The following is a 57671-nucleotide window of genomic DNA, read 5'->3' as shown; positions in this document are numbered from 1 at the left end:
CGTGGGCTATGATTCAAGAGCATATCGGGGATGAAGGCACCGTACAATATCGGAAATTTATGAAAAACTATAGATATGTGGATACCATTGGTTTTATATGTCCTTTTTTAGTTGCTTATGGCACTCGATATCAAAAAAAGGAATGTGTTGAGCTTGCTGTGAAGCAAATTAAAGCGTATGAGGAATACGGGATGTTAGAGCAGCATTTTATCCCAAGCCATGCGTATCAGGTAGAAAATAAAGCACCTCTTGGGTTATACGGATGGGGAAGAGGGTTAGGTTGGTTCGCAATAGGCCTTATCGATGCTTGGAATGAACTGCCTAAAGACCATGAATATAAACCCGTTTTGGAGGAAAGTGTGAAGAAGTTTGCCAAAGCAGCGATTGCCTTTCAGCAGGATAGTGGGAATTGGAACTGGACGGTTGCTAGAGGTGAGTGCAGGCCGGATTCTTCAACGACAGCCACATTGGGGTGGTTCTTATTAAATGCAGCCAAGATAGAGGATATCTCGACACCGTGTTTAGATAGCGCAGATAGAGCTATTCAATACTTGATGAGAGTAACCAGACGAAATGGAGAAGTAGATTTCTCGCAAGGAGACACGAAAGATATAGGCATATACTCCTTGTTGTTTAATATACTGCCCTTTACCCAAGGCTTTTGTATCCGATTGATGAACTCAAAAAACAATCCTAAGGTTGTGTAAATAATGGTAATAAAAAGCATGTTTAGTTTTTTTAGGGCTAGACTTAGAAAGTATGTTCTAGAAGAAGTATGGATAGAAGATTATATAAAGATGGGTATGAGAATAGGAGATAATTGTTCCATTCAACCGGGTGTAACCTTTGACTACTCTCATTGTTGGTTAATAAAGATAGGAAATAACGTGACTATAGCACCTCAAGCATATTTACTGACTCATGATGCTAGCACTAAAAGAGAAAAAAAATACACAAAGGTTGGTAGTATTACTATAGAAGACAACGTATTTATTGGTGCAAGGGCGTTGATTATGCCTGGTGTTACTATCGGACAAAACTCTATAGTTGCAGTTGGGAGTGTTGTAACAAAATGTATTCCGCAAGGAAGTATAGTAGCTGGAAATCCAGCTAAAGTCATATCTTCAATAGAGAAATACATGGAAAAAACCGAAATGTTGATGGATAGTGCTAAAGTATATGACGCTAGTTACACAATAAGTGGAAACATATCTTCTCAAGATAAAGCCAAAATGTATGAAGAATTAATAAATAAAATTGGATTTGTTGTCTAATATCTTCAGTTGTGGGGAAAACAATGAGAACAAAAAATTCTATTATCAATATTTCTGCTGGCTTAGGCTATCAGCTAATTATTACACTGCTAAGCTTTTTTTCAAGAACAGTGTTCATTAACAGCCTGGGTATTGAGTATTTAGGGATAAATGGACTATTTACGAATATATTGGCCATGCTTTCTCTAGCTGAGGTAGGTATAGGTTCAAGTATTGTGTATAGCCTTTATAAACCTGTGGCAGAAAATGATAAAGTAAAAATTCATGCATTAATGAAGCTGTATAAAAAGGCGTATTTGGTCATAGCAGCAGTCATTTTAGTGCTAGGACTATCGTTGATGCCATTTCTAAATTACTTTGTCAAAGATACCAGTGTTGATCATCTTTATACCATTTATTTCATTTTCTTGATAAATACAGTTGCCCCCTATTTCTTTCAGCATAAAAACTCATTCCTCAATGTTTGCCAGAAAAGCTACATCATAACCGGGATTTATTCGGTCTCATCCATTTTGTCTACATGTCTAAAAATATGGATTTTGCATACGACTCAGAATTATATCTTATATTTAAGTATCGATAGCTTTATTACAATAACTAACAGCATTATTTTATCTGTAATAGTTGATAAAATGTACCCATTCTTAAAGGAGAAGCTGTCAGGCAAATTAGATGCTGGTGTCAAAAGAGATATTATCAAAAATGTTAAGGCCATTATGCTGCAAAATATAGGCTCATATCTAATATTTGGTACGGACAATATTATCATATCTTCGTTTGTGAGCGTTGCGGCAGTAGGTTTGTATTCGAACTACAATATGTTTATCGATATATGCAGGACCTTCATCAATCAAGTATTTAACAATTTATACCATAGTATAGGTAATTTAGTAGCGAATGAAAGTAAGGAAAAAATATATAGTTTGTTTAAGGTGTATTGGCTTCTCAATTTTTGGCTGTATTCCTTTTTTTCTATATTTCTTTATATCATCATCGAGCCCCTGATTGCATTATGGATAGGCTCCTCTTTTATTATGGGGAAAACGATTCTAGTCGTGCTGATGATAACCTTTTACGAGCGAGGCATGAGAAATGCGATTACAACAGTTAAAACGACAGCAGGAATCTTTCATGAAGACAGGTACGTACCTTTATATCAGGCGGGTATTAATCTCGGTTTTTCAATTTGGTTAGTCCATTATTTAGGGCTTGCAGGAGTTTTCATCGGAACACTTATCAGTGCTATAGCCTTTCCTTTCTGGACTACACCTTATTTGGTTTATAAGAAAGTGTTTCATATTCCTTTGGTTCATTATTTTGGGAAATATTTTTATTTTGCAGCAATAGGGGCAGGCACTTGTTTCCTAACAAGCTATATTAGCAGTTTGATTACAGCTGATAGCTTACTGACTTTAATTCTAAAAGGTGTAATTTGTTTGATTATACCTAATCTTATTTATTTGGCCTGTTTTTATAAAACAGATGAACTAAAATACTTACTTGGGATCCTTAGGAAGATCTTGGCTATGTTCCTTAAGCGATTTAAGCTTCATAAACGAAATCTTATTTCTGAAAATAAGTAATAGGAGGATTGCGTAGTGAGTCGGATAAGTATTGTCGTTCCCATTTATAATGCAGGAAAAAGATTGGAAAAGTGCATCAAATCGATTCTAAACCAAACATTTTCGGATTTTGAGCTAATATTGGTTAATGATGGATCTACAGATCATAGTCTTGCAATATGCCAAAGATTCCAGCAGCAGGATAAACGAATAATCATTATAGACAAGAAGAATGAAGGAAGCATTGCAACGAGAAGAAGAGGAGTAGAAGCTGCAAGTTCAGAATATATTATGTTTGTCGATGCGGATGATTGGATTGATAAACATACTATTGAAATTTTAAACAATGAATCGCTTGAACGGTCTATAGATATTGTTGTTTGTAATACGTATAGAGTTCTGGGCTTCATTAAGCAAAAAAATAATAGTGAATATTTCAGTGCGGATAAAATTTACAATAAGGAACAAATCAGAAAATACTTAGTTATTGCCTACTTTCAAGGAGATCCATTTCCTTCATCATTATTTGCGAAGCTGTACAAAAGAGAGCTTTTTATGAATAGTGGTAAATATTTGGATAAAATATACTTCTTTGGTGATGACCTATTTTTAAATATGGAAATATTTTTGAAGGCAAACCAAGTGAAAGTAATTGATAAATCTTTATATTTTTACACACTTAGCGGAAATACAAGCAGATATATGCCCCATTTTTTTAATGATGTATTCAGCGGTTATCAAATACAAAAGGAAGTCATAGCAGAACATTATCAAGACATTCAGCAGCATCAATATAATGGGATCAGTGTAATGCTGTTAAATTTATTTAGAGGTGCCTTGTACAATTTATTTACCAGTAAACTTAGTGAAGATGATATCAAAAATTTGATAAAGATTTATGTTTCAGATGATTGTGTAAAGGAAGCTGTATCCAACGAAGGAGCTATCAAGTTTTTTGAAAAGGACTACTTAGATGCTATGAGAGAAAAGGATATTCAGTATTTATACGCGATGGGTAAAAGCATGCATAAAAAGAAAAAACCAAAGAAAATGTTAATGAATATTATGTCGAGACTGTCTATTAGCTAAATTCTGAAGAGCGTATAAAAGGAGGAGGGTTCTAATTGAGTAGGGTAAGTGTAGTAGTACCCATCTATAATGCAGGTAACGGAAAGAGACTGGATACATGTATACAATCTATTCTCGGCCAGACCTTTACAGACATTGAATTGGTTCTGGTAAATGACGGGTCGACTGATAATAGCTTGGAAATATGCATGAAGCATCAAAAAGGAGACAAAAGAATTATCATTATCAATAAAAAAAATGAGGGCTGTATCGCAGCTAGAAGAACAGGAGTAGAGGCTTCAAGCTCGGATTATGTTATGTTTGTCGATGCGGATGATTGGATCGATAGAAGGGCTGTAGAGATATTGTATAACGGTTGTATTAATAATGATGCAGATATAACTGTATGTAATATGTATAAGGTTTTAGGAAAAGGTAAGTTAATAAAGCGGGAAAATGATAGAGATTATTTCAATCATAATAAAATTTATAATAAAGAAGAGATTATGCGGGATTTAGTAACTGCTTATTTCTATGGGCATTCATTTCCATCCTCCTTATGCGCGAAGCTTTACCAAAAGGAGTTATTACTAAATAGTGGGAAATACTTAAACCGAATACACTTTTTAGGGGAAGATCTCTTTTACAATTTGGAGATATTAGTAAAAACAAACAGAGTCAAAGTTATCGATACACCCTTGTATTTTTATAGAGTGGGTGGTTTTACGAGTAAATACATGTCTTACTTATTCGATGATATGGTCAATGGTTATCAAATACAAAAGGAAGTTATAAATGAGTATTACTTGGATACACTGCAAAAGCAAAATGATGGAATTAGTATTATGCTGCTAAATACGTTCAAGACATGCTTATGCAATATTTTTAATAGCAAGCTTAGTGAAGCTAAGATTAAAGATACAATAACCGAATATACCTCAAATGATAGCGTAAAAGAATGTTTGAACAATGAAGGCTCCATTCGATATTTTCCTGAAGAGTATTTGAATGCCATAAGAAATAAAGATATCGAATATTTATATAAGCTGGGAAAAGGAATGTATAAAAAGAGAAGAACCAAAACGATAATTATGGATATTTTTTCCAAGCTTTCTGTGGTCTAGATGATCCTCATGATTATACATACATTTTAACGAAATAATGGAAACTCCTCGTTCTCAAACTACTAAAACTAAGGTATAATTCTTAATAAAGAACGCTATGTTATTTCTGTATGGAAGGAGGTCTTGGACAATGTTCAGACTTAAAAGGGTTTTATGTCTGACACTAATTATAAGTGCATTAATGTTTCCAACTTCAGCTTTTGCATCGAACGGAAATAATTCATCAGATTCTAAGAGAAGCAATTTTGAACAGTTTATTTCATCTTTGTTTGGAAATAAAGGCAAAAACGATGATTTATATAACTATTGGGGAAATAATAAAGACAAGAATGATTGGCACTGGAAATGGGATTTTAAAGATTGGAATGATAAAAACTTAGACTCGTATGATATATGGGAAAGATGGTATTGTTACTAGTCAGCATTTGTTACTGATCCGTCGGCCTGCCGACGGTTTTTTTAGGTTCAGTTATGATCTTTTTCGCTTAGATTTGGAATAGTCTTAACCCCGCCATGAATCCTATTGAAGTGACTCCTTCTACCATAGCCTCTCCAAATTCTTGTACTTGACCTTGAACAAAAGTATAGCATAAGAATTGCTGATGCTTTCTCCGTCATTGCCTATGAACTCATTAAGTGTTATAGCCTATTTTCCTTTTCTATCCAAACAATAGCATGAAAATAATCATATCTTATATTGTAAAAAAATGGGTTTGATAGCTAACCTGGACGCCAATCCAATCCATATATATGGCTCTATTCCCATTTTCCGTGATGCAGACAGCAGGAGGGATTTGAATGACGACATACAACCAAAAGAAGTTGCTGCAGGACGTGGAAGGACAAATTATTCCTCAATATTGGGACGATACTCTTGGGGATTATGCACCGCTTACTGGAAGAGCAGGCGCATTGTTGGTCACAGGAATAAGCAATGGAAGTAGCTCCTTATCTGGCAATCTTTTCACAATAAAAGACGCTTGGACAGTAAGTGGCACCCATAACCTTCTTACGAGCTGTGATACGCTGTTGATTGATAACACGAACGGAGCTGCCGACTTGTCTTTCACCGTCAATGACATTACCCTCACAGTGATGCAAGGCGAACAATTTTTCGGTAATTTCGATGGCTTTACCAGTGTAAGCATCACTAGCACAGGCGCCTTTTTCGTAAAAGCAGGAGTGGCGAAAGCATTGCCGACAGCTGTTATCAAAGCTGCGTTTATAAGCAATGAGAACGCTGCGAAAACCGCTTCTGCCACAGCTATGGGAGTCGGTATTGTCAATGATAGCACCGAGGAAATTAAACTTACGGTAGGGGGGGTAACAATAAGCGTTGCATCAGGAAACGCTAATGAAAATTTCTTCGACAATTTCACAGAGTTTACCCTATCCGCAACTGGCGACTATCGGTGCTATATACTAGGTGCGCTAGGTGTAGCCATTACTTTGACTGATACCGAGGCACAGCCGGACATTACGCCGCCAATAGTGAACGCTGAGCCCAGTGCTGGAACTTTTTCCGCAGCGCAAGAGGTAACACTGATGGCAAACGAAACGGCGACTATCTTTTATACGACAGATGGCAGCGACCCTACCACTGCAAGCGCTGTTTACTCTGAACCGATTCATGTTACTGCTACTACGACGTTGATGTACTTCGGAAAGGATACAGCGGGTAATTCATCAGCTGTCCAATCGTCAACTTATACCCTCAACTTGCCGGCACTTTCGATGAATGGAGCTACCGATTGGCTGCTTATCCCAACGATCCCAATTATAGTTACCGATTTGGAAATGCGAATTAATGTTGAGAACAATGGGGGCTATTATTACGACACACGAGAAAATGCAACCAGTTCGTATATGTTTCGTGATGCGGCAAGTGGGAAAGACCAGCGCGGCCCGAACGAGGATGTATATGTTGATGGGGTGATGAAAGCAAATTCTATCCACGCAGTCAACAACGGTGTGGAAAGAACGCTTAAGGTTCACTTCTGGACAGGTTTAACGTCACCTGGTAACATGCATATTTTCTGCCGGAGTACAGTTGATGCTAGGACCTTCATGAAAGGCAAAATTTACGACATCAAGCTGTACAATGGAGCGAATGTAGTAGCGCATTACGATATGTCAACAGGCACAGTAAAGGATCAATCGGGTAACGATAACCATGCAACGTTAAACGGTGGAACATTCGGATAAAGGAGGTACAACAGATGGGATACATCAAAAAGCAAACCGGAGGTGGCGTATATGACAGCTTGGATTACATCATCGATCTTTCGCGCTGGGGCATCAAAAACAATCTGACGGAATCGCAAGCAACAACGGACGGAATTAACAATGCGCTAGTATGGGCACAGGCAAGTGGATTTAACCACGTCTTTTTACCTGGAGGCAGGTATTTAATCAACCTGAAACCAGGTATTCAGATGGTAAGCAATATGTACTTGGAATTGGCGTCAGATGCAAGTTTGGAAATGGAAACGAACTCGGCGCCAGGATATAGCGTTGTTTCATTCAATGCCGTGCAAAATTCCAAGATCACAGGAGGGAAAATCCTCGGTGACAGGCAAACTCACCTGTTCTCTATCAATACAGGATGGGTTCGTGGTGGTGTAAATCCTGATGGTTCGCTAAACGGTAACCGCAACTTTATTCGCACTCCTATGCTTGATCGTCGAACAAGCGTTAATGCTTGTCTCGAGTCCTTTCGTCTGTGGAAACCAACTGGAGGTTCGGTGGGGATTACGGCAAACGGATACAATTTTTATCAATATAAGGATGTGGTTTCGCGAGGAACCTTCGTCAACTTCAGAAATAACGGGCTTTTTGCGCCGACAGCTCCTACTGGACGCGGCTGGTTCGATACTATAGATAAATGCAACGTGATGATTATGACCATCGATATATCCGCAACTCCGATGAGTGACGCTGATATTGCTGCACTCACAGCAAAAATCGACGGTGCAGGGTATACCCATGAATGGGGATATGGCGTGTCTATCGAGGCTGGGGAAAACATAGAAGTGGCTTACATGGATATATCAGAATGCACAGGTGAATCCATTTACACTGGGATTATTCATTCTGATGACCCGTCCCAGTATACGCTTCTCGGAAACATAGGCACTGGGGTAAGAATACATCACAATAATATCCACCATAACCGCAGACAGGGTATCTCACTTGCAGGGCCGAATGACGTGGAGATTTATAACAACGAAATACACCATATTGGCTACCAAGCAAACGAAACGATACCAACGGGGGACTACAAATGGTTTGTGGCTCCAGGTTATGGAATTGACATCGAATCTATGGTTGGTGAGAGCAATGTGCCCTATAAAGACCTGCGTTCCGGAAAGGATGGACTTGAAGTAAACTATCGGATTCGGATTGAAAATAATTACATCCACGATAATATACGCGGCCATCTCGTCAATCCAGATGGCACCTATGTAACCGTTGAAGGGAACATTTTCCAAGGGAACAATATAGGCGGCATTTTCGGTTGGGATAACCCGTTTACGAAGTACGTCAATAACATTTTTGATGGCTGTATATTTGCAGTCAATTACGATAATGTTTGTGAGGGAGCAATATTAGTTAATTATGCAAGCCTGAATATCGGCTCAGCCCACGGGGTCCGAATCAGCGATGTGTATGCGATTAATTCGTCGATGCAAGCAAGTGGGACAGAAGGGTATTTTGGCCCTCCTTCAGCGGTTGATGTGTCAACGGGAACGTTCACTGTCCCCGGGCATGGTATGGGAGCGGGCGCCAAAGTTATTTTCGAACAGTGGCAGGGGAAAGTCCCAACGGGAATTACGCCAGGTAAAACTTACTACACGACGAATATCACCGCAGATACGTTTCAAGTGTCCAACACGTCAGCTGGAACAGCGTTACCGATTACTGATTCAGGTGCTGCTGGGTTTATTGTGGCACGTTGGAATTATGGGAAGTGTTACATTGAAAATGTGCTTTTTGAACGAGATGACTTCGATACCAGCACGACTCCGAATAATGTGAATATATTAGGTGCTGCTGGAATGGTTATCAAAAACATGACAGTCCGCAAAGTTCAATTTGAGATTTCTAGTCCTGATAACTGGCAAGGCCGTCCTGCGGTAATTGAAGGACTTACCGTGATTGACACGGGTGGAAAAATCAACGGTGTACGTGTTAGCAACGGTAAATTTATATCCGGTGTCGGAAATGTGGGAATGGAGCTAGGCAACTACCATAGTCAAACCCAAAGGTTGATTATGGACAACTGCATCTTCCAAAACATAAACGTGGATATCGGAGCTGTTACCATGTTGGATTGCAATATGGCAAACTGCAACATTTCGAAGACCAACGCGCAGGATGCCTACTCTTTGTTCCTGAAATGCTTTCTGGATAACGTGATAATCAACTTGCATTGGATTGCCGCACCGGAGAAGGTCAAGTTCGCCCAGTGTATAGTCAACAAGGTCACAAAGGACGTAAGTACAGGGACAACCTTCGTATCAACGTTGGATTTGGCTACCGGAATCACGAGTTAAAAGGGGACTCAAAATTAAGAATTAAATTTGACCTCTATTACTTAAAAAACCGGCTATTGCCGGTTACATAACTAGCTGGATGATTTTTACACAAAGGCTGCAGCAAGGCGGTTTCCGTATTCTTAATTGTATAGGCTCTTCTTAGGAAACACCGGAAGTTGGGAATCAGGATGTTAAAGAAGTGAGTAAAGTTTGTATTGACACGTTCTTTATAAAGAACTACAATGAGGATACAACAGCATTACACTAATTAACTATTTATTTAAATAAATAACAGCAAGGTTCGGCTTAATATCTTAAGACATGATGTGTAATTCAATAAAAGAAGGCAAATTTTTTTTGCCCCAACGTTCTCTATAACGAATTATATTTTAGGCTTATATTATTCAGGATTCGGTGATGTCTCCTTGCCGTTATCAATGGAGGTACTCGACCATGCTGTGGGTTGGAATATACCTTAGACGCGAGTCGTCAAAGGTGTGGTGTGAGGTGGGGTTAGATGCCCTTTTTTAAAGTTCTTAACTATTTGGTTTTTCAAGAAAAGACCTTTTAGTTAAGAACTTTAATTATTCCAGTTCATTTTGAATGTATATCTTCCAAATCTAATATTATCGAAAGGGTGATTGTATGGCGTACCGGCAGAGGTTACCTTTTTTAATCTTAATGGATTCGTTTATTGTATTAACCGCTATCTACTTCAGTCAATTTCTGGTAAATGCTACTTTTCATGTTATTACGATTCCTTTAGTAGTTAGTTCATTGACGCTTTTGCTTAGTCATCATGTTTTTTCTATCATTTATAAGTTATATAAAAAGGCTTGGGAGTATGCGAGTATATCTGAATTAATAATGATTTTTAAAGCGGTCACTTTCTCGATTCTGACCGTAGCTGTTGTCCAGGAGCTTATGGTTCAAGCTATATACTTACGTCTTCTTGTCGTAACGTGGCTGCTGCATATTTTACTCATTGGAGGCTCACGTTTTTGTTGGCGAGTGTTTCGGGATATTTACATGAAAAAGGTAAATAACAAGAAACGAACATTGATAGTCGGAGCTGGCGCTGCAGGAACAATGGTGGCAAGGCAATTAATTACGAACAATGATACCGAATTATTACCTACTGCTTTTATTGATGATAACTTTAAAAAACATAACTTGGATATATTAGGAATTCCGGTAGTGGGGGGAATTAATCGAATCGAGAGTGCAGTACAAGAGCTGAACATAGATAACATTGTGATAGCTATTCCTTCACTTAATAAAAAAGAATTAAATAGAATTTTTCAGGAATGTGCAAAAACAAATGCTAAAGCGCAAATTCTTCCCATGCTTGAGGATCTGGTAACTGGTAAAGTTTCGGTCAATCAATTCCGGGATGTTCAGGTTGAGGATTTACTGGGTAGAGAACCCATTGAGTTACATATCGATAGTATTTCAGGTTATATCTCTAATAAGGTTATTTTGGTAACGGGTGCCGGAGGATCTATTGGATCGGAAATATGCAGACAAGTTTGTAAGTTTAACCCAGAGCAGTTGATTTTACTGGGCCATGGAGAGAATAGTATTTATTCCATTGAAATGGAGCTAAAGGATACTTTCCAAGAAACTCAAATTAAATTTATTACAGAAGTAGCGGACATACAGGATGCTAATAAAATGATGTCCATTATGAATACCTACCGACCGCAAGTTGTATACCACGCTGCTGCTCATAAGCATGTGCCATTGATGGAGCGCAATCCTGAGGAAGCTGTGAAAAATAATATGATTGGAACGATGAATCTTGCCAAAGCAGCCAATCGGCATGGTGTAGAAACATTTGTGATGATCTCGACGGACAAGGCTGTTAATCCGACTAGTGTAATGGGATCCACCAAAAGGCTTGCTGAAATGATTATCCAACACCTGGATAAAACCAGTTTTACGAAGTTTGTTGCTGTTCGATTTGGTAATGTTTTAGGCAGTCGTGGGAGTGTAATTCCGTTATTTAAAAGGCAAATTGAAAAGGGAGGACCGGTTACGGTTACCCATCCTGATATGATTCGCTACTTTATGACGATACCGGAAGCATCGAGGCTTGTCATACAAGCGGGCTCATTGGCAAAAGGTGGAGAAATTTTCGTGCTAGACATGGGTGAGCCTGTAAAAATTGTGGATCTTGCGAAGAACCTGATCAAACTCTCAGGCAACTCGATTGAGGAAATCGGGATCGAATTTACAGGAATGAGGCCAGGGGAAAAGCTCTTTGAAGAATTGCTGCAAAAAGGTGAAGTTCATGAACAGCAGGTTCATCCCAAGATTTATATAGGCAAAACCGCGGATCTGTATATTGAGGAAATTACCGAAATAATCTCAACCTACTCAACCTTGGAAAAACATAAGCTAAGGGAGAAATTACTGAATTTAGCCAACAATAAGGGCAGTGTGTCACCAAAACTAGTGTCAATCAGTTAAGTTTTTATATACAAAGGAGTGTACTTAGCCATGAAGGTAAGAAAAGCGATCATACCAGCAGCAGGACTTGGCACCAGATTTCTTCCAGCAACAAAGGCAATGCCCAAAGAGATGCTGCCGATTGTAGATAAGCCCACGATTCAATACATTGTAGAGGAAGCAGTGGCATCAGGGATTGAAGATATCCTTATCGTAACAGGGAAAGGAAAGAGAGCTATTGAGGATCACTTCGATAACTCGTTTGAGCTAGAGCAGAATTTATTCGAGAAGGGTAAGTTTGATTTACTTAATGAGGTACAAAAATCATCTAACATGGTTGACATTCATTATATTCGCCAGAAGGAAGCCAAAGGCTTGGGGCATGCCATTTGGTGCGCACGTAAATTTATTGGCAATGAACCCTTTGCTGTTTTATTAGGCGATGATATTGTCAAGGCGGAAAAGCCTTGTCTCAAGCAGATGATTGAGCAATATGAGCGATATCATTCATCAGTGATTGGTGTTAAGCATGTACCCGATGATGAGGTATCGCGGTACGGAATTGTAGACGGAAGCAAGATAGAGGATCGCTTTTATGGAGTCAACAACCTGGTTGAAAAGCCTAGGAAGGAAGACGCTCCATCCAATCTTGCGATTATGGGCCGTTATATCCTCAGCCCAAGGATTTTCGACATTCTGGGGAACCAAGCGCCAGGAGCAGGCGGGGAAATACAACTAACCGATGCTATCGCGGAACTGAATCTCTATGAGGCGGTTTATGCTTATGAGTTTGAAGGTATCCGCTATGATGTGGGTGAAAAGATGGGCTTTATACAGACTACCATCGAATTCGCCCTGCAGCGTGAAGATATAAGGTACGGTTTACTGGATTATCTAACTAAGATTTTGGATAAAGAGTTAATTAAGTGAGCTTATGTCTAACGGGTTAATTAATTGGAATGGGTGATAGATGTGCCAAAAAAAGTTCTGTTTTGTGCAACTGTTGATATTCATTTCAAAGCATTCCATCTGCCCTATCTTAAGTGGTTTAAAGAGCAGGGCTGGGAGGTTCATGTTGCGTCTAGCGGGGATTTAGAGCTCCCCTACACCGATAAGAAGTATAACCTGCCGATCCAAAGGTCTCCTTTGAAAATGGAAAATATTAGAGCCTATAGTGAGCTAAAAGCAATAATAAATAAGAACGAGTATGAGATCATTCATTGTCATACGCCAATGGGTGGAGTTCTTGCCCGGTTAGCTGCGCGACAAGCTAGAAAACAGGGTACCAAGGTGATCTATACAGCTCATGGGTTTCATTTTTGCAAAGGAGTTCCTTTTATAAACTGGGCTTTATATTATCCGGTCGAGAAATTATTGGCACATTATACCGATTGTCTGATAACGATAAATGAAGAAGATTACAATTTGGCGTTACGTCATGGGTTTAAAGCTAAGCGTGTTGAGCAAGTCCATGGCGTGGGAATTGATAATAAGCGATTTGGTCCAGTAACTGCCGAATACAAAATGGAATTAAAGCAGAAGAAAAACTATAGAACTGAAGATTTTCTCATGTTCTATGCAGCGGAATTTAATAAAAATAAAAACCAACAGTTTCTTATAAGGGCTCTTGCCCATATAAAGGAAGAGGTTCCTTATGCCCGCCTATTGCTGGCTGGAAAGGGACCTCTTTTTGATGAATGTTATGAGCTTGCCAATAAGCTGGGTGTTGCAGATAAGGTTGATTTCCTAGGATATAGGACGGACATTGATGAGATATTACCGATGTGTGATATAGCTGTTGCATCAAGTCTCCGCGAAGGCTTGCCGGTTAATATTATGGAAGCCATGTCCTGTGGGTTGCCGGTTATTGCCACTGACAATAGAGGACACAGAGAACTGATTCATAACGATGAGAATGGCTGGATTATTAGTCCAAATGATTTTGCAGGAATGTCGGATAGGATTAAGACTCTTGCAAGTAATGAGGATTTGAGGATTAAGCTTGGAAGCACGGGACGCCATAGTATTGAAAGCAGATATGCTATTAACCAAGTTTTAATGGAGAAGATTAGCATATATGCCAGCTTTACGGACGAATTGGAGGTGGTGAAGTGGGCGGTCCAATAAGGATCTTGCATGTAGTAGTGAATATGAACCGTGGCGGTGCAGAAACCCTCTTAATGAATTTATATCGAAATATGGATCGCTCAAAGGTTCAATTCGATTTTCTAACCTGTAAGGAAGGCGTTTTTGATGCAGAAATATTGGAGATGGGTGGGGTAGTCCACCGAATTCCCTATATTATGGATATTGGTCATTTTGGTTACATAAATGCTCTAGATCAATTCTTTATAATGAATCCCAAGTACAAGGTTGTGCACTCCCATATGGATAAAATGAGTGGATGGGTGCTCCGTTCAGCTAAGAAAGCAGGCATACCCATACGGATAGCTCATAGTCATAATACTAGCAGCGAGGGTAATGCAGCAGCCAAAGCCTATAAGTGGTTTGCGGGGAAATTAATATTACCAAGCGCAACCCATCTATTGGCCTGTTCGAATAGCGCTGCCAAATGGTTGTTTGCCGATAAAGCAGATGCTGTGAGAGTGCTGAAAAATGGAATTGAATGTGATAGATTTACATTTTCCTCTAACATAAGAAAACAGATACGCAAGGAATTGCATCTTCCCCGCAATAGTCTTGTTTTAGGACATGTCGGGAGATTTGCACCTCAAAAAAATCATACTTTTCTAATTGATGTTTTTGCCAAGCTGAATAAAGATAAACCCGATTCGGTTCTTGTATTAGTTGGGGATGGTCCACTTCGTATAAGTATGGAGAAAAAAGTAGCCGAGTTAAATTTATCAGACAAAGTCAAATTTCTTGGAATCCGCAGTGACATAAGCAGGCTGCTGCAAGCATTCGATGTGTTTGTATTTCCCTCTGTGCATGAGGGCTTGCCTGTTACACTTATTGAGGCTCAAGGAGCTGGCTTGCCTTGTGTAATATCGGATGTCATATCTCAGGAAGTTGATATGGGGATAGGCTTGGTTGAATACTATCCTTTAATAGATACCGTGATCTGGGTTGAGAAAATAAAAAGCATAGCCCATAGAAAATTACCGCGAAGCATATCAGCTCAAGCATTATCCCGCAACGGGTATGATATTAAAAACACAGCAGAGTTGACGAAGGATTTTTATTTAGCCATATCGAGGTGAAAAGATTGAAGCGGCTGACTGTTTTTACCCCAACCTTTAATAGAGCCTATTGCCTTACTAATTGTTATGAGAGTCTGAAACGACAAGCCTCCAATGATTTTGTTTGGCTAATAATAGACGATGGCTCTTTGGATAATACGAAAGATCTAGTCACAGGCTGGATAGCTGAGGATATCTTAACAATTCGTTATCATTGGCAAGAAAATCAAGGTATGCATGGTGCTCATAACACAGCCTATGAACTTATCGACACGGAATTGAATGTATGTATTGATTCGGATGATTATATGGAGGAAGGCGCAGTTGAAAAAATCATCTCATTTTGGGAGCAATTTGGGAGTGATGAGGTCAGCGGTATCATTGCACTGGATTCGTACACGGATGGGCAAGTGATTGGTTCCATGCTGCCAGAGACGCTGGATCGTTCAACACTTTTTGGGCTTTATAACAGATATGGCGTTACGGGTGACAAGAAGCTTATTTACCGTACAGAGTTGACCAAACGATTTCCTTATCCTATTTTCACTAATGAAAAATACGTAGGCTTGGCTTATAAATATTATAAGCTTGACCAAGAGTATGAGCTGCTGCTTATGAACGAAGTCATATGCTGTGTTGAATATCTACCCGATGGATCATCGATGAATATGCTGAGTCAATATCGAAGAAATCCGCAGGGTTTTGCTTTTTATCGTAAGGAGCTAATGAAGCTGTCTTTTGTTGGACTACTCTTTAAATTTAGACAGTCCATTCATTATGTATCGAGCAGCTTGTTTTCAAAAAATCTCAAGTTTCTGGCAGAAACGCCTTGTAAAATAATTACTCTTTTGGCGGTTCCGTTAGGGTTCATGCTTTATTGTTTAGTAAGAACGAAAACGAGAGGTTTAAAAAGCTAATAGTGGTATAAAACGTTTATTTTCGAAGGGACATCATCTATGGCTATTCTTTGGGCAAATCTCGCAATAGTGTATATGTTTTCTTTATTCTCTCGGTTGATGGTTAAACCAGCAGCTATTAGCCCTCAAGTGGTAAAGCCCAATAAGGTAATGGTTGTTATAGTTATTGCATTTCTGGTGTTAGTCTCCGGTCTTCGCAATAGCATTGGGGATACTTTCTTTTATATGCACGCCTATCAAGTGAATACATTTAATTGGGAGTATATTTTATCCGAGAAGGATATGGGCTTCGGGATTTTACAAATGTTGTTAAAAATGTATTCGAGCGATCCACAGCTGCTTGTATTTATTTGTGCCTTGATCACGAATTTACTGATAGTGCTTGTCCTTTATAAATACTCCAAGCTATTCGAGCTAAGTATATATGTCTATATAACATCGGGTATGTATCTCGTTTCTATGAATGGAATTAGACAATATCTGGCTGCTGCGATTATTTTTGCTGCTACCCGATACATCATTGATGGCAATTGGAAGAAATACACAATGGTTGTTTTATTGGCGTCCTTATTCCATAGCAGCTCGTTAATCTTAATTCCGATGTATTTTATCGTTAGAAGGAAAGCTTGGACGTTAACGACCTTTATTATTTTATTCTTTGCCGTGTTACTAGCTATGGGCTACAGCCAGCTGTCTGGGTTATTTTTTGCCGTAATAGAAGATACACATTATTCAGAATACAAAAACTTCGCCGAGGGTGGAGCCAACATAATCAGGGTCGTTATCTATGCTATCCCTATTGTACTGGCTTACATCGGCAGAGATAAACTTAGAGAGCTATTTCCTAATAGCGACTACATAGTGAATATGACGGTGCTTGGTTTAGTTTTTATGGTGATTTCAACGCAGAATTGGATTTTTGCAAGGTTCTCTATCTATTTTAGTTTGTATAATTTGATTATCATTTCATGGATCGTAAACGCCTTTGTGCGTAAAGAGCAAAAATTAGTTTATTATTCGATCTTGGTTTTTTACTTGCTGTATTGTTTTTATGAACAAGCAATTAGCTTGGGAATCATCTATACGAGCAGCTACATTAAATTGTAAGTACGGGATTTATATGAAGGCCTCCAGTTAAGGGGGCTTTTTGGCATTATTAAGTAATTGGGAGGCGGAAGCAATGGCGATTCTTGTTACCGGAGGGGCCGGCTATATTGGAAGTCATACTTGTGTTGAATTATTGAATGCAGGGTATGAGATTGTTGTGGTTGATAACCTTTCTAACAGCAGCTTGGAGTCACTGAATAGAGTGAAGCAAATAACAGGTAAGAATTTTCAATTTTATAAGCTGGATTTAATAGATAGGGACGGACTTGATATGGTTTTTTCTCAAAATCCTATTGACGCGGTTATCCATTTCGCAGGGCTTAAAGCAGTTGGTGAATCCGTTAATCTGCCACTAAGCTATTATCATAATAATATTACCGGTACTCTTGTACTTTGTGAGCTAATGAAGAAATACGATGTGGACAAATTAGTGTTTAGTTCATCAGCTACTGTATATGGAATGCCGGAAAGTGTGCCTATCTCTGAAAATTTTCAGCTGACGGCAACGAATCCATACGGACGGACGAAGTTAATGGTTGAAGAAATATTAATAGACCTTTATAAATCCGATACGAATTGGGGAATTGCGCTTCTAAGGTATTTTAACCCAATTGGAGCACATAAAAGTGGACTAATAGGAGAGGACCCGGGTGGGATACCGAATAACCTTATGCCTTATATAACACAGGTTGCCATTGGGAAGCTAGAGCAGCTGAATATATACGGCAATGACTACTATACTGTAGATGGTACAGGGGTTAGAGATTATATTCATGTTGTAGATCTGGCGATTGGACATTTGAGAGCACTTGAGAAGGTAATGGCTACTACAGGTGTGGATGCTTACAATCTGGGTACAGGGCGAGGCTGTAGTGTTCTTGAATTGATTGCTGCGTTTGAACAGGTATCCGGCAGGAAGATTTCATATACGGTTTCAGAAAGACGGCCTGGTGATGTAGGTGAATGCTACGCTGATCCTTCTAAAGCCAGTATGGAATTAGGCTGGACTGCCGTTAAGGGAATCGAAGAGATGTGCGAAGATTCATGGAGGTGGCAGTCGAATAATCCCAATGGTTACACTGAGGTCGAGAACAGGCTTGCTGGAGTCAGCGCTGCGGAATGATTACAAGAAGCGGGGATAGATAAATGGATATTGGCCAATTAACCCAAACACAACTAAAGGAAATACTGATGGATGTTAAGAAGAAGGGCGAGGAGTCAGAAGACTTGAACGCTGTAGATCTTATAAATGAAATTAAACGTCAGATTATTTCTGCCTTATCCTCAATAAAATGAACAGGGATCCAGGTGTATAATTTCATTTCGTTATATTTTGGGAGGGCAAACATGTCTTTAGGAAAAGGTTCACCTCTAAAAAAGATATTGAATCTATTACCTCTTCTTCGAGAAGGGGTGATCTCCAATAAATGGTCCATCAAAGTATTTAGCTCAAATTCGGTTATTTCTGAAGCTCCGCATGATCATGACTTGGACACTCCAACCTTGCAAGCATCAGATATCCACGATGTTCCTGCAGAGTTTGTTGCAGATCCGTTTATTATGAAGCATGAAGATCGCTTTTATATGTATTTTGAAGTATTAAACAAAGCGTCTGGGCGTGGAGAAATTGGAGTTGCCAGCAGTGTGGATGGTCATGATTGGGATTATGAAAAAATAGTGCTCAGGGAAAAGTTTCATTTATCGTATCCTCAGGTGTTTAAGGTCAATGATGAAATATTTATGCTGCCGGAAACAATTGAAACGAATCGGGTGCTGCTGTACAAGGCAAAGAGCTTTCCATTTGAATGGGAATTGGCTTGTGAATTATTTAGCGGGAGCTATGTGGATCCGTCTATATTTAGATATGAGAACAAATGGTGGTTATTTGCCGGGGCTAATCAAGGAAAGAATCTGCATTTATTTTATTCAGATCATATAGAAGGCACATGGACGGAGCATCCTCAGAGCCCCCTTATTTCAAACAATATTAGCATTACGAGACCTGGGGGTCGAATCATAGTTACTGAATCAAGCATCTACAGATATACTCAAGATGGTAATCCTTATTACGGCAGCGCTATGCGGGTTTTTAAAATTAATAAGCTTTCAGAGACCGAATATGAGGAAGAATTGGTAGATAGGATATTAAGCGGCACTAACAAAGAAAGCGATTGGAGAAAAGATGGGATGCACCATATTGACCAGCTTCAAATTAATGAGAATCAATGGCTTATAGCGGTGGATGGTCATAAATCGGAGAGATCGAACTATATGGCTTGGAAGCTTGATCGTATTTTATCAAAACTTAAAAAATATGCTTAATCGTATTATTCGTACAGGAGCTAGATAACCAATGAAGAGAGTATTTGACCTGAGTGTTTCCATATCGCTGTTGCTGCTGCTATTCCCGATTATGATCATTGTGGCTATTTTAGTGAGAGTAAAGTTAGGATCTCCAATCATATTTAAACAGCAACGACCTGGACTTTACAGCAAGCTGTTCTATCTGTATAAGTTTCGTACCATGACAGATATAAGAGACAATGATGGGAATTTATCGTCGGATTATATTAGATTAACTACCTTTGGTAAATTTCTAAGAAAATACAGCCTGGATGAACTCCCTCAATTAATAAATGTCCTAAAAGGAGATATAAGTTTGGTAGGTCCGAGGCCGTTATTAACGGATTATTTACCCTTATATACCGAAGAGCAAACGAAACGGCATAATGTAAAGCCTGGAATAACGGGATGGGCGCAGGTGAACGGAAGGAATACAATTTCATGGGAAGATAAATTTAAGCTCGATGTATGGTATGTAGAACATTGCAGCTTTTTTCTCGATTTAAAAATATTAGGCTTAACCTTTTTCAAAGTACTGAAAACAGAAGGAGTAAGTCATAAAAACCATGTCACTATGGAGAAGTTCACCGGTACAACAAGCGCCGAATAAACTTTTCTTTCTTTAATATAAACCAGGGGAAGGTTGTGTGAAATGCAAGTGACTAGTGATAAAAAAAGAATTTATCTTTCTGCACCTCATATGAGCGGTAATGAGCAGAAGTATATCAAAGAAGCCTTTGAAACGAATTGGATCGCTCCCTTGGGACCTAATGTGGATGCATTTGAGGAAGAGCTTGCAGACTATGTAGGGATTGGTGACGCTGCAGCAGTTAGCTCTGGGACGGCTGCTATTCATTTGGCGTTAAAATTGTTAGATGTACATCAGGGAGATAAAGTATTTTGTTCAAGTCTTACTTTTGTGGCAAGCGCCAATCCCATCATCTATCTCGGAGCCGAGCCAATATTCATTGATTCTGAACCGAAGACATGGAATATGTCGCCGCAAGCTTTAGGGCATGCTTTGGAAGACGCAGCACGAGAAGGCCATTTGCCAAAAGCGGTTATTGTAGTTAATTTATATGGGCAAAGTGCTCAAATGGATGAAATTGTTTCGCTATGCGATAGCTACAACGTTCCTATTATTGAGGATGCGGCTGAATCACTAGGTTCTACCTATAAAGGTCAGGCGAGCGGAACATTCGGCAAGTTTGGCGTGTACTCTTTTAATGGAAACAAAATAATAACGACCTCCGGAGGAGGTATGCTCGTTTCTAATGATCTAGAGTCATTGAAAAAAGCACGTTTTTTAGCAACGCAAGCACGGGATCAGGCAGAGCATTATGAGCATAGCCAAATGGGCTATAATTATCGGTTAAGTAACGTCTTGGCGGGTATTGGCCGGGCTCAATTAGAGGTTCTTGCTGAAAGAGTAGTTGCAAGACGGGCTATATTCGATCGATATTACGAGGAGCTTTCCGCAATACCGGGCATTCAATTTATGCCTGAATTAGAAGGCTCTTGGTCTAATCGCTGGCTTACTGCATTAACCATAGATGAGCAAGAAGCAGGCATATCCAGGGAGCTGCTGTTAAAATCCTTGATTGAAGATAATATTGAAGCCCGCCCTGTATGGAAGCCGCTTCATATGCAGCCGCTTTTTGAAGGTACTCGATTTTATGCTCATAATGAAGAAGGCATCGTGTCGGAGCAATTGTTTAAATCAGGGTTATGCTTGCCTTCTGGATCGAATATGACGGAAGAAGAGCAGATGAGGATTGTGGATTGTATGAAAAAAGCGCTTAATAAGCACATTTTATTAAGTTAAGTAGATGCTTACGGAATGAGTTTTCTACGAAAATTCTAAGGAGGAGTATAGCATGTGCGGTATCGTAGGGTACGTAGGTGATCAAGATGCTCGAGAAATACTATTAAAAGGATTAGAAAAACTGGAATACAGAGGTTACGATTCTGCTGGAATTGCCTTATTAAATAGTGAGGGGGTTCATGTATTTAAAGAAAAAGGTCGAATTGCAGCACTTCGAAATGCTGTAGACCCGAGCGCTTTCGGCCATCTAGGGATTGGTCATACAAGATGGGCAACACATGGCGAACCCAATCGCAGAAATGCACATCCTCATCAAAGCAGCGGAACGCGTTTTACGATCGTACATAACGGAGTTATTGAAAATTATAAAGAAATTAAGCAGGAATTTTTGTATGGAATCCAGTTCAATAGCGATACGGATACAGAGGTTATTGTTCAGCTAATGGAGAAGCTTGTAGAGGATAAAGGCTTGCAGGTTGAAGAAGCTTTCCGTGAAACGCTGAGCCTTCTGAAAGGCTCTTATGCAATAGCTTTAATAGACAGCCAAGATTCTGAAACCATCCTCGTAGGTAAAAATAAAAGTCCGCTGCTTATAGGTATCGGGCAAGACTTTCATGTTATTGCAAGCGATGCCATGGCAGCGCTGCAGCTTACTAACCAGTTTGTGGAGCTTATGGATGAGGAAATCGTTATCGTCCAACGCAAATCCAAAACTATTAAAAATTTGTCAGGACAAATTATTCATCGGAGCCCTTTTACTGTAAAGCTTGATGCAAGAGATATTGAAAAGGGTCCTTATCCGCATTATATGCTTAAAGAAATTGACGAACAGCCCTTTGCCATTCGAAAGCTGATAACTAAATATCAAAATGATATTGGTGAGATTGCAATAGATGAAGATATTCGCGAGGCGATGAAAGAAACGGACCGTATTTACATTATTGCGTGTGGTACAAGCTATCATGCGGGTTTAGTCGGCAAACAGCTTTTTGAGAGAATAACAAATGTTCCGGTCGAAGTACATATCGCCAGTGAGTTTTTATATAATAGACCGCTTTTATCCAGCAATCCGATATTTATCTTCATATCCCAAAGTGGGGAGACTGCAGACAGCAGAGGTGTATTAGTTGAAATCAAAAAATCAGGTTTCCGAGCTTTAGCATTAACTAATGTGCCAGGTTCAACCTTATCACGCGAGTCAGATTACACCTTAAACACTTATGCGGGACCGGAGATTGCTGTCGCTTCAACTAAAGCCTACACAGCGCAAATTGCGGTGCTAGCTATACTTGCTTCTGATTGTGCAAGGAATAGAGGAATTCAGCTGAATTTCGATCTGTTCCTAGAACTAGGCTTAGCAGCCAACGCCATGGAGATTTTGATTAATAAGAAGGAAAAAATCGAGGAAATTGTGTGGAAATATTTAAGCGTATCGCGTAACTGCTTCTTTATCGGACGAAGTGTTGACTATTATGTAGGTTTGGAGGGAGCTCTAAAATTAAAGGAGATTTCTTACATTCAAGCAGAAGGATTCGCAGGCGGAGAATTGAAGCACGGAACCATTGCATTAATAGAGGATGGAACTCCGGTTATAGCGCTTCTAACACAGCCGCAGGTTAAGGGGAATATTAGAAGCAACGTGCAGGAGGTCATGGCTCGCGGGGCTAATGTTTGCTTGATTAGTATGGAAGGAATTGAGGACAAGAACGATCAGCTCGTCATTCCGTACATTCACGAATATTTAACACCGCTTGTTTCCATTATACCGTTACAATTAATTGCATATTATGCTGCGTTGTATAGAGGCTGCGATGTTGATAAGCCAAGAAATCTCGCCAAAAGCGTTACAGTGGAGTGACCCTATGATAGGTAAAAATATATATAAAATTCGAAAACAAAGAGGATATACACTTTCTGAGCTTGCGGAGCGAACTGGCATTTCCAAGTCCTATTTAAGTAATATTGAAAGAAATCTAAAGCAGAATCCATCAATTCAAGTTGTGGAAAAAATTGCTCTGGTGTTAAAAGTGGAGCTCAAAACCTTGCTAAAGCTTGGTACAGATTTAGAAAGCAAGCAGCAGCTTGAAAAAGAATGGATCGATTTTATTTATGAAATGAAGAAAACCGGAATCGATAAAGAACGGATTCATGAATATAAGATCCTGATCGAATTTATGCAATGGTACAACGGTAAAATACAAGATTAACGATCGGAAAGCGGAGTATGCTAAGCCTTATTGCCTCCGTTTTCCTTAATCGGGCATAGCTTCAGAAATTCCCGTATTTCTTCAATCGAAATCCCCATCTTACGTGAAAGGATGATCAGTGAGGCCCACTCCATATCCAGCTTTTCTTCTATTGCTTTCTGGTAAATTAGATTCATTGTATGCCTCCAGATATATAAGGTATCCAGTAACTTAGCAGTAAAGTGTTTTAGGAATATAATACTAGTCAGCCTTCGAAAAGTATGTCACTTTTTGGGGGGTGATAATAAAAATTTTCCGCGAATAATAGTGCGTTTTTGCCCGTGTTTAAAGGGGATATTTCATACAATCGAATTGTTCGTTTGTATAATATTTGGTATAATAACGTAGCGATCAAGGCACTATCACTACGTTAAAAAGGAAGATCCTCATGATTGGTAAACGTGTAAGGCAATTGCGCAAAGAAAAAGGAATGTCTCTTTCTGAACTGGCGGAACGTGCCGGTGTTGCTAAGTCATATATCAGCAATTTAGAGCGGGATATTCAAAAAAATCCTTCCATTCTGTTTCTCGAAAAGATCGGGGCCGTTCTTTCTGTACCTGTAGACAAGCTTATAGACCAACAAGATTCACGATCAGAAGAAAATGAGCTTGATCAGGAATGGTATGAGCTCATCAAAGAAGCAATGACATCAGGCGTGGACAAGGAGCAGTTTCGTGAGTTTCTGGAACTCAACAAATGGCGCTTAAATCGACCCAAGCAATAATACTCCATTATCACGCGTATAACTCCTCTGTTTCAACCGTTGTATTCGCCTCCGATATAGATGCCGGGGAACATAAGAATTCCCCTTTACCTCACTTCTCGCCATAATCCATCACGATCCAACTTCTTAAACTGACAAAACTCCCTAAGTTCGACCTCCTTAAAGTGACACACTTTTTAATTCAATACTAGTATTATATATATAGTACCAAAATGAGTTGTAATACTAGTATTATTACAACATATAGATAATATATTTTACATAACTCATTCAGTAAAAGGGTAAACCTGTCTGAAAAGCAGGGACACAAAGTCACAGGTCTAAGGTCAATGACTATGACAGCTGGACTGCCTGATTAAGCAATTTCATTGTTTATTTAGGAGGAGTCTTAGGATGAATGTGGCAAATCTGTCGGATAATAAGGAATTGGATGAGGAGTGGATCGAACTCATTTTAGCTGCACGTAATCTTGAGCTTAGTGTTGATGAAATTCGAGCATTTTTTAAACGCCCTACCTATATGGCTGAAAATTTGGCACATGTAAAGCAGGTTTTACATCTGTCCGAATGTTCTCTATAAAGAATGAAATGTATAATTTGGATAAACGAGGTGAACTAATGGATAAGGAAACAGAAGCGCCTATGAAGAAAATATATATTCGTCCAATGGTATTGAGCCACCAGCCTGTTAGCTTCGAAACCGCCCAAAGCTGGAATAAAGGAAAAGGGAATAAAAACCATAAAGGAAACGGTAACGGTGGAATTAATTATCTGAATGACCCTAGACCCTCTAAAAAGTAAAGGGATGCTCCAATATGAGGTCAAGGGTGGTTACCTTTGATCTCTGTTAGTGCGGGATTGATTGTTCATTTATCCTAAGGAGATTGGTATGCATACATTACAATTAAGAATCGGAGAGCATTTGATTCAAGCATCAGGTGATTTACAGAACCTTATGAAAATGTTTAAAAAGAACCTTCTACCCACATCCGTTATTAACGAACAGCCTGATCTCTTTATCCATATTAAAGATGGATACGGGGTTCCTTTCGTTGACTACAGCGTGGATATGGTTAAGGAAGTAAACAGAATTTCGTTCCGAAGGGCAGATTACTTAATCGAAGCCGATTCGGATTATAAAAATGCCTATATCTATGCATACGATGACCTAGCTTTAAAGCATGCATTAATCAACTTATACAGTTCATTCATAGTCTCTAACAACTGGGGGCTGTTAATCCATTCATCTTGTGTTATGGATGGCGGGAAAGCACATATTTTTGCAGGTGAATCAGGAGCAGGGAAATCAACTGCAGCCGAGCTATCCTATCCACGAGAGCTATTGTCGGATGAAGCCACACTTGTGAAAATAACTGCGGATGAGATTACTGTGTATAATTCACCCTTTCGAAGTGAAATGGAAATGGATGAGGTCAGCCAATTAGGCTCACTTGCGAGTATAAACATTTTGTACCAAGCACCTTATAACGAAAGAGTCGCATTAAGGAAATCGAATGGATTTATTCTTCTGATGGACAAAGTGTTTTACTGGGCTCATGATGCTAAAGAAACGGGTAAAATTATAGGCTTAATGAAGCTCTTAGCTAATCGTGTACCCATATATGAACTTCATTTTCAAAAAAATGATACCTTCTGGGAGCTGATATCATGATGCCACAATATATACAGAAAAATAATTGTGAAGCTGTTGAGCTGGATGGGGAATGGATTATCCTTAATACGGAAGATTTTACCGTTACCAAATTAAATGAAATGGGCGGATTCTGTTGGTTGTTACTGAGTCAAGGCCAAAGCATCTGCTCTATGATGGAAGCCATTCACGATAAATATGAGCTTGATGGAGATAATGCTGAACAAGAAATGGAAGACTTCATGGCCGATATGATGAAATACGGATTGATTCAAGATGCTGTTTAGCAAGGAAGTTATCCAGCTTCTGACCTATACAATCACCAAGTACGGATCGATCGAGCTTCCAGCTGAAGGTAACAGTATGTTTCCATTTATTCATAAAGGAGATCTTTGCAAATTTATCCCATTCGATGACTTACAATTAAAGAAGGGGGATATCTTTTTATTCCACACCCCGACAGGACAATTGATAGCGCATCGGTACTATCAGCTTAAGCCTATCAATAATCAGCTTTATTACATATTTAAGGGCGATACTAATCTAGGATTTGATGAACCTGTTAATAAGGAGCAGATCCTAGGTAAACTGATTCATATTCGAAAGAACAAAGCACAAATCTTCGTTACCGATCCACAAGCCTACGTATGGGGCAAGCTGATCCTTACATTCCCGGTTGTATCAGGCCTATTAAGGAAATATTTGAGTTTTAAAGAAAGCAGACTAACCTAAGTCTCTGGAGCGACCCTATGAGTGCAAGAATTCGAAGCCATCTGCTCGTTATTAGACAGTATTTTTCTATGCATGATATCCAAAAAGCCTTCTCCGTATTGCTGCCGTATATTGCCGGGCAATGGAAGGCTTATTTGGGTCTTTTTGTATGTGTACTTATCGATATTTGCCTTACATTGTCGTTTGCTTGGTTTTTAGGCGACGTCACAGATTCAGTGGTTCAAGGTCAATTATATCGTTTGAAAGGGTTGATTCCACTTGGAGCAGCCCTCATTATTTTGAGCATTATTTCAACTTATACCGATATTTATTTGGAATCTGTTGCGGTAAATGCAGTGAAGCGGGAATTGAAAACCAATCTATATAAACATATATTGCTTCTCCCTGCAAAGAATGTTTCCAGCTTTCATTCTGGACAATTGCTTTCTAGCTTTACGAATGATATTCATAGCATCGATGGAGTAATAGGAAGAAGCCTGGTGGATCTAATAAAATTACCTTTAATATCAATCGCTGTTTTTATTTATTTGGTACAAATCAGTTGGGAGCTATCTTTGATCAGTCTGCTTATTGCTCCAATAGCGATTCTTTGCGGTGCTGTATTCGGTCTCATGCTGCGTCGCAATAGCTCTTCTATTTTTAATTTGGCAGGAAGCATGAATAGTTTGCTTAATGAAACCTTTCAGGGACTCTTTGTTATTCGTGCTTTTACTCTAGAGCAATTGTTTCATAAAAAATTCAGCAGCCAAAACCGAGAGCTGTACTCATTAGAGCTAAAGGATGCAAAGATTCGAGGATGGTTTCATGCAGGTGGAGACGGTATCGGCACCATGGTATTTCTGACTTGCCTTTGCATGGGGGCTTACCTCGTTTCTAACGATGTAATATCGGTAGGCGCATTATTATCATTCGTGAATCTTACCAACCATTTGGTATATCCGTTAACAGGGCTTGCGGCATTGTGGGCAGGGTTTCAAAGATCCGTATCAGCTGTTGAAAGAATTTCCAGAGTTTTGGAGCAGCCGGTCCAATCAACGGATCTACCCAAAAACCTCATACCCCAACCGTTCATTAAATCCATTCAATTTCATAACATCACATTCAGCTATGATGGACAGTTACACAACTTGTTTGAGCATTTGAATCTGAATATTCCGGCTGGAAAAGTGACTGCCGTAGTTGGAGCGAGCGGTGCGGGGAAATCGACCTTGTTTAATCTGCTTCAGGGGTTTTATAAACCACAGTCTGGAGTCATTCTAGTTGATGATAAATCCACGGAGGAGCTTTCTGACTCTCAATTAAGGAGTTACTTTGCTCATGTACCTCAGGAAACATTTCTATTCGACGGTACTGTTATGGACAACTTATTAGTAGCCAGGCGTGGTATTACAAGGTCGGAAATGGTGCAAGCGGCAGCGATAGCCAATATCCATTCCTTTATCCAATCGCTTCCGGATGGCTATGAAACGGAAATTGGAGAAAGAGGAATTCGATTATCTGGAGGGCAAAAGCAGCGAATAGCCATTGCGCGAGCCATTTTGAAAAATGCCCCCATCCTTTTGTTAGATGAGGCCACTTCAGCATTGGACAATGAAACAGAATACCAGGTTAAAGAGGCGTTAGATCATCTTATGATAAATCGTACAACGCTTGTCATTGCACATCGACTTTCGACGGTGCAGAATGCGGATTGGATCATTGTTTTGGATAAGGGCAGGATTGTACAGACAGGGCATCATGATGAATTAATCGCAAAGCAAGGGGTATATCGGAATTTATACGACAGCTTATTGAGGAAGGGAATGACAGGTGTTGGTCGTTAATTTGATACAAGCTTTATATGATCCATTGCGTCCTTTACCTCAACCCAATGACAGGGCATTCTATGAACAGGCTTTAGTGGAGATCCATTCTTTTGAAATAGCGTCTCAAGTATATTATTTACTCAAGCAAAGGGGACAATTGGAACAAACCCCTCTTTTCTTTCAAAGGTCTCTTGAGCAAAAATTTACGGAAGTGTTATATCAAAATATGTTCATAAAAAATCAGACCGTTCAAATTATGGAGAAGTTTGATGAGTCCGAAATTCAGATGATTCCCCTTAAAGGAGTCTTATTTGCTGAAACCTACTTTGGTCATATCGGAGCAAGATGGACTTCGGATATTGATCTGTTAATAAAGCCATCGGATCTGGAGCGAGCGATACTTGCTGTGAAATCATTAGGGTATACCATTGAGGAAGAGTGTGTGGCCTCTCACTTTCATTGGAGCTTCAGTAAAAGAATCCCCGGGTCTTTAATACCTCTGACGGTTGAGCTGCATTGGGACTTACTGAAAGCGAACACTTCACAGTTCAATGTTAATGAGCTGTGGGATCAGGCAGCCCGCTTAGAGCCCTATAGGTTTATTCAGCAATTGTCTGAGTTCCATACGTTTTATATGATTTGTCTTCATGGGTGGAGACATAATATGAGTTCCTTAAAGTATTTTATAGATATTATTCAGTTAATCTATTATTTAAAAGATAGAGTAGCTTATATGCGATTGTTCGAGATAGCAGCTGCCCATAAAACCTACAAACGAATAAGCAGGACATTAAGTATCGTTTATCGTGAATTTCCACAGCTCGAAAAAATTGTAAGTCTTCCGATTGAACAAAAATCCAATTTGTGGTGGGATTACAACGCCATACGGGATTCAAATAGCCGTTCCTTTAAGCACTACCTAAATTGCTTGGTGTTCCATTTAATGGATTTTGATGCTTGGAAACATGGTCTTGTTGGAGTAATCGAATGGATGTTACCTTCAAAAGCGGCCATTGGCTACGAATTAGGGAGACATGATAAGGGGAATTTGCTGCTTCTTGATTATTTGAGGCTTTATAAGAAGAGAGTCTTGAACTTGATTCGTACTATTAGGATAAATAAAACACTGTAATCTCTGGTCTGCAGAAAAAGCGTATAGGCAGATTGGTGGTGCCAATCCCCCGATTCACATATAGAGGCATCTTATTCTCCCCGACAACATACAAGCCATCCTCATATTGTTCCGCCATTTTATTGCTGATAAGCGGCCCGTAGAAAGGCAAACGAATTTGACCGCCATGAGAATGCCCGGAAAATTGAGCGCTAATATTGTAGGTGCAGCTCACTTCTGCTATATCAGGCTCGTGTGCGAGAAAGAGAACGCAATCCTGACTGGATAATTCTTGAACCGCCTTGTCAATACTGTATTCGCCATACATGACATCATCTATTCCGGCTATATATAATCGCTGTCCATCAGACTCTATAAAGCTGTACTGATTAATTAATAAATTAAATTGTGATTTGTCTAGGGTCTTGATTACTTTAGCTCTAGTCATATAATCATGATTGCCTAGAACAGCCCATTTCCCCCCACGGGGGGCACTTAGCTCCTGCAGTAGAGGAAGGGCGAGCTCAGGCGATTCGTTGGTATTCACGAGGTCCCCAGTAAAAAATAAGATATCGGGCTTTAAACGGTTAATTATGGTTACAACACGGCGAAACTCTTCAACTCCATAATGAAAGCCGAAGTGGACATCGCTGAATTGAACAATTTTCCAATTTTTGAAATTTTCAGGTAGGTTTCGAACTTTAAGATGAACTTCTTTCGTTTGATACCAGAATCGTTCTCCAATGAAGGGATAGGCTCCAACCATTCCTATACCCATCATGCTTAATCCTAGTTTCATTCCTTTTCTTAGAAAGGAACGACGATTCATCAGGTTTGGGGTGGTCATTAGGAGCTCCCTTCATTGTGATTAGATAGGAAAATTGTACCAAATAATTAAAGATTGATCAAACTTGATGAACTAGACTTGAATGGATAGGCCGCTGTATAACTTGGATATTGTAGATGATTAATTTATAATAGGAAGAATGGGTCTGAAGGCTAGAGGGGGCATTGGGAATGCGTGTACTTGTAATGACCGCTGTTGAAGTCGAGCGAGAGGCTGTAAGGCGGGGGCTTAATGGCGATAGCAGGTTTGATGTAAAGCTGGCGGGTGTCGGTCCCATAGCGGCGGCAGTCCATACTGCAACGGTGTTGGCGGCCGCAGACTACGATTTGGTGGTAAGTGCTGGGATTGGAGGCGGCTTTGTTGGACAAGCAGAGGTAGGTTCCCTCGTTGTAGCTAATGAGATTATCGCCGCTGACCTGGGAGTCCAGACGCTGGAGGGCTTCTCAAGCTTGGACGAGATGGGCTTTGGTTCTACCCGAGTCCAAGTAAGCTCCAATCTAGCAGCTCGTCTAACGGATGCGATGCACACTGCAGGTCTTCAGGTTCATATTGGCCCGGTAATTACAGTATCGACCGCTACGGGGACGGCGGCTACCGCTTCGGAGCTTGCCGCACGAGTGCCTGGAGCAGCTGCGGAAGCGATGGAAGGCTATGGTGTTGCTTCAGCAGCACATAGTCGAGGAATACCGGTCTTGGAAATTCGCGCTATCTCGAACGCAGTTGGTCCTCGGGACAGAGATGCATGGCGTATCGGAGATGCTTTGAAGGCGTTAGAAGCAGCAAGCTCAGTAATAGTGGAGGTGTTAGTATGAATATTGCTTTTTCTCCTTGCCCTAATGACACATTTGTTTTTGATGCTTGGGTACATGGGAAGATACCTGGTGCACCTAAGCTCAATGTTCGATATGCGGACATCGATATTACGAACAATTTGGCCACGGGCTCCGAGGGGCTTGATGTGATGAAGATTTCCTACGCAGCTTTGCCGTGGGTGCTGTCTGAATACGCACTGCTGCCATGCGGCGGAGCCTTGGGCAGAGGCTGTGGACCGTTGGTTCTGACAGCAAGTGAAGAGGCTGCGACTAAGGGGCCAGCAGTGTTAACAGGCCGCAGGGTTGCTGTACCTAGTGAGCGCTCAACTGCTTACTTGCTGTTTCGTCTGTGGGCTGCCCAGAACGTTCCGGGCGGTGTGGGAGAGATTATTATTATGCCGTTTCATGAGATTATGCCGGCAGTGCGCGATGGTTTAGTGGATGCCGGGTTAGTCATTCACGAGGCGCGCTTTACCTATCCTACTTACGGACTAACGATGCTGACCGATTTGGGCAGCTGGTGGGAGGCAGATACGAACCTGCCGATTCCGCTTGGTGCGATCATCGCTCGCAGATCATTGGATCTGACAGCGATTACCGGATGGATACGATCATCTGTTGAATATGCCTGGGCACATCCGGAGGAGTCGAGGGAGTACGTGCTGAGCCATTCGCAGGAGCTTGCTCCGGAAGTTGCGCAAGCGCATATCGACCTTTATGTAAATGAGTTTACTGCCGATTTGGGAGAAGCGGGATATGCTGCTATAGCTGCTTTGCTTAGCCGTGCTGCCCAAGAAGGACTGGTACCGCCGATAGATCCTGCAGCATTGCGTTAGCAGGAGCAATGGCAAGGCACATGATAGTATTATTTGTTCGAAAAGCCCGCCTCCCTATGGATTTCTTGGGAGGCGGGCTTTTCCTTGATTTCTTATGAATGATTTTTCACCGGAATTATCCATTTCCAGCCGAACGGAACATATGTTCTCTTTTTTATTTCGCTGAACATACGATAGAAAACCTGACTACCATCACTTGAAGCGATGGCTGTCAGGCAGTAAATTGGTTACTTCTGTACAGCGCTCTGAAGGGCCATAATAAGTGAGACCGCTTCTGCGCGAGTCGCGTTTTCGTTAGGGGCAAACAAGTTGTTGTCCCGTCCGCTAATAATTCCTTGCTTAAGCATAGCTACAATGAAAGCGATATGTTGCATGAGTACAAGTCAATTCGATTGCAATTTGCTCTAAAAGCGGTAAAACCATGAATGGACGTTCATTCCTCCCTTCTGGTAAAGCAAAGCCACAGAAATACAAGATATGTAGATAATGATAATCATTATCAGTAGTGGTGTAAAAAAATTCTGCGGCCAGAGGCTGCTTCTTCAAGAAAGCCACCCCGACTTCAGAATGTCGATAATGTGTGCACCAACTACCGACACACCTATCTTAAATTTGGATTCTAAATTTTGTCAATCCCAAATTTATACATTTTTCAAGCGGAATTTCCTCAAAAATTGTAAAAAACCCTTTGAATTTCTTGGAAAATAATTGATAATTATTATCATTTACAGCTTAAAAAATTTTGGTGAATACATGTTATTAGCATTTCTTATTTGACAATCTTGATGTGAGTGATTATCATTATCAAGTAAAGTTTACGAATTTTATTCATTTTTTTATGTGAAGGAGAAGGCCATTTCATGAACATAACGGAACACCGCTCATGGGCGTCCGCTTATCGAATCTTCTTTTCAGAAAAAACGGAAGGGATTACATTTTCACAGAAGGATCTGGATCAAGATTCGGCACTGCTTCTTTTTCTAAATGAATTTGCGAATGACCTACAATCGCCGGCGTTGCAGGTAACAGGCTCGCTGTTTATCAAGCGTTACTGTTCTCTTATAGTAGGGGCTATGTATGGATATATCCGAAACCGAGAAGCTATAGATTTGACGCCAAATGGCGTGACTTTGGTTTGGAAGGATAAAACGTTACAATTTGTTATCGACTCCTTGGAGTCGCCGTCTTTCCTAAGCGGATTGACTGAAGAAGAACAGAAAGAACGCTATTTCGATCATGTCTTTGCTGATCAAGCAGAAACTATGCTGCGGCGTGTGGCTCAGCTAACTGGGATAGACATAGACACGCTGTGGGGAACCTTATCTTATTCTCTAGCTTATTGGATTCAGGAATGGCTGAAGAGCAGTTCCTTATCCGAAGCAGAACGTAAGCGAATCGAGGATGATTATTCGGAGATCTTAGGCACCTTTCGTCAGGAAAGGTTTCCAAATATGCTAACTAACCCCGTTACAGGTGGTTTTCGAAGTGTAGACAATCCATTGGATACTCACAAACCGATTTCCGTTCGTTCCAAGTGCTGTTTATATTACTGCTTACCATCTAGCAGCAAGTATTGTTATACTTGCCCGCGAATTACAGATGAGAAGCGCATTGAATACTATGGCGAAATTCATGAGATCAGGACTACTAATTAATGGGATGTCTATAATAAAAATACAAATGCTGCTCCGGTTTTGAGGGGCAGCATTTGTTGATTATTTACTTTATGACATAAGAGCAGCTTGTTCCGATTGCAATCTGACAGCTGATTTGACCATAAACCTTTTGGCTCTCCAACGAACAAGCACAAGCAACCCACGCAATAACTCATCGGCAATCATCGCTGCATAAATACCATGTAAGCCCCAGCCTAATTGAATTCCCAAATAATATGAACCGCCAACTGCAACTAACCACATAATAATGAAACCGACAATCATTACGTAACGGGTATCGCCAACGGCCGTCAGAGCATTGACAATGGCCATATTTACCATTTTGGCAGGCTGCAGCAGCAGATTGATGGCTAGAAGCGATACACCAAGCATGATAATTTCAGGATCGTCAGTGAATAGGCGAATGGCTTCTTCTCCAAACCAGTAAAGCAGTAATGCATTAGCTTGAACAAGCACAAGCCCGATCCAGATTACTTGGTAAGCACATCGGTACGCAGCTTGATGATCACCGGACCCATAGAGATGAGCGATTCGTATTTGTCCTGCCAGCGCTATGGAGAAACCGATTAGGAAACAAAAGGATTCCATAGTATTCATGTACGTCCGGGCACTTAATTCCTTCGAGCCTATCATAGCTATAAGGGCAAAGATGACGAGCTGGGTGAAGCACCAAGACGACATACTGACACCCAGCGGCCAGCTAATTTTCAATGTTTCTTTAAATAAAGGCCGGTTAAACAAACGGAAATCCTTCCACTCAATACGTTGATTGAAGCAACCGCAGAATACAGCGATCATCATAACGGCACCCAATAAACGGCTTATTGTAGTAGACCAGGCAACCCCTTCGAGCCCCAATGGAGGAATGCCAAAAGCGCCATAAATAACTACATAGTTCATCCCGATATGGATAATATTCATTCCAATTGCGATATACATAGGACTTCTTGTATTGCCCGTGTTACGGATAACCGTCCCTAGTCCCGCCATAGCAGCCATAAATATCATACCTCCACCAACGATGGAAATATACGTTTCTCCCATGGGCTGCAGTTCTGCCGGAAGCTGCAGCATACTGGCAATTGGCCCTGCTCCAAAGTAGAGCAGCACACTTAACAGAGCTCCGAGTCCTAAGCAAAGCTTAGCTCCAATAATACCAATGAGCCTTCCTTCCGCTTCTTTCTTAGCCCCGAGTCTTTGGGCTACAAGGATGCCTGCACCGCTGGCAACGGCCATAAACAGAATGTTAACTGCTGCAAACAATTGACTGGATATGCCAATTACCCCTACAGCGTCATCAGAGATATGGCTTACCATCAAGGTATCCGCAGTTCCTAGTAGGAACTGTAAAAACATTTCGAGAAAGACCGGCCACGCAAGCATCCATAGGGACATTCCCCGCTCTTTTCCCAACATATAAATTCCTCCACTCTCATGCTGTATATATTCTCACTTTATCTTAAAGACCAAACTGGTCATTTCACATTATAAACGTTATACTGATTTCGAAGTATAAGTTTCTGAACCAAAACTTTCATTATTCCAACTTCGTGAGATCGGAGGTGGGCGGCTTGTCTATACTTCAATTTACCGCACCGCCATTACCGCATTATATAGCTGGGGGATTATCAACCTTTCATGTCGGCAAGAAGCATTTAAATCGCAGAAACATTGGTGTATTCGATTTACTGGTCGTTACGCAAGGCTGCTTGTACATCGGAGAGGAAGACAGACAATATGAGGTTTCAGCAGGTCATGCCCTAATTCTTAGGCCTGACAGGCACCATTACCCCACTGAAGGATGCCGGACTGTTACAGAAAGCTTCTGGCTCCACTTTAACGCGGGCGGGAAATGGGGAAGCTCGGAGCATGCTGTAGATGTACCGCAAGTTGACTACACGGCTCATAATGAATTAACGGTGCAGACTTTTACGATGCAAATTCCTCAATATGTACGCCTTCAACAGCCGGCTTCGGTTTACGAGAACTTAAAGCAATTAACAGAATTGGAACTTGAGTCGCATAACAACTGGGCACGTTGGAAGCATCAATTGATTTTTCAACAAATACTTGAACTGCTCAATGCATCGCTTGATCTTCCTACCGTTCTTCCCGGGGCCAATGTTGCAGACCAGGCAGCCGCATATTTGCGCACCCGCTACAAGGAAGAAATTAAGGCGCAGATGCTGGGGGAAGTATTGAATTTCCATCCCGTTTACATTGCTCGCTGCATGCAAAAGGAATTCGGCTGCTCTCCCTTCGAGTATTTAATGAGGTACCGTTTGGAGCAAGCTAAGCTGCTCCTCCTGCAAACTGATTTGCCTGTAGCACGAATCGCTGAGAACGTCGGCTTTCATCAGCCATCTTATTTCAGCTCGAGCTTCGTCAAATATGAAAGTCTTACCCCGCGGGATTACCGGAGGCGATTTCGGATAATGAAGTAAAGCAACAGCTGCGTTAGCTGTAATCTAAATGAGAGAGTGGTGGGTCGTGATGAAGGTTTTATTCATTGGAGGAACCGGGTTAATTAGTCAAGCTGTTTCAAAGCTGGCAGTGGAGCAAGGAATCGAATTATATCTATTGAATCGGGGGCAGAGAAATGATTATGTACCCGAGGGAGCGAATATCATTACAGGGGACATCAGAGATACCTCTGCTGTTGCCGAAGCGCTTGCTAATTATGAATTTGATTCTGTAGTGGACTGGATCTCTTTTACTCCAGAGCAGGTTAAAGCGAATATCGAGCTTCTGAAAGGAAAAAGAAGCCGCCCACTCATTATTTGATTACCGAGTCTACACCATTAGCTAATCCATATTGGCAGTACTCACGAGATAAAATTGCATGTGAGAATCTACTGATGGATGAATATCGGAAGGATGGTTTCCCCGAACAATTGTGCGTCCCTCCCTCACGTATGGAGATACAATGATCCCAGCTGGATTAAATAGCTGGAATCATCCTTGGTCTTTGGTAGACCGAATGCGTAATGGGAAGAAAATTATCATTCATGGAGATGGAACAGCTTTATGGACGATGACTCATAATTCGGATTTTGCCAAAGGGATAGTCGGGCTTATTGGACATCATCAATCAATCGGACACGCATTTCATATTACGTCGGATGAAGTGTTAGATTGGAATCAAATCTATCGAGCGATTGGAGCAGCAGCAGGTGTAGAGCCCAATATCGTACACATTGCTACAGATTTTATTACTGCGATCTCTCCTGAGAGCAGTGGCGGTTTACTAGGCGATAAAGCAGTAAGCAGCGTGTTCGATAACAGTAAGATCAAACGGTTCGTTCCCGGTTTTGCAGCAACTGTACCTTTTCATCAGGGTATCAAACAGACCGTTAAATGGTTTGAGGCACATCCCGAGAAATGCACGATTGATCAGAGCTGGAATGATTTGATGGACCGTATCCTTATGGCTAATGATGCAGGTGCTGCAAGGGCGAATAGCAATAATTAAAGCCGACTATGGCCAACAAAGAACCATCCGAAAAATAATCGGACGGTTCTTTGTTAAATATTTGGGGTGAACGAAGCTTACAGCAAGTATATAGTAGATAATTTTGGTGCGGACTTAGTTTACCTTGGCAAAGCGCTCGTCCTCCAATGACTGCGTGGCCGGTTAATCTTGACATAATAAGCTTTGAATTCCAATAACAACAGGCAAACTGACGCAAACCAGGTTAAACTATTTTCAAATTGACGAACAATTTTATTTGTCTTACAATATGATCTATGGAATTTAAATGAAGTGACACTAAATGAGGTTATGAATGTGGAAGTCAATAATAAGCAATTAAAAATGAAAACGGTTAAACGCCAAACGATGTCGAAGCAGGTGGTTGATCAAATTATTGAGCTGCTGACAAGTCGTCAGCTGAACCCAGGAGACAAGTTGCCGACAGAAAGCGAGCTTACTGACCTGTTGTTCGTAAGCAGGCCTGTGCTCAGGGAAGCGCTCAGCTCTTTGGAGACGATGGGAATCATTCAACGGAAAACGCGGGAGGGCACTTATTTTGCCAATAAGATCGGCAGTAAGCCTTTCTCCATAATGCTGGCATTATCAGCTGGGGACATTCCTTCTGTTATGGAAGCCCGGATGGCTTTGGAGCTGGGATTAGTAACTATGGCTGCTGAGAAAATAACGGACAACCAGTTGGCTGCGTTGGAAGCGCTTTTACAAACGATGTCCTCGAGCAAAGAGGATTATCTGGACATTGATAGGGAGTTCCATAGAACGATTGCATACAGCGCCAATAATCCGATTCTTGAAGGAAGTATTGATCCTTTACTGAGCATGTTTGATGAAACTTTAAATCAGATTGCTTTAACGGACAGGGATCACGCGGTTACTCTTCAGGAGCACCAAAATATTTTCGAAGCGCTTAAAAAGAGAGAGCCGATTGCAGCGTACACTAGCATGTACATTCACCTAAACCATGTGCGTGAGAAGGTTATGAAAAAGCTCAATGAGAACCGAATTTAAAAAATAAAAAGTTGAAAGGCGGCACAATTAATGAACAGTATCGCGAGAAAAGCACCTGTAGGTATATTGGGGTTCCCAGTAGCTCCTATGGACCAGAATGGAAGGCTGGTTGTCAGCGCTTTGGAGAAAAATATTCAGTTTCTTATCGATGAAGGGCTATCCTCCATTTTTATAGCTTGTGGGTCGGGAGAGTTTCACGCGCTTTCTAACATTGAATACCAAACTATGGTTGAAACTGCAATCTCTGTGGCCAAAGGTAAAGTGCCTGTGTATACCGGAGTAGGTGGGAACATCAGCCATGCGCTGGAATTGACGAAGCTGTCGAAAGAGCTAGGAGCGAACGGCTACTTAATTCTTCCTCCATATTTGATCGAGCCGGAGCAGGAAGGCCTATGCAACTACTTGAGCACCATTATCGAAAGCACCGATTTGAACGCAATTGTTTACCAGCGCGATAACTGTGTGTTAACACTGCCAACGCTTCAAAAATTGGTGGAGAATCCTCAGCTTGTAGGCTTTAAAGACGGCCTCGGCAATATGGATACGAATATTGAGCTGACGCAAACCATTGGTGATCGCTTGGGCTGGTTAAACGGAATGCCAATGGCTGAGGTAACGATGCCAGCTTATGTCAATATGGGCTTTACTTCCTATTCATCCGCGATATCGAACTACATACCTCATATTTCGGCAACGTTCTACCAAGCATTGCTTAGTCAAAACAAGTCATTATTGAATGAACTTTATCTGAATGTTATCTTACCAATTAACCGTATTCGGAGACAAAAGAAGGGTTACGCTGTAGCTTTAATTAAAGCAGGGATGGAAATCGTCGGATTGCCTGTTGGAACGCAAGTTCGAGCACCGATTGTTCAGGTGGAGAAGGATCACTATCAGCAAATGGAGCAAATTATAAAGGTCGCATTTGATAAGTTTCCGAAGGACAAGAAATAAGAATTGTCGGAGAGGGGGATAACAATGAATCATTCAATGGACAAAGAAAATGCAACAGCTTCACCTCTAATAACCGAAATGCTGGTCATTCCAGTTGCCGGCCATGATAGTATGCTGCTCAACCTTAGCGGGGCGCATGGCCCTTTTTTCACTCGAAACGTCGTCATTCTTAAAGATAATGCAGGTCACACGGGGGTAGGCGAGGTTCCTGGAGGAGAAGGCATACGTCAGACGCTGGAGGATGCTAGAAGCTTAGTTATAGGGCAATCCATAGGTAACTACAATAATATCCTTAATACAGTGCGTCAGCGTTTTAATGACAGGGATACAGGCGGACGCGGATTGCAAACATTCGACTTGAGGATTACGATTCATGCGGTCACAGCCCTTGAAGCCTCATTATTGGATTTGCTTGGGCAGTTTCTTAATGTGCCAGTAGCAGCGCTGCTGGGCACAGGGCAGCAGCGCAGTGCGGTGGAGATGCTAGGTTATCTGTTCTACATTGGTGACGGGAACAAGACGGATCTCCCGTATCTCAGCGCTCAGGATGCGTCGGATGACTGGTCCCGTTTGCGCCACGAGGAAGCGCTTACAACAGAGTCGATCGTGCGTCTGGCTGAAGCGGCGCATGAACGTTATGGCTTTAATGATTTTAAGCTCAAGGGCGGCGTGCTGCGAGGCGCTGAGGAGATCGAGGCTGTGACTGCACTCGCTGAACGCTTCCCACAAGCGCGGATTACATTGGATCCCAACGGAGCATGGTCTCTGGAAGAAGCAATTAGCCTATGCCGCAATCAGCATCATGTTCTCGCTTATGCAGAGGATCCTTGCGGGGCTGAGAAAGGGTACTCCGGCCGTGAGGTAATGGCAGAATTCCGGCGTGCGACCGGGCTTCTAACGGCGACCAATATGATCGCCACCGATTGGCGCGAGATGGGGCATACCATCCAGTTGAATGCGGTGGATATACCACTCGCCGATCCGCATTTCTGGACGATGCAGGGCTCGGTTCGAGTAGCTCAGATGTGCAATGATTGGGGACTGACCTGGGGCTCGCATTCCAACAATCATTTTGACATTTCGCTAGCGATGTTTACCCATGTTGCCGCTGCTGCCCCAGGTAAAATTACAGCTATCGACACCCACTGGATTTGGCAGGATGGCCAACGCTTGACTAAAGAGCCGCTGCAAATTGTCGGCGGAATGGTTACCGTGCCTGATAAGCCGGGACTTGGCATCGAAGTAGATATGGAACAGCTTGAGAAGGCACACCAGCTGTACAAGGAAAAGGGATTGGGAGCGCGTAATGATGCAGACGCGATGCAGTACTTGATTTCAGGCTGGAAGTTCGATAACAAGCGTCCTTGTCTAGTGCGCTAAAAAGAAGACTGGAATGTTGAAATTAACATTCCAGTCTTCTTTTGTTTGGTTAGCGATAGGACTGGATCATTGTGATTGCCGCATTAACAACGCCTGCCGCTGGGCTATCCGCACCAAGAAATCGGGAAGACATACAAAACCCTTCCAAGAGTAGAAACAGCTGCCGAGCAAGGAGTTCAGGTGAATGTAATTCCGCTTGTTTACATATGGATTCCAAACGCTTAATGACGGATTGTTTATGATCAACAGCTGCTTTATTCACAATATGTTCGGGAAACGGGAACTCGACAGCAACGGCCTGATATAAGCAGAAAGTCGACATGGGGGAGGATGAATGCTGCTTGGCAACTGCCTCGAAAATAGCGATGAGTTGATTTTCCGGTTCAGGTATTTGATGGATCGTGTTCTCAAACCATTCCCAGTACAACTCGTCTGATCGTTCCAATATAGCAACAATCAGGTGATCCTTCGAAGGGAAATGCTTGTACATCGTCATTTTCGTAATCCCGGATTCAGCTGCAATCGTATCGACGCCCACAGCATGGAACCCCTTGTGAAAAAACAAGCTGCTTGCAGTGACCAGCAGCTGCTCGCGTGCAACTGATTTCTTTCCCTCTGATTTACTCATGACAACCCTCATTTCTTATTAGTTGACATTATACAGATCGGTATATATACTGTCAATATAAGTATACAGACCTGTATGTATACAAAAAAAGGAGGAATAAACGATGAAAATTGGAATTATCGGTTCCGGAAATGCAGGTCAAACTTTGGGGAGCGCACTTGTTAAACAAGGGCATGAAGTCAAATTGGGAACAAGAAGCCCCCGGAAGCTGGACGAATGGCTGCGGCAAGTTAATGATGACAGAGCTACTGTTGGTTCGTTCGAGGAGGCTGCTGCACACGGTAATGTTGTTTTTAATGCCGTTTCTGGAGCGGGGGCATTGGATGCATTACAAGCGGCAGGCAGTCATAATTTGCGTGGCAAAATATTGATCGATATTTCTCTTCCTTTGGATTTTTCGAACGGGACACTGACATTATTCGTAGCGAATACGGATTCTCTCGGGGAACAGATCCAACGCGGCTTTCCAGATGTAAAAGTAGTGAAAACCCTGAATACCGTTAGCTCCGCGCTTATGGTAAACCCACGAAGCCTTGCGGAAGGTCAGCATGATCTGTTTATAAGCGGAAATGATGCTTATGCCAGAAATGAAGTCATTGGATATTTGAAGGATTGGTTTGGTTGGGAGCATATTATTGATCTGGGGGACATCTCTTCCGCACGCGGCACGGAGATGCTACTAGCTCTTTTATCCAGAATACACATGAATGTGGGTCACTCGAGGTTCAACTTCAAAGTTGTGCGATAAGACCATTCAAATGTCCAGGGACTTTAGCGTCCTTGGATTTTTTTTATGCTGCGAGACATGAATCGACAGAAGCAGCTTATCTTGTGTATAATTAAACTTGTGACAGCTTTTTCTAAAATTTGTATTGGGGATGGTAATCATAATCTACGCAGCAGCTTTTCTAATCTCTTTTTTGATCGTATACTTACTCATTCCTCCGCTTGGGAAATTGGCCTTCCGTCTTGATTTTGTGGATAAGCCTAGACAAGATGTCGAAAGAAAGATACATAGGGAGCCTATCCCACTTACTGCTAGCTATGCTATTTTTGCTGGATTTGCTGTCACTTATTTGTGCTTTTCAAAAGGATTTACGATGCAAACGGCTGCCATTCTAGCCGGATCACTGTTGTTATTGACTATCGGAACCGTAGATGACTGGTACAAGACGCGGGGCAAGGATTTTCCGGCGTTACCTAAGATGATCGTTCAGGTATCTGCTGCTGTTCTTGTATATGCATCGGGTATTACCTTTGACGGATTCTATAACCCATTCAGCGGGGAGTTTATCGGATTACCGGATTGGCTGCAATTTATTTTAACTATCCTATGGATTTTCGGCGTCACAACGGTTATTAACTTTTCAGATGGCATGGATGGACTCGCTGGCGGGCTTTCCGCGATATCTGCGGTAACCCTCTTTGTTGTTGCCTTGGTAAAGGGGCAGACCGATTCGGCTGTAATGGCCATCATTTTGATCGGTGTCGCCGTTGCTTATTTACGTTACAATAAACCCCCTGCCAAAGTATTTATGGGTGACGCGGGTGCGACCTTCTTGGGATTCATACTGGCTGTAATCGCTCTGGACGGTGCTTTCAAGCAAGCTACAGTGCTTTCGCTGTTTATTCCCATCTTAGCGTTAGGGGTACCGATATTCGATAATATATTTGTCGTGTTCAAACGTCTCCTGCAAGGCAAACCCATATATCAGGCTGATGCAAGCCAGGCTCATTACCGTCTGCTGCGGCTAGGCTTAAATCAGAAGCAGGTTGTTGTATTCCTTTGTTTGATCGGTGTGTGCTTTAGCTTATCCTCGATTATTTTATTGCTGCTGCAGGTATAAAAAGATAATTAGTACCTTACATTTTGATCTGAAGGGCAGACTTTATGGAGATTTTGCGCAGCATAGCATCCCTGGTTTGCAAATCTGCAGCAAAAAATGAGTCGCATTGAATAAGTGCATACAAAGCTTCTTCAGCTGCAGCACAAGCTAGCTTTTCACATTGTAGGAGATAGTAACAAATGCTGTAGCAATCATTTTCCTGCATCCTTAAGATAGATATTCGCTCATGTATGTCCACAATCAATCACCATCCTTGCTACACCTTATTCTAAATAGTTTTGGACGATTGAATAGTACTATATTTATCTAGTACCCTGACACCTACGGGCAAGGATAGCTAAATTTATTCCATCCGTTCTTAATAAAAAAATGGCTTCCAACCCAAAAGGTGGAAGCCGTTTTTTTAACTTAAAAAAGTATGCGGTTTACTTCATTGCTGCTCACTCCTGACCAAACGATCTCGTCAATGAGGAGCTTATCCTTGCTAATATGGGGTTACTTTCCTCTTTTCATCGGATGAGGCAGATCCATATGGCCCATTAGCGATTCGGCAGGCTTACCGTCCACTAAAATATCAAGGGTGTCCACTTCAGAGAATTGAAATATGGTTTTCTGAAGAGCTTCCAGCAGCATGGCTTCGCCTCCGGATCCAAGACGACCTTCACCAGAAACGGTAAGGTCCAACGTAAGCTGCTTATCTTTCAAAACAGCGGATTTAAAGCCTAGCGAGTCAGCTAAAGGAATTAGATTGCTATCCTGTGGAGCTTTTTTCAAAGTCCAAAGCGCAGTCGTGTACTTATCCTTCTCATCCTTGTAGCTGATGGATACTTCTTTCTCTACCAGCTTCGTCGCTTGTTCATCGCCATAGTAGGCTTTAATCTGGAGACGAATCGGGTCCTTCTCCACAGTTGCAGGGTCACCTTTGGAAGGCGGAGTCGTCTGGCTGTTAGTTGCCGGAGGCTCGGAAGCTTGGGAATTATTTCCGCTGCTTGTTGGCTTTTGCCCGCATCCTGAGAAGACAAGCGCTACCGCTCCAATGATTAATAAACTGCGAATTGTATACTTTTGCATCGAATCCACCACCTTTTTTCCGCTTACTGAATCTTGAGCTGTTCTTTAATTCCCGCTACGATTGCAAGAGCTACCTTATCCTGAAAGGATTCGTCGAACATAAGGGCGGAATCACGTTCATTCGACAGATACCCCACTTCCAGCAGCACAGCAGGCATATTAGTAACTTTAACCACACGGAAAGGCTGTTGACGCACTCCGCGGTCAGGGAGGCCAGTCGCCGCTATTAAATGCTGATGCATGATCTGGGCAAAAGAATCGCTATCGGATTTGTAATAATAGGTTTCTGTACCCGTAGTTGCTGCAGTATAACTATTGCCATGAATGGATACAAATAGATCGGCGTTACGGTTATTAGCAAAGCTAGCACGATCATCCAAAGGAATGAAAGTATCGTCATTTCGAGTTAGCAAAGGCTCTATTAGCGTTTCTTTTTGGAGCAGGTTATACACCTTGAGCCCCATAGTAAGATTAAATTCCTTCTCCACGCTTCCCGTGACGGATTTGGCTCCTGGATCTTGGTCTCCATGACCAGGATCGATGACGACTTTATACTTTGCGCCTTTTTGCAATATACCGGTAAGTGCGGCTGTATTTAGTCCTGATTCCCATTTCAGGTCCATGGACTCCTTCATATCAAGCACGATGCGAACTGCACCGGGATTCACATTGTACAATGAGTAGCGGACATTAGCAACGTACACATTTTTGGAAACGGATTCCCCGCTTTTATTTGCTGCATCTTTATACAGGGAAGGATCCAACACGGCATTGGGAATATCAATCACAATCCGTTTAGGATTTTGTAAAGTGAATTGGCTCGGTTTCAGTTCACCAGAGTCTGCTTTAATTACTAATTGGGAAGAAGTCATATCAATATTTTTAATAATGGGCAAAGGCTTACTTGGGGGAGCTGTCTCAGGGTTGCTTGTAGCAGGCTTGTCCCCCGCGTTATCGCGCTTCTCCTGTAAATAAACGGCTCGCTGCACATCATTCCAATTCACTTCTACACCCAGGTTTTCAGCAACAAAACGGACAGGCAGCAATGTGTTTCCTTCAATAAGGAGTGGGGCGGAATCCAGATTGTTATTGACTCCGTTCACGGTTGCTGAGAGCTGATCGATAACCATTTCGATTTTCATAGAAGCCTTCGTAATCATCACTTTACGGGCAGCTTGATTCCACTCTACCTTGGCACCAAGCTCTTCAGCGATAATCCGTATGGGAACCATGGTCACATCCTTGATAATTCGCGGAGCAACCTCAGGCTTCAATTCTTTTCCGTTAAAAAATAAAGGTACGCCAGCGGCAGAACTCTGAGGCGCAGCAGACGCCAATACGGGCAGCATAAGGGCTGTTAGCAACAGCAATAATAGTGTAAAAACAAACCTTAACTTCATTGTTCACCTCTGGAAAATTATTCGTAGATGCTGCAATACTATAAAAAGTTACATAGTAAATTTCGGTAGGTTCGACAGCGCACTTACTGTATTGCTTTTCTAGATGGCCTCACCTCCTTAGAAGTATGCTGTAGCGGAATAGCTTCAAAAGTATAGAGGATTGCTGGAACAAATGAGCTCGTACTTTTGTACAGCATGCATGTTTAGACTCTATAGAATGAAAAATGTTGCATTTTTCCAGTATGCATTTCAAAAATTGAGTCGAAAGAAGTAGAATGATGAACCAAGATTGCTGTAAGCATCGACCTATGGTAATGAAATGTAACTATTTGAACTCAAAATTGGATGGTTGATAAAGGAATCCATAGACTTACGCCAAGAAGCATCCATTGAAAAGCCGTCTCACCTGCTGACCCGGTATCCACCGCTAGAAATTTGGGAAGCAAACGAACTTTAAATTTCAGAGGCCAGAGCAGCTGCACTCCCTTCTCATTGAGCAAATCAATTAGAGGGTGTGACGCGTATGCGGTAATGAATACCCAATAATACAAAATGGGCAATGGCGTGGTGATTAACCATAAAATCATAATAAAGAGCAATGAATGTGTAACGGTTCTGTGACGTACTTTAAGAATCCGCAGCAATGCTGACAAAGGAAACAATATTTTGGCCATTGTAGATCCCTGTTTGTCCACATCGGCTAAGGGGCCAGCCAAACAACCCAGCAGAACAGCCCCGAAAGCCTCCCAGGATAAAAAGGGCACATTTTGGTGAATTAGTACGCATTCAGCAGCGACTAGTCCTGCTACGCTATGTGTTTTTTGTAAAATGATAATCTCTCCTTAGTTGTTCGCTAGTTTCGTAAGCATAGCTAACAGTAAAGGTTTCGTAAACAAATTACAAATACGGTACGTACGCGCTAAATAGCTGCATAAGCAATCTATACACAGGGAGCTTCCGAACGGCTAAAGTTTACATTCCATAATATGGTATACTGTGTTCAATATCCAAAACATTTTTAAGGTTTTATTAAATGAGCTTGCAAAGGAGATTTCTTAACATGAGCGATACGGGAGCAGGAACCTTTCATCCGTTGATTGCGAAATGGTTTGGGGATCGGTTTGGCAATCCTACGGATGTCCAGGTCCGATCATGGAAGGCGATTCAAAGTGGAGTGCATACTTTAATTGCGGCGCCTACCGGATCAGGTAAAACATTGGCCTCGCTGCTGCCTTGTTTAAGCTGGATTTTGCAGGATAAAGAATTGGAAGATGAGACAGCTTCGACCCCTGGGGTAAAGCTTCTATATATAACGCCGCTGAAGGCGCTTAACAATGATATTCACCATCATGTGATCGAATATATCGCTGAGCTTAAGCAATTGGCTGAGGAGCAGGGCAGCAGCTGGCGGGGGCTTTCTATAGGTGTTAGGACGGGCGATACTTCTCAAAGCACCCGTGCTTCCATGCTGCGTAATCCGCCTGACGTGCTGGTAACGACTCCGGAATCGCTCTATTTGCTGCTAACCTCTCCCAAGGGAAGAATGATGCTGAAGACGGTTCTATTCTGCGTGGTGGATGAAATTCATGATTTAGCTGCGGATAGCAGAGGCTTGCATTTATCGGTGACACTCGAAAGGCTGACCGATTGGATTGGCGTTACACCCCAGCGCATTGGGGTTTCGGCTACACAGAAGCCGATTGAGCGAATCGCTACGTATCTGGGAGGCTGGGATGGTGATACGGCGCGGGCCGTCGAGATCATCGAAAGCCGGATGGAGAAGAAATTCAGCCTGCGAGTTACCCTGCCTGAGCAAGCGATAATTACGAAAGATAAACAGGAAGCTATTTGGAAGCCGCTAACCGATCATATTATGAAGCTGATAGAAGACAGCCGATCAGCGCTAATATTTGTGAACAACCGACGGTTATGCGAGCGTCTGACATTAAGGCTCAACGACCACGTCGGCTATGAAATGGCTCGTTCGCATCACGGGAGTATTTCTCGGGAGCAGCGGCTTGAGGTCGAAGGAGCTCTCAAAGCAGGGAAGCTTCGCTGTCTTGTCGCCACCTCCTCGCTGGAGCTCGGCATCGATGTAGGGCACATCGATCTGGTGCTGCAGATCGATTCGCCGAAGAGCGCAGCAGCGGGTATTCAGCGCATCGGCAGGGCGGGCCACTCCGTGGGCGATGAAAGCCGCGGAGTGATCGTGGCACGCACCCGCGGGCAGCTGCCGGAATGTGCCGTGCTCGCACGAAATATTGAGGCACGGGAGATCGAAGCCATCCACATACCGCGATATGCGCTGGATGTGCTATGCCAGCAGATCGTCGCGATGGTCGCCGCCGATGACCGGACGGTTGAGCAGCTGCAGCAAGCTCTGAATAGAAGCTACGGCTATCACGGCTTTCCTCTGGAGCGTCTGGAGGCTGTGCTTCAGGTGCTCTCGGGTTATTATCCATTTGTCCGGCCGCTGGTAGATTGGGATCGGACAACCCATCTTGTGACTCGTCGAAGCTCAACGGCGATGACGGCAATTATGGGCGCAGGGACTATCCCGCAAGGGAGCGCTTATCCTGTCCATCATGCGGAAAGCCGTATTCATTTGGGTGAATTGGATGAGGAGTACATCCATGAGAGTAGGGTTGGCGATGTATTTCAGCTAGGCACGGGCTCATGGAGAATCCAGTCCATTCGAAACGATCGAGTTTATGTGGTGGAGGAGTCAGGCAATACGTTTAGCGAAATCCCATTTTGGCGGGGAGAAGGACAAGGGAGAGCGGTTGCATTTTCTACTGAGATTGGCTGTTTTTTGGAGTATGCTGAGGAGCGGCTTGAAAAGGAACAGAAGTCTCAAACTATACAATGGTTGATGGATTCGCATTTTATGGAGGCGCATGCTGCGGATGAACTGCTGATGCTTATCCACTCACAGAAAGCTGTCTCTGAGCTGCCAACACACCGCCGCATTGTCATTGAACAATTTCAAGATGACTTCAAGCAGCATCATCTCATTATTCACAGCTGGTTTGGGCGGGCATTTAACCGGACGTGGCAGCTCGCGATCCAGCTTCATGCTGAGCGTTCTTTGCCTTATCGTATCTATGCTAATGCCAAGGATAACGGAATCGAATTTATTATCCCGGATGGGGGCAATGGAGAGGCTCTGAAACTGCTGCCGTTGATTCGTGAGGTGACCTCAGAGCGTCTGGAGGAGCTGCTTCGTCAAGCGGTACCTTCTTCGCCGCAATTCGGCATAGCCTTTCGTCGTCTGGCCGAAACCTCATTACTGCTGTCACGCAGCTTCAATCGTATGCCGACTTGGCAAAAAAGGCTGCGAAGCGAGGAGCTTCTAAGAGAATCGCTGCCTTATGCAGAGCAGTTCCCTTTTATAGGCGAAGCTATAAGGCTGTGCTTGCATGAAGAGCTGGATGTGGAGGGTGTGAGAGCTGCATTGATTCAGATCGAAACCGGAAAGCTGGAGGTGATTGTCAAGCACGCTGCTTTTCCATCTCCGTTTGCGGTGTTGTTTCTTGCTGATTTTATCAATGCTCAAATGTATGAGTCGGATGCGGTGGGGCGGGATGTACAGACGCGTTTGATGGGAATAGACCGATCGCTGGCAGGACAATGGTTCGGTGATGTACCTGCTCAGGAGGCCGCAGACGGCGCTGTTTCTAATGCAGATGAACAGCTGGAGGCTGAAGGACTTGCGGCTGAGCCGGCTGTACATCATGCAGAACAATTAATAAGTCTGTTAAAACGACGCGGAGAACGCACAGAAGCCGAGCTGTCAGAAATGATTGCGGACGGTAGGATGGAAGAGTTTTTGGATTCATTGAAGCGAGAAAAGAGATTGTGCCCAATTTATATGGGTGGAGGCTTATCATCCTATTGGATTTGCGCTGATGAAGCTGATACGTATGCACTTATAGGGAAGGCGCCGCTGGCTGACCGATTCATACTGACTCGCTATATCGATCGTCAGGTAAGCTTTACCGCGGAGCAATTAAATCAAAGATACGGTTTGGACGGACAAAGGATCGAGGAGCTTCTGCATGAGTGGGAAGCGGAAGGCCGTATTGAAGCTGCCCCTCTTACAATGAACAACACAGTCCTGCCTGCGGACAGCGAAGCTATGTCCCATTCCGATGGAAAGGTTGTTCGTGTATGGCTGAACCGTCAGGCGAATGCCCGACAAACTCGAACGAAAGCGCATGCGCTTAGGCAGGCTGCAGAGTCGGTCAATCCGGTTAGCTATTGCACAAGGATGATGGCGCTTCAGCATGTTTTGCCTCACATGCGTCTTAGCGGTGAAGAGGGACTGCGGGAGGTTATTGCGAAGCTGCAGGGCTTCTTTTGCCCGTTGTCTCAATGGGAGACGTCTATTTTTCCACTTCGTATGACGGATTACCGCAAAGAAATGTTAGACCAGCTGTGTGCAGGTGGGGAAGTGTTATGGATTGGTCAAAAGCAGGAGGAGGAGAAAGAGGGGCGCATTGCTTTTTTTCTGTCAGAGAGTAAGGAGCTTTACGCACCGTTTCTTGAACAGGGATATGAGCTAAATCCACCGCAAACGGCTGATGGAGAAGAAGGTGAGCCACTACTCGAGCTGCTAACACGTAAAGGAGCGAGCTTCCTCTCGGCTCTTAGCCGTGAAACAGGGGATATTCCATCGGAGCTGACCGCAGACTTACTGGCCCTTTCTTGGAGAGGTTTAGTATCGAATGATCAATTTGCGCCGCTTCGTTTGAATGGGGCTGCTAAATCCGCTAAGCCCTCTAAGGGCAAAGGCTTTCAATCAGGTCTTGGACGATGGTACGCCCTAAGCTCACTGAAGGAGGAACACAATCCCCAAGCCGCGTTATCCGCATGGATCAAGCATTTGCTCGGCGGATATGGGCTGCTGACCAAGGAGCTTGCAGCACAGCATCTTCCGTGGTCATGGGATGAGGTTTATGCTGCTTTGAAACAGCTGGAAAATTGGGGAATGCTGACCAGGGGACTCTGGGTCAAGGACGTGAAGACACTGCAGTTTTCCATTAAGGATCAAGTAGAGAATCTACGTACCCGCCAATGGGACGGAGATCTGCGCCCGATTGTGCTGCCTTCCACAGACCCTGCCAATCCTTTTGGCCTGATTGTTAAATGGCCTGATACGGAAGGCATGTCTTTTGCGAGGAAAAAAGGAAATGATCTAGTCATCCAAAGAGGACGCTGGCTACTATGGATAGAAAACGGCGGGAAGCGAATTTACACGATGTATGATCAGGTAGAAGGTGAAGAGAGAAGCGAAATAACTCCTAACCAATTGGCTCCAAATAAGGACGAGCTATATGAGCTGCTGCGGCTAGTAGCTGCCGCGTACTTGAAAGTTCCAAATACGCGAAAGCTCGTCGTCGATAAGTGGAATGATATACCCATTCTGCAGTCCGAGGCTGCAGAAATACTGCGAAAGCTGGGAGCAGAGGCTGACCGTAATTCCCTTGTTATATGGCCAAGTGCTTTAAGGTGAAGCTAGTATGCTTTATTCCGCTCCGAATTCCAGCCAGCTCACTTCCTCCGGGGTTAATGTCAGGCTGGCTGCGGCCAGATTGGAATCAAGCTCCTCAGGTGCATAGGCAGCGACCAGTGCGCAAGTAGGGAATGGTTGATTAAGCACGTAGGCGAGCGCGAGCTGCACGGAGGGCACTCCCTTTTTCTTTGCGAGTTGTCTAGTTCGCTCAAGGCGCTGCCAATTGCCTTCACTGTAATAAGTGCGAACCATCTCTTCATCCTCTCGATGCTCAGGTGAGAAACGGCCGGCCATAAAGCCGCCACCCAAGGAGGACCACGATAGCAAAGGCATGCCGGTCGATTGATGCCATTGGCAGGTTTTTTCATCGGCTGGGACGCAGCCGGCCCAACGAGGCACAATCATTTTAGCCAAGCTCAAGTTAGTACTGCTGAATGTAAAGCCTGTTAAACCGTTTTGCTGCGCGTAATCATTAGCCTCCTGAATACGTTGGTATGACCAGTTGGAAGCGCCGAGTGCGCGGATTTTACCGGCCTGCAGATGCTCGTTGAGAATGTCGATGATTGGGCCCACCGGCACATTCGGATCGTCACGATGCAGAGCATACAGGTCAATGTAATCTGTTTGGAGCCGCTCCAGGCTGATGCTCAAATCATGGGTAATTGATTGTGGGTTGACGCGATGACCAGTCTCGTCGTGGTGAGCGCCTTTGGTCAGGATAATAACCTGCTCCCTGTTATCTCTTTCATGCATCCATTTGCCGATTGTCTTCTCGCTTTCACCATCACCATATTGAAAGGCGGTATCGATGGTATTGCCACCCATTGCTGTAAACTTATCAAGCAAGCTGCTGGCAAGGCCAAATTTTGATTGATTGAAATGATCGCAGCCCATAATGAGCTGTCCGCATGGTTGATAAAGCCCATTTATCAAAATCGTTTTCATTTATCAAATGCTTCCTTTCATGAACGAATTGGGGTAAGCGCTTGCCCTTGAATCTATGCTAAGTATAACGCAGACAAAAAGTAGTAGGCAATAAGGAGAAGGATATTTTTGGAGCCGTTGAAATAGTATGAAATATAGACCAATGGAAGCTTGCTAAATTTTACGGAGACGGCTTCCTTTTCCAATGATCTTCCATTATAATAACGAGCAAGCATATATGCTGACTGCAAGGAGGCCTCTATTGGGAATAGATAATTAGTAAAAATCAGGAATTGCAAACGGTTACATTCTAAGGGGAATGTGAGAACATAGTGAATGGGAGGAATACCATGACAGTATCCAGATCAGCCAAACCAGATGAAATTGAAAGGCTAGTAGCTCTGGCCGACCGTACGTTTCGCAAGCCTGGACAAACCTCGATGGGAGCGGCTTACTCCATGCTTTTTTCCAAGGACAATGCACATAATCTGTTAATCATAGAGGAGGATGGGATACCAGCGACATTGGTAGGATTATTAAAATCTGAGCTTTCGATTGCCGGCTGCACCATTCCTGTTGTAAGTATGGGGGCTGTCTGCACAGATACAGCCTACAGAGGGAGAAACTTCGCAGATAGGCTCGTAAAACGAAGCATAGATAAATGCGCGGAGGATGGCGCTCAATTGCTGCTAATATCAGGAACCCGCGGTCTGTATCAAAGGAATGATTGCTTAGAGGTAGGGGGAGTTAGGCGCTTCACAATCCGGTCAAATGAGGATTTGGAGGGGCTGGAAAGAGCCGAAGCAGTGATACGCCCTTATGATGAGGTGCAGGATCAGGATCGGCCTGCAATCATTAAGCTGATGGAAGCAGAGAAGGCTTACTACAAAAGGACAGAGGCTGAACTTGATCAGCTTATTCGCAGTGCTGCTGTTGCAAGTAACGAAAGTGCGGAGCAGCATGTTGGGTTGAGTTTCACAAATAATGGTGAAGCAATAGGGTATATAGTATACGTTTTATTGATAAAAGAAGGATTCCTTACAGCAGAGATTCTGGAATATGCGGGCAATGATGAAGCTGTCATCGGCTTGCTCCATGAAATTATCGATCGCTTAAGTCCGCAGCAGCTTCATATTCCTGTTATGGGAGATAGAGCTGCATTATCGGAGAAGCTGGCTTCGACAGGCTGCGCCTTTTCCGAGAGCATGATTCCTGGCACAATTCGTATGATTAATTTCCCTGGACTGTGGAGCTCATTGCAGCCTTATATGATGCGGCAGCTTGGTGCGGACCGGCTGTCGGAACTGAGTTTAGTGGAAACCAGTAACGGCTATAAAATCAGCTATAAGGATGAATCCTTAACAATCGGGCATCGAGGTGCAACAGCACTTTTGTTTAATGGCTCTTCTTTGACCGAACAGAGTGAGCTGAAGGCAGTTCTTGCACAGCTGTTTCCTCTGCCATTTCCTTACACTGAAAACCTGAATTTTGTTTAAAAGCAGCAGCTTGTGACCTTCAAGACACCTAGCACGTATGGCTGAAACATTAATGATGTCTTTAGTTGTCAACTATTTATTGCTTAGTGCTTTTATTGAACAAAAGTATCCATTACTAACAATATATAGTTGACAAATATGCATAAATTGTTAATAATCTAAATACATTAGGTTAACCGCTTACCCCAACATACAATCTATTAAACCGGTTTAGCTTATGGAGGTTATGAAAGTTTTGAAAGGGGAGATTGAGCTCGCATGATGTGGTATTTCAAAGCCCAAGGTAAACGGAAGCTGATCGAATTTATTATTCTCGTCATCTTTGCTGTTTTTTTTATGGGTCCTTTACTGAATCTGTTATTGTTAGCGTTTACAGGGAAATGGCAGTACCCGGCAGTCTTACCGCAGTCATGGTCAATGGATTGGTGGAAGTTCGTACTTTCCAAGGATGAGGTGGTCAAATCAATTGGGCTATCATTTTTAATTGCCACAGTTGTAACCGCTTTATCGATCATTATTTGTATACCGGCAGCTTATGCATTTGCAAGAATTCGCTTTCCGCTTAGCCGTTGGTTTTTGTTCTCGTTTCTGCTAACCCACGCATTTCCGAAAATGGGGCTTTATGTTTCAATTGCCGTATTATTTTACAAGGTTGGGTTGATGAATACTTTTGCAGGTGTTGTTTTAATTCATATTGTAAATACCTTAATGTTTATGACCTGGATACCGTCATCGGCTTTTCGCAATGTACATAAAGCGCAAGAGGAGTCTGCCAGAGATGTTGGCGCAAGCCCATTCCGAGTATTTTGGAGTATTACGATGCCCATGGCATTGCCTGGAATTATGGTAGCGTCGATTTTTACATTTCTGCATTCCTTGGATGAGGCACAGGGTACGTTTCTTGTTGGTATTCCTGACTTTCGTACGATGCCAGTTGTTATGTACTCGATTATTTCAGACTATCCCAGCACAGCAGGTGCCGTATTCTCTATCATTCTGACACTGCCGACTATCGTTCTTCTGCTAGCTGCACAAAGATTCGTAACGGCTGATGTTATGTCAAGCGGTTTCCAAATGAAATAATGGAAGTAAGTTTCGCTAAACCGAAACTCAGTAATGCTTACGAAGTAAGTTTCGCAAAGGCGAAACTCTAAGGAGGAACTATGATCCAGCTATCTGTACAGAGCCTCACGAAACGCTATAAAACTGGAGAAGGCGTGTCGAATATTTCTCTGAATGTTAACAAAGGAGAACTGGTTACTTTACTAGGCCCGTCTGGCTGCGGTAAAACAACAGTGCTTCGGAGTATTGGCGGGTTTCTTGAACCAGACTCGGGAGATATCGTAATCGAAGGCAAAAGTGTATTAAAGCTTCCGCCGGAAAAGCGTCCTACTGCGATGGTTTTTCAAGGCTATAATTTATGGCCGCATATGAATGTGTTCAACAACTTAGCCTTTGGCTTGAAAATAAGGAAGAAAAGCAGTTCTGAGATCGAAGAAGCCATCAAACGTGTGCTGGAGCTGGTGCGACTCCCCGGATCACAGAAGAAGTTTCCGAGCGAATTATCAGGTGGACAACAGCAACGGATCGCGGTGGCAAGAGCCTTTTTACTGGAGCCTGCAGTACTACTGCTTGACGAACCGTTCTCTGCGCTTGATGCGAAGCTGCGTCACGAAATGCGCGAGGAGCTGCGTGATATCCAAGCAAGCACTGGATTAACGATGGTCTTCGTTACGCATGATCAGGAGGAGGCACTCTCGATATCCGATCGTATCATCGTAATGAATGCTGGAAACATCGAGCAGGAAGCTAATCCTCAGGAAATATACGATAATCCGAGTTCATTATTCGTTGCCCAGTTTATCGGCAAAATGAATTTTGTTAAAGGCAATGCGGACGGGAAGCAAGTACATATGAACCGACTTCAATATGCTAATACACGGCAGTTGAGCGGAGAAGTTACGGTAGCTATTAGACCGGAGGATATTGTATTTGTGCAGCCCGATGAGGGGTTATCGGCCAAGATTCATCAGGTAATGATACTGGGACATTATGCTGAAGTGTCGCTTGAAACGGAGTTGGGTGTTCTGAAAGCGTTTTTACCGCGTGATGCTGTAAAGGATTTATCTCCAGGACAAGTTACAGGGATATCTTTTTCCAAGGTGCTTACATATAAGTCAGCCTAAACAACATGTTCATCTTTCAAGGTCAGTATGCCAATATTTGCTGGCGCAAAACTCTAAAGGAGGAATAATCGATGAACCCTATGAAAAAGCGTTTAAGTATAGCTCTTGCTTCGGTAATGGTACTGGGAGCCCTAGTGGGATGTGGCAGCGGAGGCGATAAACCGGCATCTTCAAGCGGTGGAGACAAGGGGAAGCAAGACGAATTCTCGTTTTACTTTACAGGTTCATTAAACGTCAAGGAGCTATGGGAAGTTGTTGTTCCAATGTTTGAAAAGAAATACCCGAATATCAAAGTGAAAATGGTTCATATTGATTCCGGCGCAGGCGGGCAATCCACAGTGGACCGTATTATTGCAGCAAAGCAAGCCAACCAGAAATCCGGTAACATCGATCTATATGAGAGCAGCTTAAGCGATGTTATCAAGGGGACTAAGGAAGAGCTATGGGCTCCTTTGGATACAAAGAAGATTCCTAATCTTAGTAAAATTGAAGAAAAACAATTGAGCAATGTAAAAAATATGGGGATTCCATACCGGGCATCGGCCGTTATATTGGCTTATAACAGTGCAAAAGTAAAATCACCACCAAAAACAGCTAACGAGCTGTATGACTGGATCCGTAAAAATCCGGGGCGTTTCGCCTATAATGATCCTGCAACCGGCGGTTCAGGGGATTCCTTTGTACAAACAGCCATTTATAACTTCCTTCCACCAGAGGCTAACGTCAGCTCCGATATGGCTTACGCACAAAAATGGGACCAAGGCTTTGCGCTACTGAAAGAGCTGCACCCGTTCATGTACCAAAAAGGCGTCTATCCGAAGAAAAATCAAGGAACGCTCGACTTGCTGGCCAACGGAGAAGTCGATATCATTCCAGCATGGTCCGATCAAGCTTTGGAGCAGACATCAAAGAAATTGCTGCCGGATACAACCAAGCTGGTGCAAATTGATCCTTCCTTCACGGGGGGGCCGACTTACTTGATGGTTCCGAAGCTGTCTGAGCATCCGGATTCGGTTGCTACATTCCTGGATTATGTGTTAACTCCTGAAGCGCAGAGTGTCATCGTAAACAAAATGTACGGCTATCCAGGTATCAAATGGTCTGAAATGCCACAGGAATTGAAAGACAAATTTAAGGATGTAGCTGGCGGATATCGTACATTCAGCATTGGTGATTTGGGTAAAGAGATCCAGAAACGCTGGCAGAGGGATGTTGCTGGCCAATGAGTAAAAACATAAAACAAGGGATTTTCGGGCTGCTGCTAGTAATCCCATCCTTCCTTATTCTATGCTTCGTAGTTATTGTGCCAATCATACTCGCTATTAATGAGAGCTTTAAGGACGATAAAGGTAGTTACACTTTGGCGCATTACTTCTACTTGTTCACCGACAAGGTGAGTGTTAACAATATTACGTTCACCTTGAAGCTGACTATCATATCGGTCATCATGGTGCTGCTGATCAGCTACGCATTAGCGGTATATATGAGATTTAGCGGCGGTCGACTGGTGAATGGAATTAAAAGAATGTATATGATACCCATGTTTATCCCTTCAGTAATTGCTTCTTACGGAATTATTAATATGTATGGGAATCACGGCTGGCTGTCGCGTATCTTATTGCTATTTGGCAACGAGGCATTGCCCAAAATTATATTTGATTACAAGGGTATCATTCTCGCTAACCTGTGGTTCAATATCCCGTTCACGACGATGCTGCTCACATCTGCGCTTGCCGGAATACCTAACGCAATCATCGAAAGCGCAAAGGATATCGGGGCAAGCCGCTTACAAATTTTCTTCAAATTTATCATTCCTTTGTCCTATCGGACGATGTGGGTTGCGGTTACGTTTATTTTCATGGGTATTATTGGAGGGTTTACGGCGCCGTTCTTGATTGGACCGAACTCACCGCAAGTGCTCGGT

Annotated in this window: 55 protein-coding genes and 1 riboswitch (2 of these 56 only partly in view); of the genes, 46 read left to right on the top strand and 9 right to left on the bottom strand. The window is 42.5% G+C overall.

Annotated features, from left to right (window positions below):
- The 21 genes from GC093_RS29820 to GC093_RS29720 form a co-directional block, all read left to right on the top strand.
- On the top strand, window positions 1–707 hold the 3' portion of the coding sequence (locus tag GC093_RS29820; RefSeq protein ID WP_171655571.1) for a glycoside hydrolase family 88 protein. 475 nt of this gene lie to the left of the window's left edge; 707 of the gene's 1182 nt are visible here — the last part of the coding sequence; its start codon lies off the left edge, out of view; it ends in the stop codon at window positions 705–707.
- A gap of 3 nt (window positions 708–710) precedes the next feature.
- A complete protein-coding gene (locus GC093_RS29815) occupies window positions 711–1274 on the top strand; it encodes an acyltransferase (RefSeq protein WP_246315633.1) in 564 nt (187 codons plus the stop codon).
- A 23-nt stretch (window positions 1275–1297) separates the two neighbouring features.
- The gene (locus GC093_RS29810; protein ID WP_171655570.1) at window positions 1298–2857 is read left to right on the top strand and encodes a lipopolysaccharide biosynthesis protein; all 1560 of its coding nucleotides are present in this window, start codon (window positions 1298–1300) and stop codon (window positions 2855–2857) included.
- A 15-nt stretch (window positions 2858–2872) separates the two neighbouring features.
- Window positions 2873–3925 (top strand): glycosyltransferase family 2 protein, encoded by a 1053-nt coding sequence (locus GC093_RS29805; protein ID WP_171655569.1) that lies wholly within the window; start codon window positions 2873–2875, stop codon window positions 3923–3925.
- 35 nt (window positions 3926–3960) lie between these two features.
- Window positions 3961–5028: a glycosyltransferase family 2 protein gene (locus tag GC093_RS29800; RefSeq protein WP_171655568.1), complete on the top strand. Its 1068-nt coding sequence runs from the start codon at window positions 3961–3963 to the stop codon at window positions 5026–5028.
- Between the two features lie 130 nt (window positions 5029–5158).
- Complete coding sequence (locus GC093_RS29795) at window positions 5159–5446, top strand: hypothetical protein (protein WP_171655567.1); 288 nt, start codon at window positions 5159–5161, stop codon at window positions 5444–5446.
- 380 nt (window positions 5447–5826) lie between these two features.
- Window positions 5827–7233 (top strand): chitobiase/beta-hexosaminidase C-terminal domain-containing protein, encoded by a 1407-nt coding sequence (locus GC093_RS29790; protein ID WP_216624912.1) that lies wholly within the window; start codon window positions 5827–5829, stop codon window positions 7231–7233.
- 14 nt (window positions 7234–7247) lie between these two features.
- Window positions 7248–9584: a right-handed parallel beta-helix repeat-containing protein gene (locus GC093_RS29785; RefSeq protein WP_171655566.1), complete on the top strand. Its 2337-nt coding sequence runs from the start codon at window positions 7248–7250 to the stop codon at window positions 9582–9584.
- Window positions 9585–10211: 627 nt separating this feature from the next.
- Window positions 10212–12038, top strand: a complete 1827-nt coding sequence (locus GC093_RS29780; RefSeq protein WP_171655565.1) for a polysaccharide biosynthesis protein — start codon at window positions 10212–10214, stop codon at window positions 12036–12038.
- 30 nt (window positions 12039–12068) lie between these two features.
- On the top strand, window positions 12069–12947 hold the full coding sequence (galU, locus tag GC093_RS29775) for a UTP--glucose-1-phosphate uridylyltransferase GalU (RefSeq protein WP_171655564.1): 879 nt from the start codon (window positions 12069–12071) through the stop codon (window positions 12945–12947).
- Window positions 12948–12989: 42 nt separating this feature from the next.
- Window positions 12990–14144: a glycosyltransferase family 4 protein gene (locus GC093_RS29770; RefSeq protein ID WP_171655563.1), complete on the top strand. Its 1155-nt coding sequence runs from the start codon at window positions 12990–12992 to the stop codon at window positions 14142–14144.
- A complete protein-coding gene (locus GC093_RS29765; RefSeq protein WP_171655562.1) occupies window positions 14129–15238 on the top strand; it encodes a glycosyltransferase family 1 protein in 1110 nt (369 codons plus the stop codon). Before GC093_RS29770 ends, GC093_RS29765 begins: the two co-directional genes overlap by 16 nt.
- A gap of 5 nt (window positions 15239–15243) precedes the next feature.
- Complete coding sequence (locus GC093_RS29760) at window positions 15244–16134, top strand: glycosyltransferase family 2 protein (RefSeq protein ID WP_171655642.1); 891 nt, start codon at window positions 15244–15246, stop codon at window positions 16132–16134.
- 39 nt (window positions 16135–16173) lie between these two features.
- Window positions 16174–17241 (top strand): EpsG family protein, encoded by a 1068-nt coding sequence (locus GC093_RS29755; RefSeq protein ID WP_171655561.1) that lies wholly within the window; start codon window positions 16174–16176, stop codon window positions 17239–17241.
- 73 nt (window positions 17242–17314) lie between these two features.
- Complete coding sequence (galE, locus tag GC093_RS29750) at window positions 17315–18364, top strand: UDP-glucose 4-epimerase GalE (protein ID WP_171655560.1); 1050 nt, start codon at window positions 17315–17317, stop codon at window positions 18362–18364.
- A gap of 23 nt (window positions 18365–18387) precedes the next feature.
- Window positions 18388–18537: a YwzD family small protein gene (locus GC093_RS29745; protein ID WP_171655559.1), complete on the top strand. Its 150-nt coding sequence runs from the start codon at window positions 18388–18390 to the stop codon at window positions 18535–18537.
- Window positions 18538–18588: 51 nt separating this feature from the next.
- The gene (locus GC093_RS29740) at window positions 18589–19563 is read left to right on the top strand and encodes a glucosamine inositolphosphorylceramide transferase family protein (RefSeq protein WP_171655558.1); all 975 of its coding nucleotides are present in this window, start codon (window positions 18589–18591) and stop codon (window positions 19561–19563) included.
- Between the two features lie 31 nt (window positions 19564–19594).
- Window positions 19595–20194, top strand: a complete 600-nt coding sequence (locus tag GC093_RS29735) for a sugar transferase (protein ID WP_171655557.1) — start codon at window positions 19595–19597, stop codon at window positions 20192–20194.
- Window positions 20195–20236: 42 nt separating this feature from the next.
- Complete coding sequence (locus GC093_RS29730; protein WP_171655556.1) at window positions 20237–21409, top strand: aminotransferase class I/II-fold pyridoxal phosphate-dependent enzyme; 1173 nt, start codon at window positions 20237–20239, stop codon at window positions 21407–21409.
- A gap of 52 nt (window positions 21410–21461) precedes the next feature.
- Window positions 21462–23267: a glutamine--fructose-6-phosphate transaminase (isomerizing) gene (glmS, locus tag GC093_RS29725; RefSeq protein ID WP_171655555.1), complete on the top strand. Its 1806-nt coding sequence runs from the start codon at window positions 21462–21464 to the stop codon at window positions 23265–23267.
- Window positions 23268–23271: 4 nt separating this feature from the next.
- Complete coding sequence (locus tag GC093_RS29720) at window positions 23272–23616, top strand: helix-turn-helix domain-containing protein (RefSeq protein WP_171655554.1); 345 nt, start codon at window positions 23272–23274, stop codon at window positions 23614–23616.
- 20 nt (window positions 23617–23636) lie between these two features.
- Here GC093_RS29720 and GC093_RS29715 read toward each other — a convergent pair whose 3' ends face one another.
- Window positions 23637–23792 (bottom strand): anti-repressor SinI family protein, encoded by a 156-nt coding sequence (locus GC093_RS29715; protein WP_171655553.1) that lies wholly within the window; start codon window positions 23790–23792, stop codon window positions 23637–23639.
- A 251-nt stretch (window positions 23793–24043) separates the two neighbouring features.
- On the opposite strand from GC093_RS29715, the gene GC093_RS29710 reads away from it, so the two are divergent.
- From GC093_RS29710 to GC093_RS29675, 8 genes are all read left to right on the top strand, one after another.
- Window positions 24044–24379 carry a helix-turn-helix domain-containing protein gene (locus tag GC093_RS29710; RefSeq protein WP_171655552.1) on the top strand — a complete coding sequence of 112 codons (336 nt, stop codon included), beginning with the start codon at window positions 24044–24046 and terminating at the stop codon, window positions 24377–24379.
- Between the two features lie 270 nt (window positions 24380–24649).
- A riboswitch (cyclic di-GMP riboswitch) is annotated at window positions 24650–24734 on the top strand.
- Between the two features lie 38 nt (window positions 24735–24772).
- Window positions 24773–24958: an anti-repressor SinI family protein gene (locus tag GC093_RS29705; RefSeq protein WP_171655551.1), complete on the top strand. Its 186-nt coding sequence runs from the start codon at window positions 24773–24775 to the stop codon at window positions 24956–24958.
- 38 nt (window positions 24959–24996) lie between these two features.
- On the top strand, window positions 24997–25179 hold the full coding sequence (locus tag GC093_RS29700) for a hypothetical protein (RefSeq protein ID WP_171655550.1): 183 nt from the start codon (window positions 24997–24999) through the stop codon (window positions 25177–25179).
- A gap of 88 nt (window positions 25180–25267) precedes the next feature.
- Window positions 25268–26050 carry a hypothetical protein gene (locus tag GC093_RS29695; protein ID WP_171655549.1) on the top strand — a complete coding sequence of 261 codons (783 nt, stop codon included), beginning with the start codon at window positions 25268–25270 and terminating at the stop codon, window positions 26048–26050.
- Window positions 26047–26316 carry a PqqD family protein gene (locus tag GC093_RS29690; protein ID WP_171655548.1) on the top strand — a complete coding sequence of 90 codons (270 nt, stop codon included), beginning with the start codon at window positions 26047–26049 and terminating at the stop codon, window positions 26314–26316. The genes GC093_RS29695 and GC093_RS29690 overlap by 4 nt, the downstream gene beginning before the upstream one ends.
- Window positions 26306–26761: a signal peptidase I gene (locus GC093_RS29685; RefSeq protein ID WP_171655547.1), complete on the top strand. Its 456-nt coding sequence runs from the start codon at window positions 26306–26308 to the stop codon at window positions 26759–26761. Before GC093_RS29690 ends, GC093_RS29685 begins: the two co-directional genes overlap by 11 nt.
- A gap of 17 nt (window positions 26762–26778) precedes the next feature.
- The gene (locus tag GC093_RS29680; RefSeq protein ID WP_171655546.1) at window positions 26779–28584 is read left to right on the top strand and encodes an ABC transporter ATP-binding protein; all 1806 of its coding nucleotides are present in this window, start codon (window positions 26779–26781) and stop codon (window positions 28582–28584) included.
- Window position 28585: 1 nt separating this feature from the next.
- Entirely contained in the window at window positions 28586–29698 is a 1113-nt protein-coding gene (locus tag GC093_RS29675) for a nucleotidyltransferase family protein (RefSeq protein WP_246315631.1), read from the top strand.
- Here GC093_RS29675 and GC093_RS29670 read toward each other — a convergent pair.
- Window positions 29676–30506: a metallophosphoesterase gene (locus tag GC093_RS29670; RefSeq protein WP_171655544.1), complete on the bottom strand. Its 831-nt coding sequence runs from the start codon at window positions 30504–30506 to the stop codon at window positions 29676–29678. The genes GC093_RS29675 and GC093_RS29670 overlap by 23 nt on opposite strands.
- Before the next feature lie 188 nt (window positions 30507–30694).
- Between GC093_RS29670 and GC093_RS29665 the strand changes: the two genes are divergently transcribed.
- Window positions 30695–31336: a futalosine hydrolase gene (locus GC093_RS29665; protein WP_171655543.1), complete on the top strand. Its 642-nt coding sequence runs from the start codon at window positions 30695–30697 to the stop codon at window positions 31334–31336.
- Window positions 31333–32172 carry a 1,4-dihydroxy-6-naphtoate synthase gene (locus GC093_RS29660; protein WP_171655542.1) on the top strand — a complete coding sequence of 280 codons (840 nt, stop codon included), beginning with the start codon at window positions 31333–31335 and terminating at the stop codon, window positions 32170–32172. The genes GC093_RS29665 and GC093_RS29660 overlap by 4 nt, the downstream gene beginning before the upstream one ends.
- A 227-nt stretch (window positions 32173–32399) precedes the next feature.
- On the opposite strand, the gene GC093_RS29655 is transcribed toward GC093_RS29660, so the two are convergent.
- Entirely contained in the window at window positions 32400–32546 is a 147-nt protein-coding gene (locus tag GC093_RS29655; protein WP_171655541.1) for an S-layer homology domain-containing protein, read from the bottom strand.
- A 486-nt stretch (window positions 32547–33032) separates the two neighbouring features.
- Between GC093_RS29655 and GC093_RS29650 the strand changes: the two genes are divergently transcribed.
- On the top strand, window positions 33033–33827 hold the full coding sequence (locus GC093_RS29650) for a hypothetical protein (protein ID WP_171655540.1): 795 nt from the start codon (window positions 33033–33035) through the stop codon (window positions 33825–33827).
- A 69-nt stretch (window positions 33828–33896) separates the two neighbouring features.
- On the opposite strand, the gene GC093_RS29645 is transcribed toward GC093_RS29650, so the two are convergent.
- Entirely contained in the window at window positions 33897–35264 is a 1368-nt protein-coding gene (locus GC093_RS29645) for an MATE family efflux transporter (protein WP_246315628.1), read from the bottom strand.
- Between the two features lie 155 nt (window positions 35265–35419).
- Here GC093_RS29645 and GC093_RS29640 point away from each other — a divergent pair, with 155 nt between their 5' ends.
- The 6 genes from GC093_RS29640 to gudD all read left to right on the top strand — a co-directional run bounded on the left by GC093_RS29640 (window position 35420) and on the right by gudD (window position 40680).
- Window positions 35420–36292, top strand: coding sequence for a helix-turn-helix transcriptional regulator (locus tag GC093_RS29640; RefSeq protein WP_171655539.1), 873 nt, complete (start codon window positions 35420–35422; stop codon window positions 36290–36292).
- A gap of 28 nt (window positions 36293–36320) precedes the next feature.
- Window positions 36321–36632, top strand: a complete 312-nt coding sequence (locus GC093_RS36720; protein ID WP_312886634.1) for an NAD-dependent epimerase/dehydratase family protein — start codon at window positions 36321–36323, stop codon at window positions 36630–36632.
- A 142-nt stretch (window positions 36633–36774) separates the two neighbouring features.
- Window positions 36775–37320: a Rossmann-fold NAD(P)-binding domain-containing protein gene (locus GC093_RS36715; RefSeq protein ID WP_312886633.1), complete on the top strand. Its 546-nt coding sequence runs from the start codon at window positions 36775–36777 to the stop codon at window positions 37318–37320.
- Between the two features lie 342 nt (window positions 37321–37662).
- Entirely contained in the window at window positions 37663–38346 is a 684-nt protein-coding gene (locus tag GC093_RS29630) for a FadR/GntR family transcriptional regulator (RefSeq protein ID WP_246315682.1), read from the top strand.
- Between the two features lie 30 nt (window positions 38347–38376).
- Window positions 38377–39300, top strand: coding sequence for a 5-dehydro-4-deoxyglucarate dehydratase (kdgD, locus tag GC093_RS29625; protein WP_171655538.1), 924 nt, complete (start codon window positions 38377–38379; stop codon window positions 39298–39300).
- A 24-nt stretch (window positions 39301–39324) separates the two neighbouring features.
- A complete protein-coding gene (gudD, locus tag GC093_RS29620) occupies window positions 39325–40680 on the top strand; it encodes a glucarate dehydratase (RefSeq protein WP_216624908.1) in 1356 nt (451 codons plus the stop codon).
- Between the two features lie 49 nt (window positions 40681–40729).
- Here gudD and GC093_RS29615 read toward each other — a convergent pair whose 3' ends face one another.
- The gene (locus GC093_RS29615; protein ID WP_171655537.1) at window positions 40730–41308 is read right to left on the bottom strand and encodes a TetR/AcrR family transcriptional regulator; all 579 of its coding nucleotides are present in this window, start codon (window positions 41306–41308) and stop codon (window positions 40730–40732) included.
- A gap of 103 nt (window positions 41309–41411) precedes the next feature.
- Between GC093_RS29615 and GC093_RS29610 the strand changes: the two genes are divergently transcribed.
- Window positions 41412–42056, top strand: coding sequence for an NADPH-dependent F420 reductase (locus GC093_RS29610; protein ID WP_171655536.1), 645 nt, complete (start codon window positions 41412–41414; stop codon window positions 42054–42056).
- Window positions 42057–42186: 130 nt separating this feature from the next.
- Window positions 42187–43155, top strand: coding sequence for an MraY family glycosyltransferase (locus GC093_RS29605; RefSeq protein WP_171655535.1), 969 nt, complete (start codon window positions 42187–42189; stop codon window positions 43153–43155).
- 495 nt (window positions 43156–43650) lie between these two features.
- Here the strand turns inward: GC093_RS29605 and GC093_RS29600 are convergent, their stop codons facing one another.
- The 3 genes from GC093_RS29600 to GC093_RS29590 all read right to left on the bottom strand — a co-directional run bounded on the left by GC093_RS29600 (window position 43651) and on the right by GC093_RS29590 (window position 46456).
- Window positions 43651–44226 (bottom strand): GerMN domain-containing protein, encoded by a 576-nt coding sequence (locus tag GC093_RS29600; RefSeq protein ID WP_171655534.1) that lies wholly within the window; start codon window positions 44224–44226, stop codon window positions 43651–43653.
- A gap of 23 nt (window positions 44227–44249) precedes the next feature.
- On the bottom strand, window positions 44250–45626 hold the full coding sequence (locus GC093_RS29595; protein WP_171655533.1) for an N-acetylmuramoyl-L-alanine amidase family protein: 1377 nt from the start codon (window positions 45624–45626) through the stop codon (window positions 44250–44252).
- A gap of 335 nt (window positions 45627–45961) precedes the next feature.
- A complete protein-coding gene (locus GC093_RS29590) occupies window positions 45962–46456 on the bottom strand; it encodes a metal-dependent hydrolase (RefSeq protein WP_171655638.1) in 495 nt (164 codons plus the stop codon).
- A gap of 230 nt (window positions 46457–46686) precedes the next feature.
- On the opposite strand from GC093_RS29590, the gene GC093_RS29585 reads away from it, so the two are divergent.
- Complete coding sequence (locus GC093_RS29585) at window positions 46687–51141, top strand: DEAD/DEAH box helicase (protein ID WP_171655532.1); 4455 nt, start codon at window positions 46687–46689, stop codon at window positions 51139–51141.
- 12 nt (window positions 51142–51153) lie between these two features.
- On the opposite strand, the gene GC093_RS29580 is transcribed toward GC093_RS29585, so the two are convergent.
- A complete protein-coding gene (locus tag GC093_RS29580; RefSeq protein WP_171655531.1) occupies window positions 51154–52086 on the bottom strand; it encodes an aldo/keto reductase in 933 nt (310 codons plus the stop codon).
- 329 nt (window positions 52087–52415) lie between these two features.
- Here GC093_RS29580 and GC093_RS29575 point away from each other — a divergent pair, with 329 nt between their 5' ends.
- The 5 genes from GC093_RS29575 to GC093_RS29555 form a co-directional block, all read left to right on the top strand.
- Window positions 52416–53561 carry a GNAT family N-acetyltransferase gene (locus GC093_RS29575; protein WP_171655530.1) on the top strand — a complete coding sequence of 382 codons (1146 nt, stop codon included), beginning with the start codon at window positions 52416–52418 and terminating at the stop codon, window positions 53559–53561.
- A 258-nt stretch (window positions 53562–53819) separates the two neighbouring features.
- Entirely contained in the window at window positions 53820–54644 is an 825-nt protein-coding gene (locus GC093_RS29570; RefSeq protein WP_171655529.1) for an ABC transporter permease, read from the top strand.
- An 80-nt stretch (window positions 54645–54724) separates the two neighbouring features.
- Window positions 54725–55747 carry an ABC transporter ATP-binding protein gene (locus GC093_RS29565; protein WP_171655528.1) on the top strand — a complete coding sequence of 341 codons (1023 nt, stop codon included), beginning with the start codon at window positions 54725–54727 and terminating at the stop codon, window positions 55745–55747.
- A gap of 71 nt (window positions 55748–55818) precedes the next feature.
- Window positions 55819–56973 (top strand): extracellular solute-binding protein, encoded by a 1155-nt coding sequence (locus GC093_RS29560; protein ID WP_246315625.1) that lies wholly within the window; start codon window positions 55819–55821, stop codon window positions 56971–56973.
- On the top strand, window positions 56970–57671 hold the 5' portion of the coding sequence (locus GC093_RS29555) for an ABC transporter permease (RefSeq protein ID WP_171655527.1). The gene runs 141 nt beyond the window's last position; 702 of the gene's 843 nt are visible here — the first part of the coding sequence; the start codon lies at window positions 56970–56972; its stop codon lies off the right edge, out of view. The genes GC093_RS29560 and GC093_RS29555 overlap by 4 nt, the downstream gene beginning before the upstream one ends.

Origin of the sequence: Paenibacillus foliorum, from assembly GCF_013141765.1 — a bacterium.
Classification (GTDB): domain Bacteria; phylum Bacillota; class Bacilli; order Paenibacillales; family NBRC-103111; genus Paenibacillus_S; species Paenibacillus_S foliorum.
The sequence above is the reverse complement of the archived record's forward strand: the minus strand, read 5'-3'. Positions and strand labels throughout refer to the sequence as shown.

What these genes read in the sequence shown, in the direction of transcription:
- GC093_RS29815 (WP_246315633.1), top strand. Translation starts at nt 711, where the DNA reads ATGGTAATAAAAAGCATGTTTAGTTTTTTTAGGGCTAGACTTAGAAAG.
- GC093_RS29810 (WP_171655570.1), top strand. Translation starts at nt 1,298, where the DNA reads ATGAGAACAAAAAATTCTATTATCAATATTTCTGCTGGCTTAGGCTAT.
- GC093_RS29795 (WP_171655567.1), top strand. Translation starts at nt 5,159, where the DNA reads ATGTTCAGACTTAAAAGGGTTTTATGTCTGACACTAATTATAAGTGCA.
- GC093_RS29790 (WP_216624912.1), top strand. Translation starts at nt 5,827, where the DNA reads ATGACGACATACAACCAAAAGAAGTTGCTGCAGGACGTGGAAGGACAA.
- GC093_RS29785 (WP_171655566.1), top strand. Translation starts at nt 7,248, where the DNA reads ATGGGATACATCAAAAAGCAAACCGGAGGTGGCGTATATGACAGCTTG.
- GC093_RS29780 (WP_171655565.1), top strand. Translation starts at nt 10,212, where the DNA reads ATGGCGTACCGGCAGAGGTTACCTTTTTTAATCTTAATGGATTCGTTT.
- galU (WP_171655564.1), top strand. Translation starts at nt 12,069, where the DNA reads ATGAAGGTAAGAAAAGCGATCATACCAGCAGCAGGACTTGGCACCAGA.
- GC093_RS29755 (WP_171655561.1), top strand. Translation starts at nt 16,174, where the DNA reads ATGGCTATTCTTTGGGCAAATCTCGCAATAGTGTATATGTTTTCTTTA.
- galE (WP_171655560.1), top strand. Translation starts at nt 17,315, where the DNA reads ATGGCGATTCTTGTTACCGGAGGGGCCGGCTATATTGGAAGTCATACT.
- GC093_RS29745 (WP_171655559.1), top strand. Translation starts at nt 18,388, where the DNA reads ATGGATATTGGCCAATTAACCCAAACACAACTAAAGGAAATACTGATG.
- GC093_RS29740 (WP_171655558.1), top strand. Translation starts at nt 18,589, where the DNA reads ATGTCTTTAGGAAAAGGTTCACCTCTAAAAAAGATATTGAATCTATTA.
- GC093_RS29735 (WP_171655557.1), top strand. Translation starts at nt 19,595, where the DNA reads ATGAAGAGAGTATTTGACCTGAGTGTTTCCATATCGCTGTTGCTGCTG.
- GC093_RS29730 (WP_171655556.1), top strand. Translation starts at nt 20,237, where the DNA reads ATGCAAGTGACTAGTGATAAAAAAAGAATTTATCTTTCTGCACCTCAT.
- glmS (WP_171655555.1), top strand. Translation starts at nt 21,462, where the DNA reads ATGTGCGGTATCGTAGGGTACGTAGGTGATCAAGATGCTCGAGAAATA.
- GC093_RS29720 (WP_171655554.1), top strand. Translation starts at nt 23,272, where the DNA reads ATGATAGGTAAAAATATATATAAAATTCGAAAACAAAGAGGATATACA.
- GC093_RS29715 (WP_171655553.1), bottom strand. Translation starts at nt 23,792, where the DNA reads ATGAATCTAATTTACCAGAAAGCAATAGAAGAAAAGCTGGATATGGAG.
- GC093_RS29710 (WP_171655552.1), top strand. Translation starts at nt 24,044, where the DNA reads ATGATTGGTAAACGTGTAAGGCAATTGCGCAAAGAAAAAGGAATGTCT.
- GC093_RS29705 (WP_171655551.1), top strand. Translation starts at nt 24,773, where the DNA reads ATGAATGTGGCAAATCTGTCGGATAATAAGGAATTGGATGAGGAGTGG.
- GC093_RS29700 (WP_171655550.1), top strand. Translation starts at nt 24,997, where the DNA reads ATGGATAAGGAAACAGAAGCGCCTATGAAGAAAATATATATTCGTCCA.
- GC093_RS29695 (WP_171655549.1), top strand. Translation starts at nt 25,268, where the DNA reads ATGCATACATTACAATTAAGAATCGGAGAGCATTTGATTCAAGCATCA.
- GC093_RS29690 (WP_171655548.1), top strand. Translation starts at nt 26,047, where the DNA reads ATGATGCCACAATATATACAGAAAAATAATTGTGAAGCTGTTGAGCTG.
- GC093_RS29685 (WP_171655547.1), top strand. Translation starts at nt 26,306, where the DNA reads ATGCTGTTTAGCAAGGAAGTTATCCAGCTTCTGACCTATACAATCACC.
- GC093_RS29680 (WP_171655546.1), top strand. Translation starts at nt 26,779, where the DNA reads ATGAGTGCAAGAATTCGAAGCCATCTGCTCGTTATTAGACAGTATTTT.
- GC093_RS29670 (WP_171655544.1), bottom strand. Translation starts at nt 30,506, where the DNA reads ATGAATCGTCGTTCCTTTCTAAGAAAAGGAATGAAACTAGGATTAAGC.
- GC093_RS29665 (WP_171655543.1), top strand. Translation starts at nt 30,695, where the DNA reads ATGCGTGTACTTGTAATGACCGCTGTTGAAGTCGAGCGAGAGGCTGTA.
- GC093_RS29660 (WP_171655542.1), top strand. Translation starts at nt 31,333, where the DNA reads ATGAATATTGCTTTTTCTCCTTGCCCTAATGACACATTTGTTTTTGAT.
- GC093_RS29655 (WP_171655541.1), bottom strand. Translation starts at nt 32,546, where the DNA reads ATGCAACATATCGCTTTCATTGTAGCTATGCTTAAGCAAGGAATTATT.
- GC093_RS29650 (WP_171655540.1), top strand. Translation starts at nt 33,033, where the DNA reads ATGAACATAACGGAACACCGCTCATGGGCGTCCGCTTATCGAATCTTC.
- GC093_RS29645 (WP_246315628.1), bottom strand. Translation starts at nt 35,264, where the DNA reads ATGTTGGGAAAAGAGCGGGGAATGTCCCTATGGATGCTTGCGTGGCCG.
- GC093_RS36720 (WP_312886634.1), top strand. Translation starts at nt 36,321, where the DNA reads ATGAGAGAGTGGTGGGTCGTGATGAAGGTTTTATTCATTGGAGGAACC.
- GC093_RS36715 (WP_312886633.1), top strand. Translation starts at nt 36,775, where the DNA reads ATGATCCCAGCTGGATTAAATAGCTGGAATCATCCTTGGTCTTTGGTA.
- GC093_RS29630 (WP_246315682.1), top strand. Translation starts at nt 37,663, where the DNA reads ATGAAAACGGTTAAACGCCAAACGATGTCGAAGCAGGTGGTTGATCAA.
- kdgD (WP_171655538.1), top strand. Translation starts at nt 38,377, where the DNA reads ATGAACAGTATCGCGAGAAAAGCACCTGTAGGTATATTGGGGTTCCCA.
- gudD (WP_216624908.1), top strand. Translation starts at nt 39,325, where the DNA reads ATGAATCATTCAATGGACAAAGAAAATGCAACAGCTTCACCTCTAATA.
- GC093_RS29615 (WP_171655537.1), bottom strand. Translation starts at nt 41,308, where the DNA reads ATGAGTAAATCAGAGGGAAAGAAATCAGTTGCACGCGAGCAGCTGCTG.
- GC093_RS29610 (WP_171655536.1), top strand. Translation starts at nt 41,412, where the DNA reads ATGAAAATTGGAATTATCGGTTCCGGAAATGCAGGTCAAACTTTGGGG.
- GC093_RS29605 (WP_171655535.1), top strand. Translation starts at nt 42,187, where the DNA reads ATGGTAATCATAATCTACGCAGCAGCTTTTCTAATCTCTTTTTTGATC.
- GC093_RS29600 (WP_171655534.1), bottom strand. Translation starts at nt 44,226, where the DNA reads ATGCAAAAGTATACAATTCGCAGTTTATTAATCATTGGAGCGGTAGCG.
- GC093_RS29595 (WP_171655533.1), bottom strand. Translation starts at nt 45,626, where the DNA reads ATGAAGTTAAGGTTTGTTTTTACACTATTATTGCTGTTGCTAACAGCC.
- GC093_RS29585 (WP_171655532.1), top strand. Translation starts at nt 46,687, where the DNA reads ATGAGCGATACGGGAGCAGGAACCTTTCATCCGTTGATTGCGAAATGG.
- GC093_RS29580 (WP_171655531.1), bottom strand. Translation starts at nt 52,086, where the DNA reads ATGAAAACGATTTTGATAAATGGGCTTTATCAACCATGCGGACAGCTC.
- GC093_RS29575 (WP_171655530.1), top strand. Translation starts at nt 52,416, where the DNA reads ATGACAGTATCCAGATCAGCCAAACCAGATGAAATTGAAAGGCTAGTA.
- GC093_RS29570 (WP_171655529.1), top strand. Translation starts at nt 53,820, where the DNA reads ATGATGTGGTATTTCAAAGCCCAAGGTAAACGGAAGCTGATCGAATTT.
- GC093_RS29565 (WP_171655528.1), top strand. Translation starts at nt 54,725, where the DNA reads ATGATCCAGCTATCTGTACAGAGCCTCACGAAACGCTATAAAACTGGA.
- GC093_RS29560 (WP_246315625.1), top strand. Translation starts at nt 55,819, where the DNA reads ATGAACCCTATGAAAAAGCGTTTAAGTATAGCTCTTGCTTCGGTAATG.